The organism is Clostridia bacterium (assembly GCA_017410375.1).
Lineage (GTDB): Bacteria > Bacillota > Clostridia > RGIG6154 > RGIG6154 > RGIG6154.
On sequence record JAFQQW010000050.1, the window covers coordinates 1 to 57,671 of the forward strand.

Below are 57,671 nucleotides of genomic sequence, written 5' to 3' on the forward strand. Positions count from 1 at the left end.
TGATAGGTCGGAGGTGGAAGTGTGGTAACACATGTAGCTGACCGATACTAATAGGTCGAGGGCTTAACCAACACAGAGTTAGATTTGTGTGCAGCAAGGAACGTAAGTAACGTTTCATCAGTGTCATTATTAGTTATCCGGTGGTAATAGCAAGGAGGTCCCACCTGTTCCCATTCCGAACACAGAAGTTAAGCTCCTTAGCGGTTATGATACTTGGCTGGAGACGGCCCGGGAAAGCGACACATCGCCGGAACAATTTAATACAAAAAGAACTCAACTTACGTTGGGTTCTTTTTTTCATTGCAAAAAAACAAAAACTGTGGTAAACTGTTAGTAGATTAACATTTTTTCCTGGGTTGACAAAAGTCGAATTGTGTCGAAAATATAAAATTTATACTGATAATTAGATATGGAAAGGATAATATTTTAATGATTCTTATTCGTGGAATAAAAGGCGAAACTTACGCTCGAAAAATAGAAAAAGGGATTGTTGATTGTAGGGATATTCTGTCCGCATTATTGAAGCCACCAGTTACTGGTTATGAATACTCGGATTATTATGAAAAAAATTTGGTTAAAGCATTGACTAATTTCACAAAAAAAGATGCTAAAGAACTTCATTCGCCTCAATTTTTATATTCTATATTAATTGATTATTTTATTCCACATATTTACCTGACATATTTTCATGTTTTGAACGAGCGTTCGTTAGAATGGTTGGACAAGTTTGATGATGATTATCAGTTTATTGCATTAAATGTCAAACTTGATAGAAATACTCACACTATGATTGGAAATGAATTTTTCGGTGCTAAAATGTCATATGTGGATAGTATTAGTACGCTTAGTCAAGATGGTTTTAAAGACTTTCATGCGGCCTGCATGTGTTCAATAGAAAATTTATTTACAAATATAGAGGATATGTTGATACCTCTTCAGATTTACAACACATTATCTTTTGCACTTTTATGTAGAGAGCAAGATGAAAAATTCACAGATATAGAAAATGAATTTAGACTAATAGCATATGACTGCCCTAGAATACAAAATGGAATTATGCAACAAAAAACTAGAGAGGTGACTGTTTTAGGAAAGTCTGGTATTGAATATAAAGGTGTGTTAAACGCAGGAAAAAATTCTTTTCTTAAAAGCAATCTTTGTGTATTGAAGGATCCCTATAAGTTATTGTATGATATTCTTATTGAAGAGCAAGGAATGGTTACTTTAAATAGTCAATTTAAGTCTATTAATATACGTGATATTGCTGATGAGTATGTATATTTGGGTGGGAAAATAGATTGCAAAAACTATATTGAAAAAATGGTTAACTGTCGACCGAAAGATATTTATGTAGATAAAACTGTAATTCGGAAGTATAAAAAAAGCGACATTCCAGATGCTAAATTTGCACCTAGTTATCAAAAAGTGGAATATTAGACAAAGTTTAATTACTTGTATTTTGATTATAATAGTTTGCCGATTTATAATATTTACATATACTATCGGATGCGAGAAAATCCAGTATTCTCGCGGGTTCTAAGGAAAAGTGTTTAAGAAAAATACAGTGAAAAAATCAGGAAAAAATAGTAGGTCCTTTTATTCACTGTTCTCCTGACTTGACACGAGTAAAATTCTTGTCGAATAAGGTTGAATGATGTTGAAAGGAGTAGTTTTATGAAAAAAATTCTAGCGATTGTAATGTTCTTGATATGTGCTTTGATTTTTGTGTCATGTGGAGTAAAATCTACAGAAGAATATGACTTGTATTGTTATGAAATCAATAAAATAATCAAAGATATTGATTTTGACAATGGTAATATTACTGACGGGAAAATTGTTTTATATAATGACGGTTCAGAAGTGTTTAATCAAGATTATGAAAACTTTAATAGTGATTTTAACATAAAATATATCCGCAAAGAAGATAGTAAAATATTTTTTGTATTAAATGCATCTGTTGATGATGACGAGGGTATTGTGTTTGTTAATGATGATACAAATGGTTTAATGGATGGACTTGGTTCTTTGGAAAGAATAAATGGAAATTCTTATAAATATAAAACATTCAAATAAGACAACATTGAATCACATTTTACTTGTGTCAAGTCCATACAATTTAAAAGATTCGTTTGCCGATTTTGATATTTACATAACAGGATCGACCTGCAGAGTTAGGATTGAAATGGAATTAAAACAATAAGGGGAGGACATTAAGATTAAACTGATTATTGCGGAAAAGCCGTCGCTGGCACGAAACATTGCGGCGAGCTTGGGAAACTTAAAAAGAGCCGACGGTTTTATGTACGGCGATGAATATATTATAACCTGGGTGTTTGGGCACTTGTTTTCACTGCGGGATGTGGATTATTATGCGCCGAATCCCGATGGAAGTGCACGTTGGACCAACGAAAACTTACCATGTTTTCCTGAAGAATTCGCGTTTGAACTGAAAAAAGACCCGATATCCAAAAAGGTAGATAATGGCGTGCAAAAGCAGTTTGAAACCATCAAGGCTTTGATTCACAGAGACGATGTGGATATGATTATCAACGCAGGGGACGCTGACCGTGAGGGTGAAATTATTGTGCGTACCTGTGTGCGTGAAGCCCTGATGGAGGGCAAAAGCTTTAAGCGATTGTGGCTTCCCGACCAGACGCCCGAAACCATCCGTGCGGGCTTAGAGGAAATGAAAGACGAAACCGACTACGAAAATCTTGCCAACGAGGGGTATGCCAGAACGTATATTGACTGGTTGTACGGCGTAAACTTAACCCGTTATGCCACCTTGAAAAACGGAAAGCTTCTGCGTGTGGGCAGAGTGATTGTGCCTATTGTGAAAGCCATTTACGAGCGAGATATGGCAATCAAAAATTTCAAAAGCGATATATACTATGCAGTGGTGAGCAAAGCCGAAACCAACGGGGAAGAGGTAGAGCTTGTCAGCAAAGAGCAGTTCGATAAAAACGAACTGGCAAAGGCACAGGCACTTTGCGACAAATACAATCAGGCAGAAGCGATTGTCGTTTCCAAAAAGAAGAAAAAAGACACCATGAAGCCGGGCAAGCTGTTTTCACTCACAAAGCTGCAGAATGTTTTGGGTAAAAAGCACAAAATGAGCATGGAGAAGAGCTTGAAAATTGTGCAGGATTTGTACGAAAAGGGGTATCTGACCTATCCCAGAACCAACTCCGAGTACCTTGCCACCGCCGAAAAGGGTAAGATTAAAACCATTTTGGAGGCGGTTTCCAAAATCGGGTATCCGGTTAAATTCAAGGATGGAAAAAACATCTTTGATGACTCTAAAATCGAGTCGCACTCGGCTTTGACACCCACCTATAAAATTCCGAAAAAGACAGACCTCTCGGACGAGGAGTTTATTGTGTATTCCACCGTTATGCGTCGGTTTGTGGCGGTGTTCTGCAGTATGGATTGTGTGGTGGAAAAAACAGAAATTACCATTGATGTGGGTGGCTTTGAGCAGTTTACCTTAAAGGGAAATGTCATCGTAGAGCCGGGCTGGACCAAGTATGACGATTACTCCAAAAAAGATAAAGTTTTGCCTTTGCTTGAAAAAGGCGACAAGGTCAACACGGCGTTCTCGCCTGTGGAAAAAGAGACACAACCGCCTAAGCATTATACCATTGAAACGCTGAACAATTATCTCAAAAACCCTTTCCGTGAGGATAAAAAGAAAGCGGACGAGGAAAACGACGAGGAAGAATACAAGGCGATTTTTGAAGGTCTGGAGCTTGGTACTGAGGCAACCCGTACGGGGATTATCGACAACGCCAAGCGAAGCGGATATATTGAACTTAAAAAGGATGTATACAAAATTCTGCCCGACGGCATAAACTTAGTGGAATCTTTGGACAGAATGCGTATCAATATGGACAAATACAAGACTGCCGAAGTCGGCAAGGCGCTTAAAAAAGTGTTCCGCGGAGAATTTTCGGTGGACGACAGTCTTGCCATTGCAAAAAAGGAAATCGGCGAGGTGTTTGTAAAAAGAAACGAACCGCCCGAAATAGATACCGATGACGGTTTTGTCGGGGATGAGGTGGGAGATTGCCCCCTTTGCGGTGAAATGGTGCGCCGTACAGGTTTTGGTTACGGTTGTACCGGCTTTAAAGAGCGCGGCTGTAAGTTTTCGGTCAGTAATGTGATTTGCGGACGTGTTATCTCCTTGCAGAACGCAAAAAAACTTCTGGAAACGGGAAAAACTTATAAAATTCAGGGGTTTGTTTCGCAAAAGACGGGCAAAAGCTTTGACGGCTACTTAAAGCTTGAAAACGGCAGAGCTGTGTTTGATTTTAATGATTAATTGTAATAAAAAATTTATAAATTGTAAAAAAGCGCCCAAAAGGTGCTTTTTTATGCTTTTGAAATTGACATTTAAAAAGCAGGGTGATATACTAAAACTGATTTTAAACAAAAAGGAGCATGGCTATGGGACGTTTATTTGATGAACATGCAAAACGAAAGGTACAAAGCCTTGACGGTGCATGGAAATTTCGTTTGGATAAAGAAAATATTGGCGAAAAAGAAGGCTGGCAAGAGGGTCTTGAAAATGCCGAGACGGTGCTTGTTCCTTCAGTGTGGAATACAAAGCAGGGTCTTTTGACGTATGAAGGCGTTGCGTGGTATGAAAAAAGCTTTTATACCCGGGGCGGAACAATGCGCTTTTGTTTTGGTGCGGTGATGACGGTTGCTGATGTGTGGCTGGACGGCGAATATTTAGGCAATCACTACGGTGGTTTTTGTCAGTTTGATTTTATCAAAACAGACGTTAAAGCAGGTGTGCACAGACTTACGGTGCGTGTGGATAACCGTTTTGATGAACAGTCTGTTCCGCAGGTGCATGTGGACTGGTATAATTACGGCGGTATCACCAGAAGTGTAACGGCAGAAACCTTAGAAGGTATCTGTATCTTAAGCAGCAAATTAGATTACACTTTATCCGAAGACATGAAAAACGCAACCTGCGACTTCACCTTAAACCTTTACAATGCAAGTGGCGTACAGGAATGCTCTGCACTTAACGTATCGTTAGGCGAAAACACAGTATATAATAGTGAAGTGTGCTTAGACGGGAATGCTGAAAAAGTACTGAAAATTCCTGCATTTGAAGCAGAAAATGTCAAGCTCTGGGACGAGGGCGTTCCCAATCTTTATACCGTTTCCATGCAAACCAAAACAGACGATTTGTTTGACCGTGTGGGCTTTAGAAAAATCTGGACGAAAAACGAAAAAATATATTTAAACGGAAAAGAATTGCAAATCCGTGGTGTAAACAGACACGAAGAACATCCCGAATTCGGTTTCGCATTCCCGCCCGCGCTCATGAAAAGAGATATTGATTTAGCACTCGAAATGGGTTGTAATGCGTTCCGTGGTTCGCATTATCCGAATGCGCAGGAATTTTTGGATTTCTTAGACGAAAACGGTGTTTTGTTCTGGAGCGAAATTCCTATCTGGGGCTGTGGCTTTTCGGAAGAAGCTTTAGCAGACCCCGTTGTGGTTGAGCGCGGTCTTAACATGCACAAGGAAATGGTTAAGCATTATTTTAACCATCCTTCCATTGTGTTCTGGGGTATGCATAACGAAATTCAGTCCAACAAACCGGCAGGCTTTGAAATGACCAAGACTTACCAAAAATTCTTAAGGGAAAACGGCGGTAACCGTTTAATTGTTTTTGCATCCAACCATGCGTTAAATGACATCAGCTATGAATTCACAGATGTTATTTGTATCAATGCATACTTGGGATGGTACAGCGATTCCGTGGAGGATTGGGGTAATTTTATTGAAGAACTGGTTGCTTACCGTAATGAACTGGGCTTTTCGGACAAACCGATTCTGATGGGTGAATTTGGTGCAGCTGCTATTTACGGTTGGCACGATGACGAAAATATTCTGTGGAGTGAAGAGTATCAGGCAAAGCTTATATCCTATTGCTTAGAGCTGTTTCATAAAACACCTGCAATGGCCGGCACATTTATCTGGCAGTTTTGCGACATCCGAACCAGTAAAGATATGGGCTTAAATCGTGCCAGAAGCTTTAACAACAAGGGTCTTTTAAACGAATACCGCAAGCCAAAGCTTGCATACCGTGCAGCGAAAAATCTGTATCTACAGTTTAAAGCGGAGATGGAAAAATGAGAGTCGGCATTAATTTATATGGTGGGTTCCCTTACGAACAGGTGATAGAGGCTTTCAAAGAAAACGGCATTGACCATACCTTTGTTTGCATTGAGCATCCGCAGTTTGAAGCGGTTATGCAGGCATTGCAGGAAGCAAAAATCAAGGTGGATAGTTTTCATGCCCCCTATAAAAAGCAAAACCTTATATGGACAGAAGGGGATACGGGTGAAGAAATGCTCGCTATTTTCTTAAAAAGCATAGATTACTGCGTGCAATACGGTGTAAAAACCATGGTCATGCATGTTTCAAACGGCAGACCCATGCCCGAAATTTCCGAAACCGGCGTCAGACGGTTTGATAAGCTTATGTCTTATGCCAAAGGGAAAGGAATTACGGTTGCTTTTGAAAGCCATCGTTACTTAGAGAATGTGAAGTTTATGATGGAGCGGTATCCCGAGGCAGGCTTTTGCTTAGACACTGCGCATGAGCACGCATTCACCCCGGGGCTTAAGTATATGCCTTTTTGGGGACACAGATTGGTGGCAACCCATATAAGTGATAATGATTGCCTTTGTGATAAGGATATGCACATGCTTCCCTTTGACGGCATCATTGACTGGGAAACCACCGCAAAAGAGATTGCAGAATGCGGAAGAGATGTCACCTTAATGCTTGAAATCAAGCCCGGGAACCATGAAAAATATAAAGATTTATCTGCAAAGGAATACTATGCAGAGGCAACGAAGCGGGTGAAAAAGCTTTCAGAACTTGTGGATTCTGCCCGGTAAGCAGAATAGATGTTATGCTCAAAAGAAGAATAAGTGAATAATCGAAAAAGTTGTTCTACCGCATCGTCACAACAAGACCTTTTTATTCGCCGTACTTCTTGTACGGCTCTTTTTTCGGTCTGTTGTTCCTTTTTTGTGAAAAATTTTCTTGGAAATGCTTTTTACGAGCGCTCACTACGTTTGCATTTTTTGTCATTCTGAACGAAGTGAAGAATCCCATACATAGATGTACTTTTGCTTGCAACACCCAAAATTGCCTGCTCTCATGAGGCGCAAGTTTGGGTGTGGCGCACGGATTTGACAAAACAGTCTGCCGAACCTTTTTCAGCCCCTTTTTGGGAATAAACGTCGCGTTACAGGGAACAAACGTCTATTGACAGAGCTGTTTCGTGTATGCTAAAATATGGGTAAAGGGGTGATTGTATGAAAAAGCGAATTGCATTTGTTTTGGCTTGTCTACTTTGCTTTATGGTTTTTGCACCTGTTACGCGTGGCATGAGTCATTGGGCAAAGGATGAGATAAAAAAAGCAGAAAGCGCCGGACTTTTAGATGTAGAAAAGACATACGCGTATCAAAAGCCGATTACCCGTGAAGCATTTTGCGATTTGCTGTATGCCTACGTCTGCAAAACAAGTTATTTTACAGATGTAAGCAATGGGGATTTGCCGTGGTCGCCTAAAATGCCTTTTTCCGACACTGGGAATTATCGTGTGCACGAATTACATGACCATGATTTTGTAACAGGGAAAAGCGAAACCGCGTTTTGCCCCGATGACTTTTTAACCCGTGGAGAAGCGGCAACGCTTATCATCCGTGCTGTTTCGCGCACCATGCCCGATGTGCAGGTGGAGAAAGAGGTCTCTTATGCAGATATAGATGATGTTTCGGCGTGGGAACGGTACTATATACTGTTTGCCGGCGGTATAGGGCTTATGCACGGCGTTGGCAATAACCGTTTTGCACCAAAGGAGAATATTACCACACAAGAGGCGATTCTTTTAATCTACCGTCTGTACGAACGCTATAAAAAGGAAAAATGCACAACCGATACAACTCCTGACATTTTAGTAGAGTATGGTATTGTGGATGTCGAGGATTTTGCAAAGCAAGGCAATATAACCGTTTTGGAAGCGCTTTCAACACTGGATAAGGCAGAGGGTGCAAGTTTATCCGTTAATATTAAGGATTGGTATGTAGGGGACAGCCTTGCGCACATGGATGACTTGTCAGATGATGACAAAAAAATGTTGCTTCGCTTGAGAGATTCGGTTGTTACCTATAAAGAATTACCCGAACTGGATTTGGATGCAGAAATCACCAATTACCAGGCACTTTTGTATGTACTCCGTTTAATTGTGGACGCGCATGGCTGTATCGGGCCCTGGATTGACACTGTAAGTACAGATGTTACTTATGTGTTTGATAAGGCAAAAGGCGAGTTCCTAATTGAAAGCAACGATACATCTAAAGCAAATGAACCCATTTCAAGACAGGATTTTTATGCCATTGTGCATAAAGCTTTATACAATGTACATGGTGCAGGTGGTTATGCAGGTGGCACTGTCCGTCTGATTGACTATCATATTGAAAAGGCAAATAGACCTCCAAAACCGGAAGCACCTCCGGAAGAATATATTGAGATAAAAACGGATGTTCATGCGGATGCTGATTTGAATTACACCTGGAGCTTACCGGATGCATATAGCTTTATTGAAACGGATGAATACTGGACAAATTATGCTTTTATTTTAAAGGACGGTACCGAAGATTGGATACAAACAAGTACAGGTACCGATACAAGGATTGACGCAGAATTCCTGATTGAAAGTCTGTTGGCGGAGAAAACGGGCAATTGGGATAAAATGCGTATGACTTACTACACACCTGAAGATCAAGTGCATCGGTATTATGTGGATGTGGACATTTCAAACGTCCGCATAGAAGAAGCGGGTACAGCCCCAAAACCCGGAAAATATATCCGCTTTAAAGATTCCTGGTGTGCCAAGGAAATTACCCTGGCAAAGGGCGAAAAATATGATACGGATTGCTATTATGTTCTGGTGGACATTGAATCTGTATACCGAAAGCCGGAGTTTAACCGGGTGATTCGGGAATGCTTCAAACCGACAGATGCATCTGATACATTTATTGCACCCACAAACCGTAGCTTTGGTGTGTCGGTTATGGAAGAAGTGCGATTGCAAAAGGTAACGGTCAGCGGAAACGGGAAAGATGGCTTTTTGCTTACCGCAACTCCTTGGTCGGAAAATACATTTATTGTAGAGGAATCAGAACAAAAGAAAACGTATTAAGAAAAAACGGATGCATAAGCGTCCGTTTTTGGTTTCAAAGAAATGGGCAGAAAAACGCGGAAAAATAGGCAAAAACGGAGAAAAGGAAAGAATTGGTAAAAGAGGTTTACATATTTTTGCAAAAAAGTTGTAAAAGTGCAAAAAAACGTCGAAAAAGGTTGACAATACCCTAAAAAGGTAGTATAATTGCAATCAAGTTTAGCACAGAAAGTATTTTGACAATTACGGAGGGCATCTGATGACACAAATTAATAGTGCAGTTGAGAATATGCAGTTGAAAATTAAGGAAATTCGTACTTTGTTTGGCATCTCCGTTACTAAGTTTTCGATTATGATGGGTGTAACGCGACAAACAATTTATAACATCGAAAATTTTAAAACCAAGTTGGCACAGGTTCAGTTTTTGGCAGTTTGTACACTTTTAGACAATTTGCTGGATAACCATCCCGACAAAGAAAAGGCGCTGATTGCAATTTGGGAACGTGACTTTAAAAAAGTGCAGAAAAAACATGTAAGCAGAATTAAATGGTTCTGAAAAATTTTAGTGGCTTGCTTTATGCAAGCCCTTTTTATTTTATACTTGAAAAGTCTTTTAAAATATGTTATACTGAATCGAAAGAAAAAACGGAGGTCGGTCAATGGGTGCGCTAATCCTTTCTCCGCGACTGGAATGCGTTGCGGATTTTGTTTCAAATAAGACTGTTGCGGACATCGGTACCGACCACGGTAAGCTTTTAATTGCCCTTGCGCAAAATGGAAAGCTTAAAAAGGGCATCGGCTCGGATGTGGCAGAGGGTCCTGCTTCTGCGTGTCGCAGTAATGTTTTGTCTTTCGGATTTTCGGATATAATCGAAATTCGTGTAGGGGACGGTTTGAAAACACTTGTTCCCGGCGAAGCGGAAACGGTTGTGATTGCCGGTATGGGCGGTGAGCTGATTGCCAAAATTCTCGGCGCTTGCCCCGAAACAGTAAGAAGCGCCAAAGAGTTTGTCTTACAACCCATGACCAACACAGATAAGTTTCTTGCGCTCCTTCCCAAATTGGGGATAAAAGTCACCGACGGCTGTCTTGCAAAAGAAGGGGATAAGCTGTATCGCATATTTAAGTGCATGCCCGGAAAATCCGAACTTACACCGTTTGAAACGGTGATTTGTCCCGTTTTTAAAAATGACCCGTTGCTTTCGTTGTTGCTTGCGCAGGAACTGAGCAAAGCGCAAAAGAAGCTTTCGGGACTGCAAAACGGAAAAAACGATGCAAAGGCAGAATGTGATGCCTTGCGTGCATTGATAAAGGAATTGGAAAATTATGAAACTAACTGAAATCTTAGAAATTTTAGAAGCCTTTGCGCCTGCTGAAACCGCAGAAGAGTGGGACAACGTAGGTTTACTGATTGACAGAGAGGGCGACGAAATTCAAAAAATACTGGTGTGCTTAGACTTTACGGCAGATGTACTGGAGCAGGCAATAGAGGGTGGCTTTCAGATGATTGTAACCCATCACCCCGTTATTTTTAAACCTCTTTCAAAGCTTAACAACCCGACGCTTTTAAAGGCGATACGCAAAAACATCTGTGTATACTCGGGTCACACCAATATCGATGTGGCAGCAGGTGGTGTAAACGACGTGCTGGCACAAAAATTAGAGCTTGTAAATGTGACGGCAGACGGTATTTTGCGTGTTGGTGAATTGAAAGAACCCCTTTCCGAAACCGAATTTGCAAAACACGTTTGTAAAATGTTGGATGTGCCTGCAGTGCGCACCGTACCTTTGAAAAAACAAATCAAAAAGGTAGGACTTGTGGGTGGCGCCGGCGGTGACTTTTTGGAAAACGCAAAGCTTTTAAATTGTGATGCGTATGTTACAGGTGAGGTTTCCTACCACACCGCGCAGGCAGCAGAAAATATGGATTTGTTTTTGGTTTGTGCAGGGCATTTTGAAACCGAAGCACCTGTTGCAGAGGCGTTAACAAAGCTTTTGAATCAAAAATTAACCGATGCAAAAGCGGAATGTGCCGTATTGCAAAATCCGTTTTTGGTTACAACTGAATAAGACTGAATATGAGCAGGTCAGACGATCGCGGGTACAAAGCCGAAAGGCTGTACATGAGGAAAGTCCGGGCTCCGCAGGGCAGGGTGCCGGGTAACTCCCGGTAGAGGCGACTCTCAGGATAGTGCAACAGAAAATAAACCGCTGTATTTTATACAGTAAGGGTGGAATAGTGAGGTAAGAGCTCACTGGGAAGCAGGTAACTGCTTCTTTCGTGTAAACCCCACTTGGAGCAACACCGCATTAAGAAGAATACATTGGCCCGATGCTTCTTGGGTAGGTGGCTTGAGCGGTGCAGAGATGCATCGCCTAGATAGATGATCGTTTAATACAGAACCCGGCTTACAGATCGGCTCATTTTCATATATCATAAAACCCACCTTGAACGGTGGGTTTTATGTCTTGACAAACCTTTTAAAAAGAGGTATAATAAATTATTATTATAGTTTAAAGGAGAGTTTTTTATGGAACAGAACGAATTGCAGATATTGCGTCACACAGCATCCCATGTTCTGGCTCAGGCTGTACTGCGTCTATATCCCGGAACAAAATTAGGTATTGGTCCTGCCATTGACACAGGATTTTATTATGATTTTGATACCGAGACTCCTTTGACCCAGGAAGATTTGGAAAAAATCGAAGCGGAAATGAAGAAGATTGCCAAGGAAAATCTTAAAATTGAAAGATTTGAATTGCCCCGCGATGAAGCGTTGGAATTGATGAAAGACCAGCCCTATAAGGTAGAGCTTATTGAAAACCTGCCTGAGGGTGAGCCGATTTCATTCTATAAACAAGGTGAATTCACCGATCTTTGTGTAGGTCCGCACTTGGGCTACACCGCAAAGGTTAAGGCGTTTAAGTTGCTTTCTGTAACCGGTGCATACTGGAGAGGCGATGAAAAGAACAAGATGCTCCAGCGTATTTACGCAACCGCATTCCAGTCCAAAGACGAGCTGAATGCACATTTAGAGCAGTTGGAAGAAGCAAAAAAGAGAGACCACAACAAATTAGGTCGCGAACTGCATCTTTTTACAACCGTAGATTCTGTCGGTCAGGGTCTGCCTATCCTGTTGCCTAAGGGTGCAAAAATGATTCAGATTCTGCAGAGATTTGTAGAAGACACCGAAGCAAAGCTCGGCTGGCAGATGACCAAAACTCCGCTGATGGCGAAAAGTGACCTTTACAAAATTTCGGGTCACTGGGATCATTATAAAGACGGTATGTTTGTAATGGGCGACGAAGAAACCGATAAGGAAGTATTTGCGCTCCGTCCCATGACTTGTCCGTTCCAGTATCAGGCATATTTGAACGAAATGCGAAGCTATAGAGATTTGCCCCTCCGTTACAGTGAAACCTCAACCCTTTTCCGTAACGAAGCATCGGGCGAAATGCACGGTCTTATCCGTGTTCGTCAGTTCACCATTTCGGAAGGTCATTTGATGTGCCGTCCTGACCAGTTGGAGGACGAATTCAAGCGTTGCTTGGAACTTACCACCTATATGCTTAAAACCTTGGGTCTTTATGAAGATGTATCCTACAGATTCTCTCAGTGGGATCCTGAGGACCGTGGAAAATATATCGGTACCGAAGAACAGTGGGATGAAGCACAGGGTATCATGAAAAATATCCTAGACAAGCTTGAAATCCCGTATGTAATCGGTGTTGGCGAAGCGGCATTCTATGGCCCGAAGCTGGATATCCAGATTCGCAACGTATTCGGTAAGGAAGATACCTTAATTACCATTCAGATTGACCAGATGCTGGCTGAAAAGTTCGGTATGGAATACATGGATGCAGACGGTACCAAGAAGAACCCCTATATCATCCACAGAACCTCTATCGGTTGCTACGAAAGAACTCTTGCATTGCTGATTGAGAAGTATGCAGGTGCGTTCCCGTCCTGGATGGCGCCTGTACAGGTAAAGGTTATCCCGATTTCCGAAAAGCATGCAGACTATGCAGAGCAGGTAAGCAAAGCTTTAAAGGACAAAGGATTCCGCGTAGAAACCGATTACAGAAACGAAAAAATCGGCTACAAGATTCGCTCGGCGCGTATGGAAAAAGTACCTTACATGCTGGTTATGGGCGATAAGGAAATTGAAGAGGGCAAGGTATGCGTGCGTACCCGCGGTGTAGAAGAAACCGAAACCATGACGGTTGAGGAATTTGCCGCAAAGCTGGATGCAGAACAAATCAACAAAGTATACAGATAATTAAAAAAGGTTTCCCAATCGGGAAACCTTTTTTGGTACAAACGTCGCGTTTTGGGGAACAAACGTCTATTGCAATTTATTTCAGCGTATGTTATAATAAAAATACAGAAAAACAAGGAGGGATTTATATGAAAAGATTTATTGCATTGTTGGTGGCACTTATGATGCTGTTTTCGGTAACCGCAGGTGCGGCACCTGCATTTTTGTCAGAGCTGTACACCAATTACACAAGCAACGCTTCCATAACCTTTAAGCTTGAAAATGTGGACGGCTTGATGAATGTGCTGGAAGAGGCAGGCGTGCTAGAAGAGATAGAAAAACATGTGGATATCAGAAGCCTTTTGTCTGACTTTACCTATGGGGGAAGCACGACAGCGAAAGTGGATATTTCAAACGACTTTAAAACGGTTAAAATGCATACCGCGTCGGATGTAAATCTTGCTGTTTCGCTGAATCCGAATATGAGTGCAAACGCAAATTTAAAAGCTCAGAGCTGGATAATGCTTGATATTTCGGATGCAGAAAATCCTGTTTTTAAAGTGATTCAGAAATCACCCATACATAACAAATATGAGTATGTAGACATCGCGGCACAGTTCTCGCAGGAGGATAAGCAGGCAATGGTGCTGGCTTTGAGCACGGTATTGGACAAAGATTTTCTTACCGGTCTTGTTGCAAAGGGCGCAGCGCTTTTGGAAAAATACGCGACAATTGACTTAACCGATTCCGAATGCGTTATCCGCATTGACGATGCAGGTATAAAAGCAATTGTGGCTGAGGTTTTGAATTTGCTCGCAGTACAGCTTGGTGCGGATGTGGAAACACAAATGGAAATTCAAGAGTTCCTGGATGAATTTAAAGAAATGGACTTCCGCATTTTAGGTGAGGACGGAATTGTGTGCAAGTACAGCTTAGAAAACGGAAAGCCTAAGGATGTATATGAAGCAATAGATATTTCACTGGATCTTACTGAGCTTGCAGGAACAGAATCACCGTTTACACTGGACATACAGATTGAGGGAAATGGTACCATTTCCGATATCGGCACGACGGTTGTGGAATTTCCTGAACTGACCGAAGAAAATTCTTTTGACGGTACAATTCTCTATGAAGCATACGAGGATTACGAAATTTATGAGGAAGAAAAAGAGTATCCCATCTGGAATCTGGATAACTATACAGAGTATCTGCCTGTTGTAAACGGTGAGGTATATGCACCATTCCGCCAGATTATGAAGGAAGCCTTTGAAGAAAATGTACAGATTGGGTATGACAACGGTGTGATTACCGCTGCCTGCGATTACTTCCCAAGCTATAAGGAAGTAAAGTTCACGGTTGGCGAAAACACGGTATACACCGATGGCATTGCACATACCATTTCGGGTCCTGCTGTGATTGAAAACGGCGTAACCTACGTTTCTAAATCCTTTATCGAAGAAATCTTAGGCTGGGATTATTTCTATGCAGAATACAATCTGATCGAAAAAGTGTACAGATACGATATTTACACAAATAGTTATTAAGCTTAAAAGTCTCCCCAAGGGAGACTTCAGACTGTCGAAAAAGTCGTTCTACCGCAAACAAAGAACTTTTTGTCATTCTGAGCAAAGCGAAGAATCTCTGGGTTGAACAGATGTTGAATGGAGCGGAATCCATCGAGGATTCCGCTCCATTGTTTGCTTTTTGCCAATTTGAACTCTACCGTACCTTTGTACGCCGACGAATTCAAATTGACAAAATATAACTTCCTTTTTCTTAAGTCTACAGCGTGTCGATAGGTTTATCGACACGCTGAAGTCTCCCAAAGGGAGACTTTTTTGTTTGTAAAAACACTTGAAAAGGATTTCAATTTATGGTATACTAAAGTGATTAAGTTTGAAAGGTGAAGGACATGGAAAAAGTCAGATTACAAAAGGTGATTGCAGAAGCCGGTTTAGCCTCACGCCGTAAAGCGGAAGAATGGATTGAAGCAGGTCAGGTCAAGGTGAACGGCAAGGTGGCACATCTTGGTGAAAAGGTTGACCCCGAAACAGATGAAATCTATTGCCGCGGTGAAAAAGTCAAGGCAGTTACCAAAAAATATTATATTATGCTCTACAAGCCCGAGGGTTGTGTAACCACCGTGCAGGATGAGTTTGACAGACCCACCGTTATGGAATATGTAAAAGACGTGCCTGCACGTCTGTATCCCGTGGGAAGGCTTGACTATAATACCGAAGGCTTGTTGCTCTTTACCAATGACGGGGACTTTGCCAACGGCATTACCCATCCCAAAAATAAAATCCAAAAGACTTATCTTGCCCATGTCAAGGGTGGAGAATTTACCAAAGAACAACTGGCACAGCTGAAAAAAGGCGTAAAGCTTGAGGATGGCATGACACAGCCTGCAAAGGTAAGAGTAGACACCATCTATAACAACGGCACAACGCTTGTGGAAATCTCTATTACAGAGGGCAGAAACCGTCAGGTGCGTCGTATGATGGAAGCGGTGGGGCATCCGGTGCTTGCTTTAAAGCGTATCAGCATCGGTGAGGTACATTTGGGGAACTTGCCCTACGGAAAATGGCGACATATGAACCCTAATGAAATAAATTCTTTAAAAAGTAAATAAAAAAGAGGAAAAAAGAATTTTTTGCAGAATAATAGAAATAAGCGGTAATTTGGGACTTTTTTCAAATTCTGCTTACATAAAATGTTAAATTTGCTGAAAAAATTCGGGTTGCTTCGGGATTTTTTCGGCCTTTATGTGTTTTAAAATGCTGTTACTGCGTTGCAGTAGAAACGGAGGAAGAAAATGGCAGAAAAAAGTAAGATTGAACTGCTTCGTTCCATCAAGGCAAAAGCGAAGAAGACAGACGGAACTGAGCAGAAGCAGGCAGGAAAGCTTACTGCAAGACAGAGAATTGCGGAGCTTTTCGACGAAGGCACATTCGTGGAAGTTGGCGCGTTGGTTCGTGCTAAAACTGCAAACATTGCAGATGCTCTGGATGCTTCTACCGAAGGTGTAATCACCGGTTACGGCTCTGTAGACGGCAGACTGGTGTTTGCGTATGCACAGGATGCAACTGTTTTAAACGGTGCAGTAAGTGTAATGCACGCAAAGAAGATTGTACGTATTATGGAAATGGCAAAAAAAGCAGGCGCAGTACTGATTGGCATTGCTGATTGTGGCGGCGGTGTGCTGGAAGAAGGCATTGAGCTTTTGGAAGCATACGGCGACATCATGACCAAGGCTATGGAAATCAGAAGCTCTGTTCCGCAGATTACCGTAGTTGCAGGCTACTGCACAGGTATCTCTGCAATGATTGCTCAAATCAGTGATATTGTGATCATGGCGGACAAGGGTGCAAAGATGTACCTGCAGGCAGGTCAGTGCTTTGGTATTACCGACGAAAGCTTTGGCGATGCAAAGTCTGCATTAAAAGACGGTACTGCACATTTAATCGCAGATACCGATAAAGATGCATTGGCTCTGGCAAAGGATGTTTTGGCATTTTTACCGGACAACCTCTTAACCGAAGCTTTTGTAGAAGTTAACGAAGATGATGTAAACCGTGGCTGTGCAGTTGCTGCGGCTATGGCTGAAAGCAATGTATATGATGCAAAGGCAGTTTTAGCTGACATTGCAGACGCAGGTTCTTTCTTAGAACTTAAGAGCGAATATGCAAAAGAAGCGGTTATCGGCTTTGCACGCATGGACGGTAAAGCAGTTGGTATGGTTGCCAACAACCCCGAAGTGAACGAGGGTGCACTTACCGCTGAATCCATGGCTAAAATGGAAGAATTTGTAAATGCATGTGATGGGTTGAATATTCCGGTTGTGACTTTGGTAAATACCAAGGGCTACGAATTCAAGCCCGAAAATGCAAAGGCAATTATCGATGGTGCAGTTTCCTTAAATGCTGTTTATAAGAGTGCAGGCGTGCCGAAGATAACCGTCATTGCAGGTAAAGCTTACGGCAGTGCGTACCTTACCATGGGTAACGGTGCACTGGGCTCGGATGTGGCGTTTGCGCTCCCGAATGCAGAAATTTCGGTCATCAATCCTGCAGGTGGTGCGGATATCTTCTTTGCAGATACCATCAAGGGTGCAAAGGATCCTTATACAGGCAGAAAAATGGCAGAAGACAAGTACAGAGATGTTTACAACAATCCGTATGTTGCAGCGGCAAAGGGATTGGTTGATGATGTGGTAGATCCTGCAGAGCTTCGTCCGATCTTGGTTACAACCTTAGATATGCTTGCCTCTAAGATGGATATGGAATAAGCTTTGAAACGGAGGAATAGTTTATGGAATTAACTTTTGCAGAAAGAGCATCCCATATGTTTACCGGTACGGTTATCGGTATTTTAACAGTTTTTGCTATTCTGATTTTCCTTTGGGGACTTTTGGTTGTCATGAAGCTTATTTTCGACCGTCAGCCTAAACCGAAAAAGGTAGAGGAAACAAAAACTGAAGCTGTAGCACAAACATCTGCTCCGCAGAATGATACACAGTTGATTGCAGTTTTGACTGCCGCGGTTGCATGCATGCTGGAAGCACAAGGTGCCCCTGCCACAAGCTTTAAAATCAAATCTTTCAGAAGAACAAACTAATTTTAAGTTAAGAAAGGAATTTTAGTCATGAGAAAATTTATGATAAATGTAAATGGTACTTCCTATGAAGTAGAAGTAGAAGAAATCGGCGGTGCTACAGCATCTGCTCCTGTAGCAGCAGCTCCTGCAGCAGCACCCGCAGCAGCTCCTGCGCCTGCAGCAGCACCTGCAGGCGGTACAAAAGTAAATGCCCCCATGCCCGGCACCATTGCTGACGTAAAGGTAGCAGTTGGCGACACCGTTACCAAGGGTCAGGTTCTGGTTCTTTTGGAAGCTATGAAAATGGAAAACGAAATCATGGCTCCTGCTGACGGCAAAGTAACCGCAGTGCTTGCAAATAAAGGCGCATCTGTAAACACAGGCGACGCATTGGTGGTTTTAGGCTAATTTACATGTAAAGGAATGAGAAAATAAATGATAGATGCTATTCAGAATTTTTTAAGTAGCACCGGTTTCTCTGCAATTTCATTGCAACAGATTGTCATGATTCTGGTATCCTTTTTATTGCTTTATCTTGCAATTGTAAAAGAATACGAACCGTTGTTGCTTTTATCCATTGCTTTCGGTATGCTTCTGGCAAATTTGCCGTTGGCAGGTCTTGGCTCCAATGACGAAGGTGGCTTGCTGTACTATCTGTACAGAGGTGTAAAGATGGGTATTTACCCACCCCTGATTTTCTTAGGTGTTGGTGCGATGACCGACTTTGGTCCCCTGATTGCAAATCCTAAAAGCATTCTTCTTGGTGCGGCATCACAGATTGGTATCTTTATTACCTTTATCGGTGCACTGTTCTTAGGGATGATTCCGGGTATTGATTTTGGTGTAAAAGAAGCGGCTTCCATCGGTATCATCGGTGGTGCAGACGGTCCTACAGCTATTTTTGTAACATCTAAGCTGGCACCGCATTTGCTTGGACCTATCGCGGTTGCGGCATATTCGTATATGGCGCTGGTTCCGATTATCCAGCCGCCTATTATGAAAGCGCTGACCACCAAAAAGGAAAGAGCAATTGTTATGGAACAGCTCCGTCCCGTAAGCAAAACCGAAAAAATCATTTTCCCGATTGCTATTACCGTAATCGTGTCTTTGATTTTGCCGGATGCGGCATCCTTGGTAGGTATGCTGATGCTTGGTAACCTCATGAAAGAATCGGGGGTTGTGGACAGACTTTCCAAAACCGCCCAGAACGAATTGATGAACATTGTAACCATCTTCTTGGGTATCACCGTTGGTGCTACTGCTTCGGGCGATGTGTTCTTAAAGCCGGATACATTAGGTATTTTAGTGCTCGGCCTTGTTGCATTCAGTATTAGTACTGCTTGTGGTACCTTGTTCGGTAAGCTGATGTGCAAGCTTTCGGGCGGTAAAATCAATCCGCTTATCGGTTCTGCAGGTGTATCTGCCGTTCCTATGGCAGCACGTGTATCGCAAAAGGTTGGTCAGGAAGAAAATCCGTCCAACTTCCTGCTCATGCATGCTATGGGTCCGAACGTAGCCGGTGTTATCGGTTCTGCCGTTGCGGCAGGTGTATTCATGGCGCTGTACGGCGGTATGTAATTTAAATGGAGGTAAATGAAAATGGCAAATAAAGTTGGTATTACAGAGACCATATTAAGAGACGCACATCAGTCGCTGATTGCTACCCGTATGACCACCGAAGAAATGTTGCCCATTATCGAAAAAATGGACAAAATCGGTTATCATTCTTTAGAAGCATGGGGCGGTGCAACCTTTGATTCCTGCCTGCGTTTCTTAAATGAAGATCCCTGGGAAAGATTAAGAAAAATTAAAGACAAAGCAAAAAACACCCCTCTGCAGATGTTGTTCCGCGGTCAGAATATCTTAGGCTACCGCCATTATGCAGATGATGTGGTTGAATATTTTGTACAGAAGTCTGTGGCAAACGGTATCGACATCATCCGTATCTTTGATGCGCTTAACGATGTTCGCAACTTGGAAACTGCCATCAAGGCTTGTAAAAAAGAAAAGGGTCATGTACAGGGCACCGTTTGCTACACCATCAGCCCTGTGCACAACATTGAATCCTTTGTAACTTTAGCAAAACAGTTGGAAAACATTGGTGCAGACTCCATCTGCGTAAAGGATATGGCAGGCTTGCTCACACCTTATGTGGCATATGACTTGATTTCTGCATTGAAGAAGAATGTTAAAATCCCGATTCAGTTGCATACCCATTATACCGCAGGCGTTGCTTCTATGACCTACCTTAAGGCAATTGAAGCAGGGGTAGACGTGGTAGATACTGCTCTTTCGCCCTTCTCTATGGGTACTTCTCAGCCTGCAACCGAACCCTTGGTTGCTACACTTCAGGGTACACAGTATGACACAGGCTTGAAATTGGCTGCACTTTCTGATTTGGCAGATTACTTTAAACCCTTGCGTGAAAAATACTTAGCAAGCGGAACTCTTAACCCGAAAGTTATGGGTGTTGACATCAATACACTTTTGTATCAGGTTCCCGGCGGAATGCTTTCTAACCTTGTTTCTCAGCTTAAGGAACAGGGCAAGGAAGACAAGTTTGATGAAGTGTTAAAAGAAGTTCCGCGTGTGCGCGAAGACTTCGGTTTCCCGCCCCTCGTTACCCCTTCCAGCCAGATTGTTGGTACCCAGGCAGTATTAAACGTATTGATGGGCGAGCGCTATAAGATGATTTCCAAAGAATCCAAGGCAATCGTTCGCGGGGAATACGGTAAAACTCCGGTAGACATTAAGCCGGAAATCGTAGAAAAAATCATCGGTAATGAAGAAAGAATTACTTGCCGTCCTGCAGATAAAATTAATCCCGAGCTTAAGAGACTGCGTGACGAAATCAAGGAATACATCCAGCAGGATGAAGATGTGCTGACTTATGCTCTGTTTGAACAGGTTGCACTCAAATTCTTTGAAAACCGCAAGGCTAAGACTTTGAAAACCGATCCGAACTTAAAAGATACACAGCAGAAAACCCATCCGGTTTTGTAAAAGCATTTAATAGCGGGTGCAAGAAATTTTTCTTGCACCCTGCTTTGCCGTAAGTGTGCAAATTCCAAATGTTGTAAAAAGAGAGGCTTTTACCGTGAATAACGATAATTTGTTAACCGTAATTGAAGAATCCTATAAGTCCTACAGTAAAGGACAAAAGAAAATTGCAGATTTTATCTTAAATCAGTATGACAAAGCGGCATTTATGACCGCATCCAAGCTTGGCAAAGAGGTTGGGGTCAGCGAATCGACCGTTGTGCGTTTTTCCAACGTGCTCGGCTATGAAGGCTATCCCGAATTGCAGGCGGCATTGGGCGAAATTGTAAAAAACCGTCTGACTTCCTTGCAGAGAATCGAAATCGCCCACGACAAAATGGCAAACGAAGACATTTTGTCCAAGGTTATCAACTCGGATATCAGCAAAATGCGTTCCACTCTGGAAAACATCGACAAAAAGGCGTTTGACAGAGCTGTAGAAGAAATTATGAACGCAAAAAAGCTTTATATATTAGGGGTGCGCTCCGCATCCGCCATTTCCGGCTTTATCGGATTTTATTTCAACCTGCTTTTCCCGGATGTGCGTATTGTAAACACTTCCTCAGCAAGCGAAATGTTTGAACAGATTCTGCGTGTGGGAGAGGGCGATGTGGTCATCGGCGTAAGCTTTCCCCGTTATTCCAGACGAACCATTAAGGTGCTCGAATACGCAAAGCGCAAGGGCGCAACGGTTATCGGTATTACCGATACAGAGCAGTCTCCCATCGCAGAGCGCTCGGACATCGCGCTGTTTGCCAAAACAGATATGGTGTCTTTTGTAGACTCTCTGGTGGCACCTTTAAGTCTTGTCAATGCCCTGATTGTTGCCATTGGCGTACGCAAAAAAGAGGAAATTACCAACACATTGGGCGAATTAGAGCAAATCTGGGCAGAATACAATGTGTATAATCAGGAGAACTAAATGAAAAAGTATGATGCAATCGTCATCGGTGCCGGACCTGCCGGTATGATGGCGGCAGGCAGAGCAGCAGAGCTGGGACTTTCGGTTTTGTTGCTTGAAAAAAACAATCTGCCGGGCAGAAAACTGCGGATTACAGGCAAGGGCAGATGTAATATCACCAATAACGCAGACATTTCTGAATTTTTTCAGAATATTCCGCGCAATCCTAAATTTTTATACAGCGCACTTTACAATTTTACCGGGCAGGATGCCATTTCGTTTTTTGAGGCGTTTGGTGTACCTTGTAAGGTAGAGCGAGGACAAAGAGTTTTCCCGGTTTCCGACCGGGCGCATGATGTGGCAGAAGCTCTTTTTCGCTATGTAAAAAGTGGAAAGTGTGATTATGTGCAATGCAAAGTAAAAGATATTTTGTATGACGAAGGAAAGGTTACGGGTGTTCTGACCGACAAAGGCAAGTTTGATTGTAATTTTGCGGTGGTTGCCACCGGCGGTAAATCCTATCCTTTAACCGGCTCGACCGGAGACGGCTATCGTTTTGCGCAAAAAGTAGGACACACCATTGTAGAGCCAAAAGGCGCATTGGTACCTATGGAATCCAAAGATACCGCCTGCAAAGCTTTACAGGGATTGACACTTAAAAATGTAGCGGTTACCTTGCAGGACGGGCAGGGCAAAAAGCTTGGCGAAGAATTTGGCGAAATGCTGTTTGCTCATTTCGGTGTGACAGGTCCCGTGATTTTGTCTTTAAGCTCGTTTGTGCCCCAAAGTGAGAGTTGGAAAATTGTGATTGACCTAAAGCCCGCACTTTCTGCAGAACAGCTGGACGCAAGGGTATTGCGGGATTTTGCTAAATTTTCCAACAAACAGCTTATCAATGCTTTGCAGGAGCTGTTGCCGAAAAAGATGATTCCGGCGGTTTTGCAAAAGGCGGAATTGGATGAAAGAAAGCCCGTACACAGTGTAACGAAAGAAGAACGAATAAAGCTGATTACAGTGCTCAAAAGCTTTGAAATAGAGTGCTATAAACTTCGTCCCATTGATGAGGCGATTATCACCTCGGGCGGTGTTTCGGTGAAAGAAGTCAATCCGTCCACCATGGAATCCAAAAAGGTACAGGGACTGTATTTTGTGGGCGAGGTTTTGGATGTGGACGCTTTTACGGGCGGATTTAATTTACAAATTGCTTATGCCACCGCACGGCTTTGCGGAGAGAGCATGGCAGAGAAAAAAGAGGAGTTTTGATTATGCAAATTGCAATTGACGGCCCTTCCGGTGCGGGTAAAAGCACCCTTGCCAAAACCCTGGCAAAAAATCTGGGATTTATCTATATCGATACCGGTGCAATGTACCGTTCTATCGGTCTTTATGCGTTGCGCAAAGGGATTGATATTCCGAACGAGCCGGAAAAGGTGGCGGCAATGCTTGATGAGGTACAGCTTTCCATCCGTCACATTGACGGCACACAGCACATTTTCTTAAATGGTGAGGATGTGTCGGAGGAAATCAGAAAGCCTGAGGTATCTATTGCGGCATCCAATGTGGCGGTTTTGCCTGCAGTTCGTTTGAAGCTTGTGGATTTACAGCGCATGCTTGCCAACAAAAATAATGTGATTATGGACGGCAGAGACATCGGTACATACGTTTTGCCGGATGCAGAGGTGAAAATTTTCCTGACCGCATCGGTAGAAGACCGGGCACAGCGTCGTTTTGAAGAATTACAGCAAAAGGGAACAAAAACCACCTATGAAGAGGTGCTGAAAGACATGAAATTCCGTGACAAAAACGACAGCTCCAGAGATTTTGCACCCTTAAAGCCGGCAGAAGATGCAGAGCTGATGGATACCACCGGCAATACACTTGAACAGTCGGTAAAGCAAATGGCAGAGCTGGTACACAAAAAAATGAATGAGGAGAAAAAGGCATGAAATTAGGTGTAGTCATCCGTGCAATTATAAAACCGTTTTATAAGCTGTTTTATCCGCTTAAAATCGAAGGCTTGGAAAACTTTGAGAAAGACAGTCCCTTTGTACTTTGTGCAAACCATAAAAGTAACTGGGACGTGGTGGCGCTGTATGTGGCATCGCCCAAGCCGATTTGCTTTATGGCAAAGGAAGAGCTGTTCCGTTTCAAGCCCCTCGGCTGGCTTTTAAAAAAGCTTGGTGCGTTTCCTGTTAAACGGAATCAGTCGGATTTGAATGCAATTAAAACAGCGGTTGCGACATTAAAAAGAGGCGATGTTTTGGGTATTTTTCCGCAGGGCACCCGTACCGACGATATGGACGACGATGCGGCAAAGGCTGGCGCAATTGTGGTTGCAAATATGGCACATGTGCCGATTTTACCTGCGGCAATTATTTCGGATTATAAATTATTCCATAAAACCACCGTTAAATTCGGCAAGATGTATCACTTTAACGAAGAACGGAAAAAGCTCAGCAATGAAGAGCGTCAGGCACTTGCGGCTGACCTGATGCATGAAATCCGCGCTCTTTGGGAGGAAGAACAAAAGTGAAGATACGTTTAGCTGAAACCGCAGGCTTTTGCTATGGCGTAGACCGTGCGGTGACTTTGGCGCTTACCGAAGCGGAAAAAGAAAATCAAAAAGGTATGTATACCTTAGGTCCTATTATTCATAACCCTGCTGTTGTTTTGCAGTTGCGGGAAAAAGGGGTAGCGGTTATAGACTGCGCAGAGGACGCACCCGAGGGAAGTAAGGTTGTTATCCGTTCCCACGGTATATCCAGACAGCAGGTAGAGGTTTTAAGAGCAAGAAACTGCGAAATTGTGGATGCAACCTGTCCCTTTGTGAAAAAAATCCACAACACGGTGGAAAGCTATTCTCAAAAAGGGTATCGCATTGTGATTGTTGGGGATGAAAACCATCCGGAGGTGCAGGGTATCTTAGGCTGGTGCGAAAATGCGACGGTTATTTGCGACGAAACAGAGGTCAGCGAAGCGATTTTTCCCGATGAGAAAGTCTGTGTTGTGGCACAAACCACATTTGAACAAAAAAAATGGCAAGAAATTAAAAAGAAAATATTGAAAATTGAATCAAAGTGTGTTATAATAGATACGATATGTAACGCAACGCACAAAAGACAAGCTGAAGCGGAGGCGGTTTCAAAGGAATCCGATGCAGTTATCGTGGTGGGCGGACGGGAAAGCTCGAACACCAAAAGGCTTGCACAGGTTGCCGGAAAGTATTGCGGAAACATATATTTAATTGAACGTGCGGATGAAATTTCCGATGTGGATTTTTCGAAGTACCATTCGATTGGTGTTACCGCAGGTGCATCTACGCCTGCGAGCATAATAAAGGAGGTCATTACCATGGTAGAAGAAAAAACAATTATTAATTTTGAGGAGGAGCTCGAGAAGACTTTAAAGCCTTTGAATAATCGAGATATCGTAAAAGGTACAGTTATCAGAATCACACCTACTGAAGTTTACGTAAACTTAGATGCAAAATCCGACGGCGTTATTCCGGTTAGCGAAGTTTCCTGCGACCCGAATGCAGATGTAAATTCCATTTTGTCTGTTGGTCAGGAAATCGAAGCTTTTGTTGTTCGTGTAAACGATGTTGACGGTTATGTAACCTTGTCCATGAAGAAGCTTGAATCTTTGGCAGGTCAGAAGCAGTTGGAAGAAGCTTATGAAAACGGCACACCTATCACTTCCAAAATTGTTGAAGTGGTTAAGGGCGGCGTTGTAGCATATGCGTTTGGTTCTAAAGTATTCATTCCTGCATCTCAGGCTGCAGAAAGATATACCGAAGATTTAGATTCCCTGCTCGGTACAGATGCAACCTTCAAAATCATCAACTACGACAGAAGACGCCGTAAGATTGTTGGTTCTGTTAAAACCTTAGCTGTTGCAGCAAGAAAAGAAAAGGCAGAAGCTTTCTGGGCATCTGCAGAAGTTGGTCAGAAGATCAAGGGTGTTGTTAAATCCGTAACAAACTTCGGTGCATTCGTAGATGTTGGCGGTGTTGACGGTTTGGTTCATGTTACCGAGCTTTCCTGGCTCCACATCAAGAACCCTGCAGAAGTTGTAAAACCGGGCGACATCATGGAAGTTGTTATTTTGGAACTTGACAAAGAAAACAACAAGGTTTCCTTGGGTCACAAATCCTTGGAAGAAAACCCCTGGACAAAGGTACAGTCCATGATTAAAGCTGACGATGTTATCAAATGTAAAATCGTTCGCATTGTTCCCTTTGGTGCATTTGCTGAAATTATCCCCGGCGTTGACGGCTTGATTCATATCTCTCAGATTGCAAACAAGCACATCGCAAAGCCCGAAGATGTTTTAGCTGTTGGCCAGGAAGTGGAAGCAAAGGTTGTAGAAGCAAACTGGGAAACACAGAAAATCGGCCTCAGCATGCGTGCTCTTGAAGAACCCGCTCAGGAAGAAGCCGTTGAAGAAGTGGCAGAAGAAGCAACAGAAGTTGTTGAAGAAGCTGCTGCAGAAGTTGCAGAAGAAGCAACCGAAGAATAATAACAAAAGACTACATAACGGGGTGGGTAGCTATACTCACTCCTTTTGTAGTCATTAGGCGGAAAAATTTTTAAGGGAGGAGCAGGCAAATATGCAGAAAAAAATCAGTGAAACCGCATTGTTTTTGCAGAAAAAATTCAATACGGTTCCGGATACCGTTCTGATTTTGGGAACGGGTCTTGGCACCTTTGCCGAAAAGCTTTCTGACACCGTTTCTGTTTCCTACAGCGAAATTCCGCACTTTCCCGTGTCTACTGTGCAAGGACACAAAGGCATGCTGATTAAAGGAAAAATCAGTGAAAAAGAAATCTTAGTGATGCAGGGACGCTTTCATTACTATGAGGGTTATTCCATGCAACAGCTTGTTTACCCCGTTCAGGTTTTTGCAAAAATGGGGGTTAAAACATTGATTGTTACGGCGGCTGCCGGGGCAATTAATGAGAGGTTCAAGCCCGGAGATATCATGGCGGTAACCGACCATATCAAGCTAACGGCAGACTGTCCCTTACGGGGGGCAAATCCTGAGGATTTAGGTCCCCGGTATTTTGATATGTCAAAAGGTTATGATAAGGACTTGATTCAGCTTGCAGATTCAGCCGCAGAAAAATGTGGCTTTTCTATACAAAAGGGCGTTTACGCTTTTATGGGTGGTCCCAATTTTGAAACACCTGCAGAAATACGCATGCTTAAAGTTTTAGGTGCAGATGTGGTGGGTATGTCCACCGTGCCCGAGGTTTTGGCGGCAAACCATGCAGGGATGAAGGTTTTGGCACTGTCATTTTGCAGTAACATGGCAGCAGGCATTACAAGTATGCCTCAAAGCCAGGAAGAGGTTTTGGAAACTGCAGAAAAAATGGGCTTCCGGTTTGAAGCTCTGGTGACCGAAATTTTAAAACAAATGTAATTTTGAAAGGATGTAAATGTATGAGTATTATCCGTAACGCAGCGCTTGCAAAAGACGGTCAGTTGAAAATTGACTGGGTTAAAAAGAATATGCCCCTTTTAAACGCGATTGAAAAGGATTTTTCGGAGCATAAATACTTTGACGGCTTGAAAATTACCATGTGCATTCATGTGGAAGCAAAAACCGCTTATCTGGCACAGGTGTTAAAGGCAGGCGGTGCAAAGGTTGCGCTTACCGGCTGTAATCCGCTTTCTACACAGGATGATGTGGCGGCAGCGCTGGCTAAAACCGGCATTGATGTGTATACCTGGCACGGTGCAACCCAGACAGAATATTTTGACCACTTAAAAAAAGCTCTGGAGTTTTCACCGGACATCTTTATTGATGACGGCGGTGATATTACCCAGATTTTACATGATGAATTTAAAGATATGCCCGTATGGGGCGGCAGTGAAGAAACCACAACCGGTGTACACCGTCTGCGTGCCAGAGAAAAAGCGGGTGCACTGCGCTTCCCGGTGGTTTCTGCAAACGATGCAAACTGCAAATACCTTTTTGATAACCGATATGGCACAGGTCAGTCGGTTTGGAATGCCATCAACAAGACCACAAACTTAATCGTGGCAGGTAAAACGGTTGTTATTGCAGGCTATGGCTGGTGCGGTAAGGGCTGTGCCATGCGTGCAAAGGGGCTTGGTGCGAAAGTTGTGATTTGCGAAATCAATCCGGTGCGTGCCATGGAAGCGGTTATGGACGGCTTTTCGGTTATGCCCATGGACGATGCGGCAAAGGTTGGCGATGTATTTATCACCGTTACCGGTTGTGAGCATGTTATTTTTGACAGACATTTCAAAGTGATGAAGGACGGTGCCATTTTGTGTAACGCAGGTCACTTTGATGTGGAAATCTGCATCCCTGAGCTGGAAGCACAGGCTGTAGAGGTTAAAGAAGTGCGCCAGAACATTATGGGCTATAAAATGCCCGACGGCAGATGGATTAACATTTTAGCTGAAGGCAGACTTGTAAATCTTGCGGCAGGGGACGGACATCCGGCTGAAATTATGGACATGAGCTTTGCCATTCAGTCTCTTTCTATGAAATATCTGTTGGAAAACCATGATAAAATGGAAAACCGTGTATATGTAGTGCCTGAAGAAGTGGACAACTTCGTAGCAGGACTGAAACTGAAAACAATGGGTGTCTCTATCGACACACTGACAGAAAAACAAAAAGCTTATTTGGATTCTTACGCCGAATAAGCGCAGGAAGGAATAAAACATGGAATTTAAGACATTACCGGTATTGCCACTTCGTGGCGTAGTGCTTTTTCCGCATCAGATTGCCCATTTTGATGTGGGCAGAGATGTCTCTGTAGAAGCAATAACCCGGGCTTTAAAAACGGAAAATACGGTTTTCGTCACCTCACAGCAGGATGCGTTGGAAGAGGTGCCTACCGTAGACAATATTTACGATTGCGGTACGGTTGCGGCAATTCGTCAGATGATTCGCATCGGCGAAAAAACCTATCGCGTGATTTTAGAAGGTTTATACCGTGCACAATCCGTGCATTTTACCGCAGAGGACAACTGCTTATATTCCGAGACGGTTCGTATTTACGAATTCAAGGCGGATATGAGCAAGATGGAAAACATTTCTGCAATGCGCCTTTTGCGTAACGGCTTTTCCGATTACTTTGACAGGGTCAAAAAAATTGCTATTGAGCCTTATTCGGATGTGGGACTTTGTGAAGAACCGGATGTATTAACCGACTTAATTGCAGGTCAGCTTTTGATTGATATAGCAGAACGGCAGGAGCTTTTGGCAGAGCCTGCCGTGGAAAAGAGAATGGAACGCCTGCTTGCAATCTTAGACAGAGAAAAGCAGATTCTGGAAATCGATATGGACATTTCCGAAAAGGTGCATCAGGAGCTGGATTTGCGTCAGAAGGAATATTTCCTAAACGAAAAAATTCGTGCCATCCGCGAAGAACTGGGTGATCCGCAGGATGTGGATGACGAGCTTGACAACTTTGCTGCATCCATTGAAAAATTAGGTTTAGCACCCGAGTACGAAGAAAAACTCATGCGTGAACTAGACCGTATGGCGCGTTTTTCGCCCCAGTCTCCCGAAGCAGGGGTGATTCACTCGTATCTCACTACCGTTTTGGATTTGCCCTGGAATGTATACACCGAAGAGACGGTGGACATGGAAAAGTCAGAAATGATCTTGGAGCGAGACCATTATGGCTTGCAGGATGTAAAAGAACGGGTGCTGGAATTTTTTGCAGTTAAAAAATTGGGGGGCGACCCGAAAGGCTCTATTTTGTGTTTGGCAGGCCCTCCGGGGGTCGGCAAAACCTCTATTGTAAAGTCTGTGGCAGAAGCATTAGGCAGAAAATATGTGCGCGTATCGTTAGGCGGTGTGCGTGATGAAGCGGAAATCCGCGGTCACCGCAAAACCTATATCGGCTCTATGCCCGGCAGAATTATGGCGGCTGTGAATCAGGCAAAAACCTCCAATCCGCTCATTTTGCTCGACGAAGTGGATAAGCTTTCCAATGACTATAAGGGTGACCCGTCCTCTGCACTGTTAGAGGTGCTGGACAAAGAACAAAACAACACCTTTACAGACCATTATATCGACATTCCCTTTGATTTGTCCAAGGTGCTGTTTATCACAACCGCAAATGATGTGGGCGCAATTCCGCCTGCATTGAAAGACCGTATGGAAATCATCGAAATCGCAGGCTATACCTACGATGAAAAAGAAGAAATCGCCATGCGACATCTGATTCCCAAACAGCTTGCCGTGTACAACTTGAAAAATGTAACCATCACAAGAGATGCCATTGAACGGGTAATACTGGAATACACCAAAGAAGCGGGCGTTCGTACCATGGAACGTCTGATTGAAAAAATCTGCCGTAAGGCGGCACGTCTGATTGTGGGCGGACAAAAGTCTGTCAAGGTAACCAAAAGTAACCTTCAAAAGTTCTTGGGTATTCCGAAATTCACGCAGGACCATACCGATAAAAAAGACAGAATCGGTATCGCAACCGGGCTTGCATGGACACAGGTCGGCGGTGAAACCCTTTGCATTGAAATCAATGTGATGGAGGGAAGCGGTAAGCTGCAGTTGACCGGTTCTCTGGGTGATGTAATGAAGGAATCTGCTCAGGCGGCGTATTCTTATGTGCGTGCCAATGCGGACAGCTTAAATATTCCGGCGGATTTCTATAAAAAGACAGATATTCACATTCATGTGCCCGAGGGTGCTGTGCCCAAGGATGGTCCCTCTGCAGGTGTTACCATGACCACCGCGCTTGTTTCCGCACTCAGCGGAAGAAAGGTGCGCTATGATGTGGCAATGACCGGTGAAGTGACGTTGCGAGGCAGAGTGCTTGCCATCGGCGGCTTAAAAGAAAAGACCTTAGCGGCATTGCAGTATGGTGCAAAAACCGTCATCGTGCCGAAAGAGAATAAAAAGGATTTGGAAGAAATTCCCTCCATTGTAAAAGACAACATCCGTTTTGTTCTGGCAGAGCATGTCAGCGAAGTGCTGGAGTGTGCACTCCTGCCTGAGGCGGACGCGGCACATAAAAAGAGAATCAGACGTATTGTGGAGCGCAAATCCGAAATGCAGTCTGCAGCAACAAATGTTTTAAATTAAGGAGTGCTTATGAATATTCATAATGTGCAATTTGAAATATCCGCAGTAGCGGAAAAGCAATATCCCCAAAAAGGACTTGTGGAAATTGCCATGGTCGGGCGTTCCAATGTGGGAAAAAGCTCTCTTATTAACAAGGTTTTAAACCGAAAGAATTTTGCAAGAGTCAGCTCCAAGCCCGGAAAAACCGCAACCATCAATTTCTATAATCTGGATAATTGCCTGTATCTTGTGGACCTGCCCGGCTACGGCTATGCAAAGGTATCTAAGCAGGAAAAGGAAAAATGGGGCAAAATGATTCAGCATTACTTAGATGTACGGGATGCATTAAAGCACATTTTTCTGCTGGTGGATGCAAGACATGCCCCCAGCGAGGATGATTTGATGATGTTGGAATGGATTCGCTATTTTAACAAGCCCTGCACCGTAATTGCCACAAAATCCGATAAATTAAAGCCCTCTCAAAGGGAAGCGGCGTTTGATTTAATCGCAGAAACCTTAGACATTGACCGGGAAGATTTAATTACCTTTTCGGCAGAAAACGGCGAAGGCAAAGACAAGGTTCTGGCAATTTTAGAAGCGATGTACTGAAAATATCAGAAGTAAAGGAGAGTAAAAAACATGGGCGCAAACAAAATTACGGCTCCGAAAGGAACCCATGACGTTTTGCCGGGCGAAGTACATATCTGGCAATACCTGGAAAAACAAATGCACAAAACCTGTCGTGAATACGGATACAAGCAAATCCGTTTTCCGGTGTTTGAGCATACCGAGCTTTTTAACCGCGGTGTAGGTGACACCACCGACGTAGTGCAAAAGGAAATGTACACCTTTTTAGATAAGGGTGACCGTTCCATCACACTCCGTCCTGAGGGTACTGCTTCTACCGTAAGAAGCTATATTGAAAACAATTTATACGCAAATCCCTTGCCGGTTAAGCTTTTCTATACTATCACCTGCTACCGTTATGAAAGACCGCAGGCAGGCAGATTCAGAGAATTCAATCAGTTCGGTATCGAAAACTTCGGCAGTGATTCGGCACTTACCGATGCGGAGGTTATTTCGCTTGCCATGCTTTTGTTAAAGCGTCTGGGTGTAGAGGGTCTTACCCTTTACATCAACTCTATTGGCTGTCCCGATTGCAGAAAGAAATATAACGAAACCTTAAAGGCGTTCTTAAAAGCAAACGAAAGCAATCTCTGTGACTTGTGTATCGATCGTATGGACAGAAATCCGCTCCGCGTTTTGGATTGCAAAAATCCGGATTGCCAGGCGGTATTAAAGGATGCCCCGACTGTGGATTCCGTGCTTTGCGATGACTGCGTAGCACATTTTAAGCAGCTTCAAAAATCCCTTACCGACATCGGTATTTCCTATGAGGTGGATACCTCTTTGGTGCGCGGTCTGGACTATTATACCAAGACGGTATTTGAAATCAAATCGGGTGATTTGGGTGCCCAGTCTACCGTTTGCGGCGGTGGTCGTTATGACGGATTGGTTGAACAGCTAGGCGGCGTAAGCACACCGGGTATTGGTTTCTCTTTGGGTATGGAGCGCTTAATCAGTATTTTAGAAAAACAAAACAAGCTTCCCGAAGCACAGACTGCATGTGATTTGTATATCGGCTCTATGGGCGAAAATGCGGCAGCTTTTGCTTTTAAGGCATGCTACGCATTGCGCGAAAACGGTATTGCAGCAGAATTTGACCATTTGGGTAAGAGTGTAAAGGCACAAATGAAATACGCGGATAAAATCGGTGCTGCCTACAGCGTTGTCATCGGTGATGATGAACTGGAAAAAGGCGTTGCAACCTTAAAAAATATGCAAAACGGTGAAACGAGCGAAATTCAACTTTCCGATCTGCTTGCCGGAAATTTTAATGCATAATTAAAAAACTTTCCTTCTACAGAAAGGATTTTTCAAAATGATAAAGGTTACAAATTTAACAAAAAAATACGGAAATCACACCGCGGTCAACGGAATCAGCTTTGAAATCGGTGACAATACGGTTTTAGGCTTTTTAGGGCCTAATGGCGCAGGAAAAACCACCACCATGAACATGGTTTGCGGTTATATTGCAAGCACCGACGGTGAAATTCTGATTGACGGACATGATATTCTGCAGGATCCTATTGCAGCTAAAAAATGCATCGGGTATCTGCCCGAGCATCCGCCCCTTTATTCGGATATGCTGGTTTCAGAGTATCTGGCATTTGTATATGAGCTTAAAAAAGTAAAGGGAAAAGATAAAAAAGAAAAGGAAGCACATCTTGCGGATGTTATGGAAAAGGTAGGACTTACCCATGTAAAGGACAGAGTCATCAAAAACCTTTCCAAAGGCTATCAGCAACGTGTGGGCTTTGGTCAGGCACTTGTGGGTGACCCGAAAATTCTGATTTTAGACGAGCCGACGGTTGGCTTAGACCCCAATCAGATTGTGGAAATCCGAAGCTTAATCCGAAGCCTTGGCGATAACCACACGGTTGTTTTAAGCTCGCATATTCTGTCTGAAATCAGTGCAGTTTGTGATGAAATTATCATTATCAATAAGGGTAACATTGTGGCAACCGGCGAAACAAAGGAACTGCTTGAAAATGCGACCAAGGCAGGTGCAGTTAAGCTTACTGCCATGCAGTCGGCAGAATCCGTTTTGTCTGAACAACCCTTTGTGAAAGCGTATGAAACCCTTTCTGAGCAGGAGGATGCGTTTACATATCAGGTAGAGCTTGAGGATGAATCCAAGTTAAAGGATTTGAGTGTTGCACTTTCGAGTGCCGGCATTGCGGTGCTTGAAATGCACAAAAACGAAACCAGCTTAGAGCAGTTGTTTGCACAGCTTACGACAGAAGAGGAGGGGAATCAATAATGAAAGCCATCTTTAAACGCGATTTTGAGAGCTATTTCAATTCTCCCATCGGCTATTGTTTTGTAGCCATGATTCTTGCCATCACAGCCTTTTTCTTCTATCATTACAACTGTGTAGGCAGAGCAATCAGCTTAAACTCTGTGTTTTATGATTCGGTTGTGGTATTTATCTTTGTGGTGCCGTTGCTTTCGGTAAAAATGCTTTGCGAGGACCGCAAAACAAAAACCGACCAGATTCTGATGACCGCACCGGTAACCACCACCGAGATTGTGCTTGGCAAATACTTTGCCGCTCTTGGGGTGTATGGTGTATCGCTTCTTGCGACCGGCATCTATGTAATCGTTCTGGCATTGTTCGGTAAACCTGCATACGGTGAAATTCTTACAGTATATATCGGTTTTGCTCTTTTGGGTGCGGCGTTTATCAGTGTGGGACTTTTTATTTCCTCCCTGACCGATAACCAGTTTCTGGGCGTGCTTTTCAGCTTTATTACTTTGTTTGTCATGTTTTTACTGGGAAGTGTGTTGAGCTACATCACAAACCCGATTTTACACGCAATTGTAGGATGGTTTGCCATTTCGGTTAAGTTCAGCCCCTTTGCAAACTGTTTGCTGGCTTTGGATTCTATTGTATATTACATCAGTTTTTCTGCGGTGTTTATCGTGCTGACGATATTCTCCGTAGAAAAAAGAAGATGGCGCTGAGGAGGGGAAACAGAAATGCGAAAAAATAAAAAATTCGGTCTTTTCTCTGTCCTTTTGGCGGTATTTATGATTGCAATCATCATTTTAGCCAATTATGGTGCAGAATTGCTTTGTAAAAGATATCCCTTAAAAGCGGATATCAGTGAAAATAAAATGTATTCGTTATCCGAATATACTAAAACGGCACTCAAAGATTTAGAAAAAGAAGTCGATGTGTTTGCCATTTACAGTACCGGCTCGGAAAACGATTTTATACTTGAAATCCTTTACCGCTACCAGAGAGAAACGGAAAAAGTTAACGTTTCGGTGGTCGGAGAAAAAGAAATGCCTGAGTTGTCGTATAAATATGACAAGGGAAATAACGGCTTAAGCAACGGTTCGTTTATCTTTGTTTGCGGGGATAAATTCCGCATCGTAACCGAAAACGACTTGAGTGACTATAATCTTTACACCAGACAAGAAACCGAAATGTATGCCGAAGAGCAGTTTACCCAGGCAATACTGGAGGTAACCTCCGACGCGACAAAAACGGTGTATACTATATCGGGTCACGGCACAGATGATGGCGGTTTGGACGGAATTTTAAGCAAAAACGGCTATGTAAAAAAGGAAATTTCGCTGGTAAACAACGAAATTCCGGAGGATTGCACCGTTTTGATGCTTCGGAATCCTGCTACCGACCTCTCGCAGACAGAGCTTGCGGCACTGGATGAATATCTCTACAACGGCGGAAGTCTGCTTTTGCTGTTTAATCCCGCAGTTTATGACCTTTCGGGAACCTATGCATATCTTTCATCCCGATGGAATATCAATGTCACCAACGAATTGGTTGTGGAAATGAATCCCAATCGTACCCAGAACGGACGTGAATTCTTCGCTTCCGGCGCAGGGCACGAAATTGGTAAAAATATTTTGGATGTAAACGATGCAAACGGCTATGTCCTGGCATCTTTCAGCAAATCTGTTGAACCTATCGCCGGTACAAAAGCAAAATGCGTGATGCGTACCACCGAATCCGGCTTCAAAATTCCCTTCGGGATGATTGAAAACGAAGAGGATATGATGGAATCCATTTATGCGGCAGGTCAGGCATCTATTGCGGCTACCTCTGAAATGAACGAGGGTAAGATTGCGGTGTTTGGCTCTTCGTACTATTTTGTGGATTCTGTATTCGAAAATCCTGATTTTGTAAACAAAGAACTGTTTTTAAATACCTTAGAATGGTTGCACGGAAACAAAATCAATACAGGCATCCGTCCCAAGAGCCTTATTGGTAAAACCTTAACCATCACGCAGGCACAGCAAAATATTATCACGGTTTTGATTGTTTTGTTCCCACTCCTTATTCTTGCCTACGGCATTTATACCTGGATAAGGAGAGTGCATAAATAATGAAACAGAAGAAAATGTTACTGATTTTGCTTTGTGTGCTGATTGTTTTGGTTTTGGGGATACTGTTTTTGCTAAAAGAAGATAAACCAAACCCGACGAATCTGCAGAACGATGCAGAAACAGAAGAACGCTTGGTTGTGTTTACCGCAAAGCAGGAGGATATTCAAAGCGTCACCTATACCCATCCCGAAGAACAGTTCACGTTAGAGCTTACAGACGGAATATGGTTGATTAAAGAACAGCCAAAGCTTCCGGTTTCACAGCCCCGTGCCGATGGTGTTGCCTATGATATGGCAGAATTCATAGCCCGGGAGGTTGTGGAGGAAGATGCTGAAAATATTGAAAAATACGGGCTGTTACCTGCACAGATTACCACAACTTTAACATTTAAGAATGGAAAAGAAGTTCCATTTTATGTAGGTGCTAAGGTGCAGGGGGAAGAGCAGTATTATGTAAAAATCGGCGAAAGTAACACGGTGTACGCGGTTGACGTTTCCCAGTGTGAATCCATTACATATACCATGCAGGATCTGATGGCAATGACCATGCTGGAGCTTTCTCAGTCAGAAATTGCTTCTGTGGAGGTTACCCAAAAGGACGGAGCGCATTTCTGCGTTACAAAAAGCGCAGAAGATGGTTTTGAACAGTGGTTCTTCACCGAGCCGTTCAGCTGGGGCGTGGATGAAACGGTTATTGAGCAAAAGCTTCTGACATTTCTGTACAGAATTGATGCTTTTTCCTATGTGACCGATAAATCGGATGCTGAGCTTGGGCTTGCCAATCCGCAGGCAACCGTAAAAGCGAAGCTGACCGACGGAACAGAGCGAACCGTTCAGGTGGGCAATGTAGATGCCGAGACAGGAAATGTTGCGGTAAAAGTAGACGGTATTTCGTATCCCGGTATCGTGGATTTGCAAATAATACAGTTGACAAAACTTACAAAATTTGATATTATAGATAAGACGGTTGAAATTGCGGACTATAACGATATCGACAAGGTAGAACTTGAAGGGGAAGCGGAGGCAACATTGGTTTACAGCGACCCGTGTTCCTTAAACGGAAAGTCTGCATCAAAGGAAACCGCCATCAAGCTTTACAGCGATATCTGTGAGCTGAAAATTGATGCAGAGAATGGCTCTGTATCGGGCGCACCGGTGATGACGGTGACGCACACCTATAAAAACGGCAACACGAAAAGCTATAAGATATATCAGCAGGATGCGTTCAATTATGTAGTCACTGCAGATGACAAGGCATACTTTGTCATTTTCAGAGATGCATTTATGGCATGGAAAAAGCAAATTGAAGCATATCTGTAAGAATTTAGGAGGAACTCTGAATGAGCAAATATGAAGAACTGTTGGCGCGCGGTCTGGTTGCACAAACTACCCACGAGGCAGAAATCAGAGAATTGATTGACAACGGAAAGGCAACCTTTTATGTTGGCTTTGACCCCACGGCAGACAGCCTGCATGTAGGTCACTTGCTGGTTATGATTGGCATGAAGCACTTGCAGGAAGCAGGAAACAAGGTTGTAGCTTTAATCGGCGGCGGTACCGTTATGGTTGGTGACCCCACCGGTAAAACCGACATGAGAAGAATCATGGGCAGAGAAGAAATTGATAAAAACTGTGCCCGTTTTAAGGAACAGCTTTCCAGATTTATTGATTTTACCGATGACAAAGCCATTATGGTCAATAACGGTGACTGGCTGTTAAATCTCAATTATATTGAATTTTTGCGTGAGGTTGGCGTACATTTTTCGGTAAACAAAATGCTTACCGCGGAATGCTTCAAAACTCGTCTGGCACGCGGTCTGTCCTTTATTGAATTTAACTATATGCTTATGCAGAGCTATGACTTCTACAAACTGCATAAAGACTATGGCTGTAACTTAGAGGTTGGCGGTGACGATCAGTGGTCGAATATCTTAGGCGGTGTTGAACTGGTTCGCCGTATGGACAGCGAAGAAGTTTACGGCTTAACCTTGCCGTTGCTTACCACTTCCGATGGCAGAAAAATGGGTAAAACCGAAAAAGGTGCTCTCTGGCTGGATAAAGAAAAATGCTCGCCCTATGATTTCTATCAGTACTGGAGAAATGTGGACGACGCAGACGTTGTCAGCCTGATTAAAAAGTTCAGCTTCAAGCCTTTGGAAGAATTGAAGCAGTTTGAAACTATGGAAGGTGCAGAGCTTAACAAAGCAAAGGCTTTCTTAGCTTACGAAATCACCGAACTGGTACACGGCAAGGAAGAAGCGGACAAAGCCAAAGCAGCTTCCGAAGCAGCTTTTGGTGGCGGTGCAAATGCCAATATGCCTTCTGCAGAAATTGTGTCGGCTGATGTGGGTAATGTAACCGTTTTGGATTACATTGCAAACGCAAAGCTTACCCCTTCTAAGGGCGAAGGCAGAAGACTCATTCAGCAGGGCGGTCTGTACTTAAACGATGTCCGTGTTGAAGATGTTGACCGCGTATTTGGTGCAGATGACTTTAAAGACGGCACCGCGGTATTAAGACTTGGTAAAAAGAAGTATTTCAGAATCACAATTGCATAAAATAAAAGGGAGAAATCTTTCTCCCTTAATATGCACTCGTAGCCCAGCTGGATAGAGCGTCAGACTCCGACTCTGAAGGCCGCAGGTTCGAATCCTGTCGAGTGCGCCACATAAGGACAACAACTTTGATAGAATTGTTGTCCTTTTATTTTTGCCTTTATTTAAGCCTTTTTCGGGCTTCCCATTATAATTTCACATACAAAAATACCGCTATCCGAGCGTAAAATTCCGGGTAGCGGTTATTTTTTTATATTCAAATCGTGAAATTTATAGGGTAATCGTCAAACTTATGGGGTAATCGTGAAATTTATATGGTAATCGTTAAATTTATGGTGGTATTCGTGAAATTTTTGAGTAATAGTGATAAAATGTACCCTATAAAATGGACACTTTAAAAGTGTGAATCCATAATAATGGACATGTTAAAAGTGTGAATCCCAATCTATGGACATACTGAAAGTTTGAATCCTGGGTTATGGACATAATAAAGATTGTAAATGAAAAAAACGATGATATAATTGATTAAAAGGAGGAATTTAAAAATGGCTTTGAATTATTTTACTCAGGATGAAGTGCATGAACTTTTGATGAATCCATATACACGATGGAATACTCACTTTGATAGAAAGTGGGTATTCTGTTTTTTTGCTCAAAATCCCTTTTTTTAAGGGTTTTACGGCACTTCCAACGATTTTGAAGCACTGCAACTCGAACTGAATTTGGTGTTTTTTCCATTTCATTTTGCAAAAATAAACACACGCTCTTCAGCACCCGTCAAATTTATGGTGTATTTGTGAAATTTTTTCAGTGTAATGGATACCTTTAAAGTGTGAATTCTTATAAATTGTTTTTCCGGTATTTCGACGGAGAAATATGATAATGTTTTTTAAAACAGTTGCTGAAATAGTAAAGATTTTCAAATCCGCATTTTTCAGCAATTTCGCTGATGGATAATGTGGTGTTGAAAAGCAAATCAGTTGCAAGATTTAAGCGGTATGTACAGATGTATTCTGTGGGCGTTTTTCCTGTCTCTTTTTTAAATTTCAGTAAAAAACCGGTGTGCGTCATGTGAACATGGTCAGCAAACTGCTTTATTGAGATGGATTCTTTATAATTTTCAGAGACAAAATCATAAAAAGCAATCGTTTCATTTGAAACGGAGTTATAGTGTTGCTGTATCTCGGAAAAAGATTGTGCCGCCAAATCTATTGCAAAATGTTCACATAAATCGTTTTGGTTATTTTTTACGGCATCATATAAAAGTGAAATGGTACTGTTTTTTCTGAAAACATCTTTGTAAGATAAAACACCGCTTGTGAAAGGAAGTGTGTTTACATATTGTACATAAATTATTTTCAATGGTTGTAAGATATGACGCTTGAAAGAAACACCTTTTTCAAAAAATAAAACTGATTTTTCGTGCACAATCGTTTTCTTTTGATTTATTGTAAGTTCAAAGCTTCCTTCCAACACAATTATTAAAACATTTTCAGCGTGCGAGCCTTCTTCTATCACAAATTTGTTTCTTTTTATGATACCAAACAGCATAACGAACCTCTTTTTTAGAATTATTATAAAAATATTATAAAACAATGTATTTAATTTGTCAATTATAGAATGTATAATTATGGTAGGATGTTAAAATTTTTATAAAAGGGTGATATTATGTTGTATACAAATGAGTTGGAAACTATATTTTTTGCGGATGTTGTAGTTGCAGGCGGCGGACCTTCCGGTATTGCGGCTGCAATTTCAGCGGCAGAAATGGGAAAAAAGGTTTTGGTGCTTGAACGGGCAGGTGTTGTGGGCGGATGCTTAACTATAGGACATGTTTCACCAATTTCGGGTGGTCACGGTGAAAATACCATGGCGAACCGCATCAACACATATCTCGCTGATACAACTAAGTATGGCGTAAACAATTTTGAAAACACAAAAATCAAGCTTACAGACCTATTGGACAAAAAAGGAGTAGACGTATTTTTAAACACTTCTGTGTGCGATGTTATCCGTGAGAATGGCGAAATCAAGGCGGTTGTTATTTCTACACAAAGCGGCTTAAAAGCGGTAGAAGGGAAAATGTTTATTGATGCAACAGGTGATGGCGTGCTTTCTTATCTTGCTGAAGAAAACGTTGAATACGGCAGAGACGACGGTTTGGTACAGCCTACATCTGTAATGTTTACGATAACTGGTGTAGATGAAAATCAGCCTTTGCTTTGTCACCATGAGGCAATGGATACTGTGCTTAAAAAAGGCAATTACTTGCAGATGTGTAAGGATGCTTGCAAAAACGGTGTTTTGCCTCCTGAAATTGATATTGTGCGACTTTATGCCGGAACGAATAAAGGAGACAGAGTTGTAAATGCAACCCAGGCTAACGGCTTCAACCCACTTGAACCTGCTGATTATACCAAAGCGCAGATTAAATTAAGAAAACAAATTGCGATTGTTGTAAAGTTTCTCAAAGAAAATGTTGAGGGCTTTGAAAATATCAGCGTAAAGGACAGTTCGGAGGGGATTGGTGTCAGAGAATCAAGAAGAATCAAAGGCATGTATACAATTTGTGCACAGGATTTGATTGACGGGAAGCGTTTTGAAGATGTAATTGTTCATAACGCGAATTTTCCGATTGACATTCATAATCCGAACGGTGCAGGGCAGGCAGAAAGCGAAACATTACCGGTGAAAGCAAAGCCATATGATGTTCCGTTTCGGGCGATTGTTCCGCTAATCAATAATAATCTGTTTACAGCAGGCAGATGCATAAGCGGTTCGCACAGAGCACACGCATCCTACCGAGTTATGAATATCGCTATGAACATCGGTGAAGCGGCAGGGGTTGCGGCATCGCTTTGTCTGGATTGTAATATGACAAACAAAGAACTTGACTATAAAAAAGTGCAGGAAGTACTGACAGGAAGAGGAATTGAATTATTTTAAAGAGGTGAATTGATAAATGAAAAAATTACTTTCACTTGTTCTTGCTATAGCTTATTTGTTCAGTGTTATTGCTCCGATGAGTGTTGCAGCGGAACAAAAACTGTTTACTGATTTTGAAGCATTTGATCTGGTAGTTGGCAGGCAAGGCGGACAAGGCGAAACGCTTCGTTTCGTGGTTCGCAAAGAAAATATTCCTTTTGACGCCGCGGATAAAAATTTATTGGGACTTAAAGTGGCGGGTAGTGTGAAAATTGACGGAAAAGATGTTGCATTCAACAGTAAAATTACGGCAGTTGAAATTGCAGACTCTACCGTAACTTTTTCTGTTGCACAAACCAATGAAGTGCCGCGTGCTGCATATGATAAAACGGCATTCAGTCTTAAAGTTTATCCGGAATTGTATATAGAAGAAGCTGTTAACGATGAACCAATAGCACAAGAAATGTCTCGTCCTGCAGCTGCACGTCCTGAAACTGAAATTGCAGTTTCTTTTAATGGTGAATGGATGCAGTTTGATGTAAATCCTGTTATTATAAATGGCAGAACTATGGTGCCTATGCGTGCAATCTTTGAGGCGCTTGGGTGCACAGTACACTGGATGGATGAAGCACAGACAGCGGTAGGTATACGAAACGGTAAAACTGTATTTTGCACCATAAACAGTATGGATGCTATGGTAGACGGTGTGGCAACTGTTATTGACCAACCGGCAGTTCTTTTAAACAATCGTACTATGGTGCCGTTACGATTTGTTTCCGAAGCGTTTGGCTGTACTGTGGAATGGGAAGAAAGTACACAGTCTGTGTACATTCAGTCTGAACAGGTGCCTGCAATTTACTATGTTGTACATGATGATTTTGAAACGCTCGGTACGTGGACAATCAAAACGGACGATAAATATTTGCAGGGGATTTCAGTAGCGGAGAACGAAGGCAAAGAATTTAAAGATTACAAACCTGCGATTGCAAAAATCCGCGTGCAGAAAAGCGGTAAATATAAACTTTGGGTTCATGCGAGAGATTACGCAAAATCGAAACCCGGTACTCGTTTCTTTAATGTTGCGATTGACGGCGAAGTGGCAAAATCTACCTTTGGTAAACACGGCACGGAAGGCTTTGCGTGGGAAGACGGAGGTGTGGTTGAACTCTCTGAAGGTGTGCACACCATATCTTTGCTTGATACATCCGGGTTTTATGCCCGTTGCAAAGGTATTCTTTTGACAGATGATTTGTCTTTTGTTGTACCCGGCGAGGAAGAACTTGAAAAAACAGTAAAACCGTTCAGTGTCGCTGATGAGAAATCGTGGACGTTTTATCCGCAGTACACAAAAGAAATTTTTGAAGCACACAAAACAGTATCTATTGAAAACAACAACAATAAAGTTGTTTTTTATCAGGGAAATTCATCAAAGGGTGCTTTGGTGCAGTATGAAATTTTTACTAAAAATCCGAGCACGGGTGAATGGATTTATACCAGAAAACGTAACGAGGAATCGGGTGTGTTGTTAAAATATGCAGATACTGCCTCGTTCATTTCAGGAAAAGAAGGCGGTGTTGCTGTTTCTGCAACCGTGAATGCAGACGGTGTTGACATTTCTAATAACACAACCAATTTTTATGAATGGGGACAGTCTGAATGGTTTTTCCCGTATGATTTCGAGGTTGTAACTGAAAATAAGATTAAACTGTTTTATGCTGACGGTAACCGCGCAACATTGACACAAACTTTTGAATTTGACGGACTTACCGATGATTTGAAAGTAACATCTGATGCAATATTTAAAACAGATGGTGCCTATTCCTTTGCTTTTTATGCAAATGATGGTGTAACCAAGAGCCAATATGATACAGTTACAGCACCTATTCTGTATAACAAGCACGCTGTGCCCGACAGTCCCGTTGTTTTACCCGAAGCATATATGTATACACCTATGAACACATTGTACTTTACAGCAGATAACAATGTAAAAACACCGGGTATTGCATTGACGCAAGGTCTTGCGGTTGACCCGGAAAGTACAGTTCAGGATTTTAATCACCCCGACAGTGCACTGTACGGCACTACATTTTATGCGCCCAATAATAAAGTTCGACCGCAACTTGTTGCACCTGTAATGGGTACTGAAAACGCGAATTTTAAAGCAGGAGAGTGCTATACATTCTCTTACAGAGTGCTCAACCGCTTTGAATACTGGTATGATACTTTAAAGCATGTTGCTGTTGATATGTATAACTGCAATGATATCAGAACCAATTACTATGGTTCCGTAAATAATCTGATTTACAATACAACCGACTTAATGATGGATGATGCATATGGCGGTTGGGATAAAGAGTTCATGGGACATTACAATATGGAAGGGCAGAACTTTGTTTCTCATGCAAACATAATGAGTGCATATCAGAGATATTTGATGACAGAAGACGAAGAGCTTTTGGAAGCACGCGTTGTTCCTACCATTGCGTATGCACTTTCAAGAGACACTGTGCATTATGCACCTACGAACGAAAATGACGGACTTACTTTAAATTATGCAAAAAATGCACCAACACCGCTTACAAATGAGACTATTGCGGCTTACGGCGCATCTGTGTTCGGTGGTCTATATGAAATGAGCCAAGGAAGAATGCCGTATCTGTTGGATTTTGCTTTAAACCGAAAGAAACCCAATTCGGTGTTCGATGCAGGCGCTTTTTATAAGTATACAGGAGATGAAGCGTACAAGCAGGAAATCATAAAACAGGCAGATAACTTTATTGCAAGCTATCCCAATGCGCCTGAAAACAGGGATACCTATATGCTGAGTACATTTGTATACGGTGACTACCTAAAAATGGTTTCTGTTACACTTGCGGCATATGAATTAACGGGTGAACAAAAATATCTTGACATTGCAGAAGAAGCGGGTAGACTTTTGATGTGCGTTGTGTGGACAACCGGTTATCAGAATGATTTTGCACAAAACACATATCGTGTTGAACAGTCGAAGGTAGCAGAGCGTCCGCTTAATGTTGATGTAACCGGGCATTCGTTTTTCTGGCATGGTAAACATAAATGGCGTCTCGGCAATGTGGATGGTGAAGCAAAACCGGCACAACAGCTTATTGCAGAAGGGAAAAAATCCATCCCTTCGGAAACGGTTCCGGGGTGGTTGCCGGCTGTTACCGGTATGGGAGCTGAGCATCCTTCAACACCGGGCAACGGAGTTGCAATCACAATGAATAACTGGTTGGGGGCTATGGTTCGTCTTTCTGAATACACCGGCGATCGTTTCTTTGAAACACAAGCCAGAAATGCGATTATAGGCAGATATCAAAATTATCCAGGTTACTATGTGAGCCGTTATATGACGCATCACATGCATGAGAATTATCCGTATGAAGGTCCGGATTTTACATCAGTTTACTGGCATCACATTCCTGTGTATTTGTCTATGGTTGAGGATTTCTTAATCAACGAAGCGTGGGCAAAATCAAACAGAAATATTGATTTTCCCGCGCTCTATCAGAAAGGATACGCATACTTTTATTCCTATCAATTCGGTCAGGCGCCCGGTAAATTCTATACAGAGGATGATGTATGGCTTTGGCTGAAAGAAGGTGTGGTTGAACCTGATAATATCAATATTGATTATATTACTGCAAGAAAAGATGGCGTGCTTTGCATTGCGCTTATGAACGAAGATAATGCCGAAGTTAGCACTACTGTTAAATTGGGTAAAGAAGTTGGTGAAAATATCAACACAACGGCAGTTCTTTTGGATGCAGACGGAAATGCATCTGAAATTTCTGTTGTAAACAGTCAGTTTACTGTAAATGTTCCGTCTAAAGGTATTAAGAGTGTAATCATCAAAGGGGTAGATTCTGTTAAAAAACCGGCTTTTGCGAAAGAGTATGTTTACTCTACACAGATAGGACAAACAGTGTCTGCACATACCAATGGTTATGGATATGTAATCCAACCTACTGCGGATAAATACTGGGCATACATATATATTACCGATATGCATGAAGCGGATGCTGTTGCAACGCTTACCTATACAGTTGACGGCAAAACCCAAACGCTTACCGATACAACACAAGGCTATGAATGGCTTGTAAAAGTTGAAAATCCTGATAGCGAATTTACATATACTGTAGATGTAATAAAGGGCGATGGTACAAAAGTAAGCTACGGTGGCGGCACACTTAAGGCTTTGGAAAGTACGGATGTCGAGGAGAAAGTAACGGTTGGGAAATCTTCTGTTCCTGTAGCAGGCACAACAGGTACTACAGCTGCGATAAATAAGCTTGTTTTCAAACCATTTGATTTTAAATATTCTACACAAGGCTCAAGCGGGACAAAGTTCCGATTCGTTTGCAGATTGGATAGTTTTCCGTTTGAAGTGACCGAAAACAGCTTAACAGGACTAAAACTTTCGGGTACATTCATTGACGGAGATAAAAAAATTCCTTTTGAAGGATATGTTCTCGGCAATGAAATGAGAAACAACAATGCAACTGTTGTGATTATATCTGAAACAGCTGATGTTAAGGCATCCGATTACAAGACAGGTACCGACAGGAATCATGTGTTTGATTTGCAGATGCTTCCACAGCAACAATAAAGGAGAATAAGAAATGTTAGCGAAAACACCACCTATGGGTTGGAACACATGGAATACTTTTGCAAATAATATAAACGAGCAGTTGATTAGAGAAACGGCAGACCTTTTTGTTGAGTTTGGATATAAGGATTGCGGTTATGAGTATATCGTTATTGATGACTGCTGGGCTGAAAAACAGCGTGACGAAAACGGGCTTTTGGTTCCTGATAAAGAGAAATTCCCAAACGGCATCAAAGCTGTATGTGATTATGTACACAGCAAGGGTTTGAAGTTTGGTATCTATTCTTGTGCAGGTATTCGTACCTGTGCAGATTATCCGGGAAGTTTCGGACATGAATTTTCAGATGCAAAACAGTTTGCTGAATGGGAAGTTGATTTTCTGAAATATGATTATTGCAATGTTCCGGGATATATTAATGCCGAAATTGCTTATGCAACTATGAGCATGGCTCTTAAAGCTTCAGGAAGAGAAATTCTTTTTTCTGCCTGTAATCATGGCAAAGAAAATCCTTGGAACTGGATGCGTTCGATAGGTGCACACATGTACCGTTCAACACGGGATATTTTGGACAATTTTGTTTCGTATCATGATATTGCTGAAAGTCAGATTGATAAGCTTTCCATGTCCTCAACAGGTTGCTGGAATGATTTGGATATGCTGATTGTTGGTATGCATGGCAAAGGGCATGTTGGTATTGAAGATGGGTGTACTGAGGAGGAATATAAAACACATTTTGCTCTATGGTGCCTGTTTAATACGCCTTTAATGATTGGCGGAGATATTCGTGCATTAAGTGAAAATTATAAGAAGCTCCTGCAAAACAAACATCTTATTGCCATCAATCAAGATAAAGAGGGAAGACCGCCTTTTGATATTAACAACTCTTATTTTAATACATACGACACCAAAATTTTCTTTAAACATCTTTCGAATAATGAATTTGCAATAGGCATGTTTAATTTTTCAGAGCATGATAAAGAACTGACGGCAACATTCCATAGTGCCGGTTTGCCTTATTACACAAACATAGGTTTTGAATTGATTGATGTTTTTTCAGGTGAAAACTTAGGTGTATATAAGGATAGTTACACCAGATATATTCCGTCTCACGGCTGTGCAGTGCTTAGGTGTAAATTTGCTGAATAATCAACTTGAAACCATAGACATTCAAAGTTTCCGTGTAACGCGGACAGATATGTTAAACAAATTTTTAAAGTATAGAGGCGTAAAAAAGAGTGGTGCACCCCCTTTTTGATTTGCACCCTCCGGGTGAAACGATTCTTTGAATTGAACTAAATATGTTAATTCTGCATCGTTTCTTCTTTATTTAAAGGCGTTGCCGAATCGTACAATAAAATGAATTTGTACTGAAAATGAGTATAGTTTGAATAAAAAAACAATCGAACCGGATGTGTTCGATTGTTTTTTATATTATTGGCTTTGTTTAGCGAAAAACATGCTTTATGCTTTGTTGGGTGTACGATTATTTGCGTAAGAGTGGGGGTGGACATTGTTATGTCTCACGGAATCAAGACTTTTCTGACAATAATGATATTTGAAACCGCACCTTTTAAAATGAAACCATAATTACTTAAATGAAACCGCACCTTTAAAAATGAAACCGTATTTTTGAATTTGAAACCATACGGGTTAAAGATGAAACTTTCTATTAAAGTTGTGGTCTTTACCCAAACGAAAAGCCCCACCATATCGGTGGGGTTGTTCGTTTGTTAAGAAAAGAAGGATTCGAACCTTGAGAAGGCACGAGGCGAGAAACAAAACAGTCCAGTGGACTGTTTTGGCGACGAGTGTTGCGCAGACGGGTACTGCGAGCAAAGCGGAGCGGTCGTCAAGCAGAGCAGATGCGAAGCATATGCCATCCTGTCGAGTGCGCCATAACGGAATACTCACTTTGATAGAAAGTGGGTATTCTTTTTTTTGCTCAAAATTCCTTTATTTCAAGGGATTTGTGGCACTTTCAATGATTTTAAAACGGTGCAAACTGAGCTGGATTCGTTGCTTTTTCCATTCCGGTTTACAAAAACAGACACACACTCTTCAGCACACTTCAAATTTATGGAGATATTATTGAAGGGTGTTTTGCTTTAGAAAAATTAATTAGCTGTTGAAATACTAATAAAAATATGGTAAAATTAAATTGAAATCTATACTATGAGACGAGATATTAGCGGTAAAACAAAAAAACTTTACTTTTTAAATGAAGTTTGTTATAATACTATAAAAGAAAATTTTTAGAAGGGGAAGCTATGGTACAAAAGCTGACAATAAAACAAATTGCTGATATGGTGGGGGTGTCGGTTGCCGCTGTTTCGTACGCTTTAAATGGGAAAAAAGGCATCAGTGACGAAACTCGCGAACGGATACTTGATGTTGTTAATAATACTAATTATACTCCGAATGTTAATTCGAGAAGGTTAATTCTGCAACGTAGTTTCAATATCTTGCTTGTGATTGACTCTGAAGATTCTCCGTTTAATAATTTCTTTTATGTGGAAGTTATAAATTCTATTGTTGAGCATTGTACTGCTGCCGGGTATAATACTGTATTAGTAAAGTTGACAGATGACTTTGACTCATCAATATTGAAAAATACGCTCCTACAGCACAATGCTGACGGAATTATATTTTTATGTGATATCAGTGATGAGCTTCGGGGAAATATCAGCAAATTGGGAGCACCTTTTGTCGTTGTCGATTCGCAAAGAAAGGAACCACCTTATCCCAGTGTTTATGCTGATTACTCTAAAGCATCATATTGTGCGGTAAAGTATCTGATAGAAAGCGGACATAAGAATGTAGCTATGCTTGATTCAGGAGATGTTCCGGAATATTTCATGTGTACACTTGAAGGCTACAAGCAAGCATTGTCAGAAAGTGGTATTGCATTTAATTCTGATTGGGTTAAGTCAGGGATTTCTGCAGAAACCGATATGCAAATTTTTATGGAAAAAATCACCGGAAAATCTGATGCGCCTACGGCAATATTTTGCTCGAGCGATTTTGTGGCAATTAATGTGATGAATTATCTTCAGAGGAGAGGGTATGTGTTGCCGGATGATTTTTCAGTATGCAGTATAGACGATATTGTTTTGGCGAGATATCATTTTCCCGCACTTACTACAGTTAAAATTGATAAAGTATCAATGGGTAAACTGGCTGTGGAAATGCTTGATAAAATAATCAACGAAGAAGAAACAAAGACGAGTATTGCTATGCCTTCTTGTGAATTGATTGTCAGAGATTCCGTAAAAAAAATAGAATTACAATAATAAAGACTTGCTTTTTGGCGCTTGAATGCCGTAAAGCAAGCCTTTTTGTTTTAGAAAATTTTTTAAAAAAATATTGACAAACCATGGTGTTTGTGGTATCATTTAAGCGACTTAAACGATTAAGTTAATACTTAAATGGAGGGATTTTTATGCCACTGTATGAAGATAAGCACAATGCAGAAAATTATGTAAAAGTAGGAGATTCTGCTTTGTCGCAAACATGGATTGGAAATCAAAAGGTTATTGGTAAGCTTGCCGAACTTATTGCTGAAGGAAAGAGTAAAATCTCCTTTGATGGTTGGTACGGTGTAGACTTTGAGGGCGTTGTTGATGGATTGAAAAATATGCTTGAGGGTGACAGCACTCTGTTTATCCCTGCATATACACTCTTTAAAAGCGTTGAACAGCTTAAAGAGTACAAGCAACCGAATATTACTGATGATCCCGGATTTGGTTATGTAAACTCAGACGGAAAAATTGAAGATTTAATGGACGATAATAAGGTAGAAGAGCTTTGTAATAAAATCAAAGCTTCGAAAGAAACAATTATTGTTTATGGCTACGGTGCTGCAACTGAGAAGTTGATTGAATGTATGGATTCTGTTGTTTATTTTGACAAAACTATGCAATCAATGCAGTGGCAGATGTGGGATGGAGAAATGATACCATTCGGTATGGATAAGCCTGACGATACATATAACTGGAAAGAATTTAATTATTGCGATTTTTACTTGCTGTACAGACACAAGAAAAATCTTTACACAAAGATGGACTACTATGTAGAAGCAGTTGAAAAAGATAATATGAAAATGGTCAGCAGAGCTGCTTATGATGAAATTATTTCAAAGATTGTAAAACAGCCGATTAAACAGGTTCAGATTTTCCAGCCGGGTCCGTGGGGAGCATACAGATACCGTGATTTATGGGATATTCCCGGTCTTGAGTGTAGCGCCTGGAACAAAATGTCAGGTCCTGAAATGAGCGTTGTTATAGACTTTGGCGCTTCTGATACTCTTAACATCCCATTGATTAACCTGCTTCAGTACAACGCCGAGGTAACAGGACCTAAAGTCAGCCGTAAGTATCCTGATCTTTTCCCGCTTGATATTTGGCTTGACGACGGCTATTTTGAAAAGCCGCAGCCTGCAGAACGCATTTCAATGCCTATTCATAATCATCCTGACAGCAGCTATGTGGAAAGACATTTTAATGAGCCATTGGGAAGATATGAAACTTATTATATTGCTGAGGCTTATGAAGGTGCAAATACATGGATGGGTTATTATGATGACTGCGATCTGGAAGCATGGGAAAGAAAGTGCAGAGAGTCTAACAATTTAGTTCCTATTGAAGATTGGAAAGAGTATGTTTGTAACTGGAAATCCAATGTGGGAGACTTGTATCTTATACCGCCCGGCACAGCTCATGGTCACGGTGGAAATCAGATGGTGCTTGAAATGGACACATCTCCATCTATAGCAGGTACTGAATATTCATTCTTCCAGTATGATTTTGCCCGCAATTCATGGGATGACAATACAAAAACAATGACAGGAAAACCCCTTAAAATGCATCTTGAGCATGGCTTCGATAATGAACGTTATCGCAGAGAAAGCTTTGTTAAGGATAAACTCCGTGCAAGACCTGAAATTGTAAGCTGGAACAAGGAATGGTATATGGACCGTTATTCTACACTTGATGAAATGCCTTTTGATGTAGAGCGTCTTTTCTTTGATAAGCGTGCAGAAAACACCACAGATGGAAGATTTCTGCAGATTCTGACATTGACAGTAGGACATAACGTAACAATTCGTTCAAAGTCTAATCCTGAACTTTCAGCAAGTATAGAGCGTCTGCAGTGTATCGCAATTCCTGCGTGCTTCGGTGATTATGAGATTATCAGCGAAGATGGAAGTGCCTGCACAGTTGTATGCTTCCACCTGAAGGATTGCTGATTTGACTGCTTGATGCAGACAGGGTTTTATGGCTCAGATGAAACCGATAAATAAGTGCCATGGGAGGAAAACTGTGAAAAAATATGAATCGTTATTCGAAACAAACATATATCGTTTTGATGGGGAAAAAAGCATATTAGAAGATAAGGACCTGGGAATATGTACAGATATTGCCTCAGTATTAACTCCCGGAAGCTATGTTACGGTTTGTGATTGCTTTCAGGGATGCCCTTATACTGATACAGGTTTTCATCTTGATATAATCACAGATGGCGAAAGACGTGTTAAAACTCAAAAATGGGTATGGTTGCCCAATGCAATGCTGAGGACAGGAAGCACGGATAATTTTGACATAGAAAGCATCACTGCGGTTATTCCCGGAACACGTGCTTTTGTTTTGAAGATAACTTATAAAAGTAAATCAGATGAAGATATAACTGTTCCTTTGCAGGCTGAATATCGCAGTAATCCGCGTAAAGAAAGCAACTGGAAATTTAGCATACCGGAGGCAAGGCCTGGAAAACTAAGTGACTACTACGAAGCGGACGGATGTGTTTTTTGTGAAACTGACACTGCCAAGGTGTGTATGAAATCATCTGTTGAAAATATGAAGATGTTTCCCGAAGCATACCTTTGGGAGGGAGAAATAACAATTCCTGCCGGGGGAGAAAAAACAGTATATTTTTCTGCTCATTTAGGAAGTAAGGATGCAGAGTTTGAAAATTCAGATTATGAATCAATGCTTAAGAAATCCTTTGACTGGTTGGTGAAAGAATCCGATAGAATATACAATAATTTACCTAGGTTTTCTTCGTCAGAGCCTGAACTTACAAATCTATACTACCGTTCATTGGTAACATATATGCTTTGCCGTTGGGAAAACCCGGATTTGTGCGTAATGCCTTATTTTAGCACAGGTAGCATAAATGGTTCGTGTATGTGCTCATACCTTTGGGATTATTGCGGCGGACTTATGATGCATCCTTTGTATGATACTTATGGAAATAAGGAGGCGCTCAAGGCGTATTTGAGAAACGATCTTACAGTATCTTATGCACTTAATCCGTTTACATCTGAAGGGATAGGACCATGGTATCAGGTTAATCAGGAAAAGGTTATTTGTATGGTTTATTACCATGTTTTGTTTACGGGAGAGAAGGAATTTCTCTTTGAAAAGGCAGCAGATAAAACAGTTCTTGAGTGGATGAGATACCATGCGTATGTATGTGACGATGTAACAAAAGATGTTGAGCTGTATGATTATGGTGAAGGTGGAAGAGACCACTTGGAACTTCGAAGGGAGTATCTGTATACAGGGGTTATGCCTGATTTGAATGCACGCAGGTATATGAATTACATGCGTGTTTATGAGCTTACGAAAATAGCGGGACAACCTGATGAAATGTTGCTTGAGCGTGCAACTGGGCTAAAGGAAAAGTTAAAAGACCTTTGGAACGAAGAAGAAAAGTGGTATAATTTTATAGACCATACCGGCAAACGTGACATAAGATGGACAGTGCAGATGTTCAAGTTTTTAAATAGTCCTGTTATTGGCGATGAAGAACGCACCGGACTGATATCGCACCTTAACGAGAATGAATTTCTTTCTAAATTCGGTCTGCACAGTATGTCAAAGCTTGACCCTGCATACCACCAGGATGATATAGATAATGGCGGTGGCGGTATTTGTACACATTTTACTATGCAAATATGTGCGCAACTCTACGAAATGGGTTATGATGCTCTGGCAACGGATATTTTGAGGCGGGTTTACTGGTGGGGCACACGTATGCCTTATATGGGGGATTCTTGTGCCGCCAATATGATGATGAACCGCGAAGATACACCGCTCCAGGGAGATATAAGTTCTGTCTCTGCAGCACAAATGATATTTTACTATATGTTTGGAATTCGTGCTGATTTTAAAGGGAATATAACGATTTCTCCGGTGAAAAATCGTCCTGCAGATAAAATACACATTGATCATGCACGACTTTGCGGTAAGGTGTTTTCAGTTGATGTTTGCGGAGATAAATTCTCGGTTGAAACTGAAGGAATAACACATAATGCAATGATAGGTGAAAAAGTTAAAATTTAAATAATAAATCTGTAGTACCTTTATAAATATCAAAAAAGTTTGCATTTGACAACAAAATCTATTTACTTTTAAATTGAGATATGCTATAATTCATGCGAATCAGCAATAAAACAGACATATAGCAAGAAGGGTGAGAAAATCATGATTATCAAAGCATTATCAGACAACAGAACCGTTCTGTTCGCAAAAGCTGAACTGGAAAAATATTTGTTTTTATTAGACAAAAAAATCCCGGATACATTTGTTACAGAATTGGGCTTCATGGACAAAACTGATGATGAAATTGACACGGTTGAAGTAAACATTGGTAAAAACGGAGGAACACTTAAAGGCTCTAATCCGAGAAGCGTTCTGTTTGCTGTGTATCAGTATTTGGAAGCACTCGGTATCCGTTGGGTGCGTCACGGTGAGGACGGGGAATATATCCCTGAAGGTGTTAAGGTTAATGAGAAGGAAGTTTCATTTACTCACACGGCTACAAGCAAATACCGTGGCACATGCTTAGAGGGGGCAACCTCTCTGGAAATGCTCCTTACCAACATTGACTGGGCAGCAAAGATGGGACTTAATGTGTATTTTATGCAGTTTACCAATCCTTACGGATTTATGAATCGTTGGTATAAGCATCAAAGAAACGGATATCGCCGTGATGAAAACCTTCAGCCTTTTGATGCAATCCGTTTTAAGGATAAGGTTGCAGTTGAAATTAAAAAGAGAGGTCTTTCGTTCCATGATGTAGGACACGGCTGGACCAATGCGCCGTTAGGTTTGGAAGAGCATACGAAGGAAGGGCAGGAACCCGAGGATGTGAAGCAGTATATGGCAACCGTAAAGGGAAGACCGAGAATGCTCTGGGGTAGCGCAGCAAATACGCAACTTTGCTATTCCAACCCTGTTGTCTGTACGAAAATGGCAAACTGTATTGCAGATTACGCGGAAAATCACCCCGAGGTGGATGTAATTCATTTCTGGCTGGCAGACGGTGAACACAATCATTGCGATTGTGATGCCTGCATGCAGAAAAGACCGTCAGACTGGTATGTGATGATTTTAAATGAATTAAATGACGTACTTACTGCAAGAAATCTTAAAACAAAAATAGTGTTTTTGGCATACATTGACCTTTTATGGGCGCCCGTGCAGGAAAAAATCAAAAATTTAGACAGAGTTATTTTAATGCTTGCGCCCATCGGCAGAAATTATGTGGAAAGCTATGCGGATGTGCATAATCTGCCGGAGGAAATTCCGTATGTCAGAAATGAAATGAAAAATCCAGTCTCGGTAGAAGAAAATGTGGCACATTTAAAGCGTTGGCAGGCAGTTTCTCCCGTGGACACCTTCAGCTACGAATACTACTGTTGGAGAAGTGCAAAACAGCACTACGGAGATTTCGGTACATTTAATCTCTCTAAAGTGATTTATGATGACATTGTGAATCTTAAAAATGTAGGGCTTTCAGGGATTGTTAGCTGTCAGGCACAGCGTGCATTTATGCCAAACGGTTTCGGACAGTATGTGATGTGCAAAACAATGTGGGATGAAAATATCACATTTGAAGAATTGACAGATGCATATTTTGAAGCGGCATTCGGCTCTATGGCTGATGATTTTAAAGGCTACTTTAAAAGACAGTCGGAAAATTCAAAAGCAGTAATTAACCGCACAAAGGAAATGTCCCTTGCTATTAAGCTGGAAGCAGAGAAAATGCTTGCTTTCTTAAAAGAAAAGCAGGACGAAATCAATGCTTTGCCCTATGCAAAGCGTAAGTCGGTATTTTACGCAAAATTTCACATGCAAATGCTTCTGAAATATATGACAGCCGAAATGGCAACAAGTGACAGCGGATATGAAGAGTCTTTAGATAAATGGGAGAATTTACTCCGCTTTATCAGTATTTCAGAGCCCGAAATGCAAATGGCATTTGATTTAGACCTGTTTTTAATTGATTTGGGAGTTATTCATCCCGAATTGAAAAAGTTCCCGAAGTTTGGTTTGGCCAAAGGCGGTGTTGCAGAGTTTATTCCTGATTGATTGAAGGATAGATACTGTCGACTTATTTAAAAATCATGTACAAACGAACACCATCCGAGACAAAAATCTTGGATGGTGTTTGTTTTTTATTTGAAGGCGTGTGTTTTAAAATGCTTGTTTTTTGTAATTACTTGACAAGTTACCTACGACCCCGTCCATCGCACTTACAGGAAACTTGGGGAAGTAGTAGGGCATGCTTTTAGCGTTGGCTTGAAGCTGAAAATGACAAATTAATAGGCTTGCACCCATTTGCACCCCCTATAGGTGATTTACACCCCCCTAGGTGCGTTTTGCACCCCCCTGGGGGAAATTCTATTAAACTCATACATACAACACAAACGAAAAGAAGGATTCGAACCTTGAGAAGGCACGAGGCGAGAAACAAAACAGTCCAGTGGACTGTTTTGGCGACGAGTGTTGCGCAGACGGGTACTGCGAGCAAAGCGGAGCGGTCGTCAAGCAGAGCAGATGCGAAGCAGATTGGACTGTCGAGTCTCGAATGAGTGATTTTTCGGGTATTGCCAAGGGCAGTCCGAAAAATATGAAATGCAGAGCCTCCCTACCCTCAAAAATCAAAGGTGGTTGTCCTTTTGTTTTTGCCTTTATTTAAGCCTTTTTGGGACTTTTTACAATAATATCATATACAAAAACACCGCCATCCGAGCGTAAAATTCCGGGTGGCGGTTAATTTTTATATTAAAATCGTTAAAATTTTGAGTAATCTATGCATAAGCGATGCTTAAAGAACTGTATCATCTTCAAATACGGCATTTTTATATAAATGCTTAATTTCACCATTGTTGACAACCATCGGCATTTTTTTGCTTTCGGTATGATTTTCGGTTGTAATGTTATCCAAAATCATCTGTTCTATTATAGTATCATCTCCTACAAAAATGGTTTCGACCGGAACATTTTCTTCTCGGCGGTTTAAATTTGAAATTTTAAGGGCTTTGATATACAATTTATTCTGAATATAGATAAGGGGATACACGTACGATGTGGCAGGTTTTCCGTAAACAGGTAAGCGGACTGCCTTGCTCGCATAAATATTATCTATAGTAATGCCGTCAAAAAAGCCTTTGCCTTCAGTTGGATAAAATCTGGTAATTCCAATACAATACTGATAATATGTGCCAAAGACATTAGTAATATGTACATTTTTGACCGGATGATTTGCGGAAAGCAAGCGCACTGCACTATGACAATCTTCTGCATAAATTCCGTCTATTAAAACATTTGAAATTTCACCGACAGAACCTTCATCGGCATTTAATGCCACTAAGTCATCATGACAAGCACCCTTTAAATTCCGGATTTCACCGAAATGGCAGTTTCCGTTTAAGTGTATACCATCCATATTGGTTGCTAAAGGATTCCCATAGTTAAAATCGAAAACGACGTTGTCTACTGTAAAATAAGAAACGCTATCTAAAGTAACCGCAAATGTAACCGGGTCTTTTAATGTCAGCGAAGAAATTCGAAGCCCTTTTACATTGTAGAATAAAAACATGAATCCTCTGTAGCCGCTTTGATCATAGTTACCGCTCAAAATAGGATTTTCTGTCTGTTCTTTGTTATTAAAATTCCATATACCCCCCTCTACCTCAATGTTTTTACAAGGGTAATCGGGCGAATATTCGTTTATAAAATCAAATAATTCAAGAGCAACTCTTTTCGAACAATCGGTTACGGTTTTGTTTTTAAGCATTACACAGTTTGAAGCCTTTGCAAGCTTTATTTCCGCATAGCGAGGTAATTTTAACTTGAAGTTTGAAGGTAATTCCAGAGGTTTTGAAATCAAATAATGTACATCGGGCATTGGCAGATACAATTCGTTATCTGATGTATCAATCAATTCCTGTAAGCCTTTTGTATCGTCATGGATACCATCACCGTATATTTTATTCATCATACATTCCTCCCGTTTTATAAAAAGATATTCAAGCAGGTAGAAAAATCAACCGGGGTTGACATATTTATTATGTGCATGTTATCAAAAGAATAGCTGTAATCCCAAGAATAAGAACAGCCAAATCTTTTCTTGAGATTTTTTCTTTAAATAAAACAACGCCTGCTATAATAGAAAATAAAATTGTACCAATATTTAGTACAGGAAAAAAC

At 41.7% G+C, this 57,671-nt stretch carries 42 protein-coding genes, 1 tRNA gene, 2 rRNA genes and 1 other RNA gene (1 of these 46 running past the window's edge); 43 read left to right on the forward strand and 3 right to left on the reverse strand.

Going from position 1 to position 57,671, the window contains the following annotated elements; all coding sequences use genetic code 11:
• From IJE10_06825 to IJE10_07000, 36 genes are all read left to right on the forward strand, one after another.
• Window positions 1-71, forward strand: a 23S ribosomal RNA gene (locus IJE10_06825); the annotation flags it as partial.
• A 65-nt stretch (window positions 72-136) separates the two neighbouring features.
• Window positions 137-253: ribosomal RNA gene (rrf, locus tag IJE10_06830) — 5S ribosomal RNA — on the forward strand.
• A 176-nt stretch (window positions 254-429) separates the two neighbouring features.
• Complete coding sequence (locus tag IJE10_06835; protein ID MBQ2967813.1) at window positions 430-1,437, forward strand: hypothetical protein; 1,008 nt, start codon at window positions 430-432, stop codon at window positions 1,435-1,437.
• Between the two features lie 237 nt (window positions 1,438-1,674).
• A complete protein-coding gene (locus tag IJE10_06840) occupies window positions 1,675-2,073 on the forward strand; it encodes a hypothetical protein (GenBank protein ID MBQ2967814.1) in 399 nt (132 codons plus the stop codon).
• A 226-nt stretch (window positions 2,074-2,299) separates the two neighbouring features.
• Window positions 2,300-4,321, forward strand: a complete 2,022-nt coding sequence (locus IJE10_06845) for a topoisomerase C-terminal repeat-containing protein (GenBank protein MBQ2967815.1) — start codon at window positions 2,300-2,302, stop codon at window positions 4,319-4,321.
• 125 nt (window positions 4,322-4,446) lie between these two features.
• Window positions 4,447-6,159: a beta-glucuronidase gene (locus IJE10_06850; GenBank protein MBQ2967816.1), complete on the forward strand. Its 1,713-nt coding sequence runs from the start codon at window positions 4,447-4,449 to the stop codon at window positions 6,157-6,159.
• A complete protein-coding gene (locus IJE10_06855) occupies window positions 6,156-6,929 on the forward strand; it encodes a sugar phosphate isomerase/epimerase (GenBank protein ID MBQ2967817.1) in 774 nt (257 codons plus the stop codon). The genes IJE10_06850 and IJE10_06855 overlap by 4 nt, the downstream gene beginning before the upstream one ends.
• 423 nt (window positions 6,930-7,352) lie before the next feature.
• Window positions 7,353-9,242, forward strand: coding sequence for an S-layer homology domain-containing protein (locus IJE10_06860; GenBank protein MBQ2967818.1), 1,890 nt, complete (start codon window positions 7,353-7,355; stop codon window positions 9,240-9,242).
• A gap of 238 nt (window positions 9,243-9,480) precedes the next feature.
• Window positions 9,481-9,777 carry a helix-turn-helix transcriptional regulator gene (locus IJE10_06865; GenBank protein MBQ2967819.1) on the forward strand — a complete coding sequence of 99 codons (297 nt, stop codon included), beginning with the start codon at window positions 9,481-9,483 and terminating at the stop codon, window positions 9,775-9,777.
• 103 nt (window positions 9,778-9,880) lie between these two features.
• The gene (locus tag IJE10_06870; protein ID MBQ2967820.1) at window positions 9,881-10,561 is read left to right on the forward strand and encodes an SAM-dependent methyltransferase; all 681 of its coding nucleotides are present in this window, start codon (window positions 9,881-9,883) and stop codon (window positions 10,559-10,561) included.
• Window positions 10,548-11,291 (forward strand): Nif3-like dinuclear metal center hexameric protein, encoded by a 744-nt coding sequence (locus IJE10_06875; protein MBQ2967821.1) that lies wholly within the window; start codon window positions 10,548-10,550, stop codon window positions 11,289-11,291. Before IJE10_06870 ends, IJE10_06875 begins: the two co-directional genes overlap by 14 nt.
• A gap of 9 nt (window positions 11,292-11,300) precedes the next feature.
• An RNA gene (gene rnpB / locus IJE10_06880) (RNase P RNA component class A) lies at window positions 11,301-11,649 on the forward strand.
• Between the two features lie 103 nt (window positions 11,650-11,752).
• Complete coding sequence (gene thrS, locus IJE10_06885) at window positions 11,753-13,501, forward strand: threonine--tRNA ligase (GenBank protein MBQ2967822.1); 1,749 nt, start codon at window positions 11,753-11,755, stop codon at window positions 13,499-13,501.
• 128 nt (window positions 13,502-13,629) lie between these two features.
• Window positions 13,630-15,024 (forward strand): hypothetical protein, encoded by a 1,395-nt coding sequence (locus tag IJE10_06890; GenBank protein ID MBQ2967823.1) that lies wholly within the window; start codon window positions 13,630-13,632, stop codon window positions 15,022-15,024.
• Between the two features lie 368 nt (window positions 15,025-15,392).
• The gene (locus IJE10_06895) at window positions 15,393-16,112 is read left to right on the forward strand and encodes an rRNA pseudouridine synthase (GenBank protein ID MBQ2967824.1); all 720 of its coding nucleotides are present in this window, start codon (window positions 15,393-15,395) and stop codon (window positions 16,110-16,112) included.
• Window positions 16,113-16,295: 183 nt separating this feature from the next.
• On the forward strand, window positions 16,296-17,768 hold the full coding sequence (locus IJE10_06900) for a methylmalonyl-CoA carboxyltransferase (GenBank protein MBQ2967825.1): 1,473 nt from the start codon (window positions 16,296-16,298) through the stop codon (window positions 17,766-17,768).
• A 23-nt stretch (window positions 17,769-17,791) separates the two neighbouring features.
• A complete protein-coding gene (locus IJE10_06905) occupies window positions 17,792-18,097 on the forward strand; it encodes an OadG family protein (protein ID MBQ2967826.1) in 306 nt (101 codons plus the stop codon).
• 27 nt (window positions 18,098-18,124) lie between these two features.
• Window positions 18,125-18,484, forward strand: coding sequence for a biotin/lipoyl-binding protein (locus IJE10_06910; GenBank protein ID MBQ2967827.1), 360 nt, complete (start codon window positions 18,125-18,127; stop codon window positions 18,482-18,484).
• Between the two features lie 27 nt (window positions 18,485-18,511).
• Complete coding sequence (locus IJE10_06915; protein ID MBQ2967828.1) at window positions 18,512-19,654, forward strand: sodium ion-translocating decarboxylase subunit beta; 1,143 nt, start codon at window positions 18,512-18,514, stop codon at window positions 19,652-19,654.
• A 21-nt stretch (window positions 19,655-19,675) separates the two neighbouring features.
• Complete coding sequence (locus IJE10_06920; protein ID MBQ2967829.1) at window positions 19,676-21,079, forward strand: oxaloacetate decarboxylase subunit alpha; 1,404 nt, start codon at window positions 19,676-19,678, stop codon at window positions 21,077-21,079.
• A gap of 94 nt (window positions 21,080-21,173) precedes the next feature.
• Window positions 21,174-22,037 (forward strand): MurR/RpiR family transcriptional regulator, encoded by an 864-nt coding sequence (locus tag IJE10_06925; protein MBQ2967830.1) that lies wholly within the window; start codon window positions 21,174-21,176, stop codon window positions 22,035-22,037.
• Entirely contained in the window at window positions 22,038-23,279 is a 1,242-nt protein-coding gene (locus IJE10_06930) for an NAD(P)/FAD-dependent oxidoreductase (protein ID MBQ2967831.1), read from the forward strand.
• Window positions 23,280-23,281: 2 nt separating this feature from the next.
• Window positions 23,282-23,962, forward strand: a complete 681-nt coding sequence (locus tag IJE10_06935; protein ID MBQ2967832.1) for a (d)CMP kinase — start codon at window positions 23,282-23,284, stop codon at window positions 23,960-23,962.
• Window positions 23,959-24,549 carry a 1-acyl-sn-glycerol-3-phosphate acyltransferase gene (locus IJE10_06940; GenBank protein MBQ2967833.1) on the forward strand — a complete coding sequence of 197 codons (591 nt, stop codon included), beginning with the start codon at window positions 23,959-23,961 and terminating at the stop codon, window positions 24,547-24,549. Before IJE10_06935 ends, IJE10_06940 begins: the two co-directional genes overlap by 4 nt.
• The gene (locus IJE10_06945; protein ID MBQ2967834.1) at window positions 24,546-26,534 is read left to right on the forward strand and encodes a bifunctional 4-hydroxy-3-methylbut-2-enyl diphosphate reductase/30S ribosomal protein S1; all 1,989 of its coding nucleotides are present in this window, start codon (window positions 24,546-24,548) and stop codon (window positions 26,532-26,534) included. The genes IJE10_06940 and IJE10_06945 overlap by 4 nt, the downstream gene beginning before the upstream one ends.
• Before the next feature lie 91 nt (window positions 26,535-26,625).
• On the forward strand, window positions 26,626-27,438 hold the full coding sequence (locus tag IJE10_06950; protein ID MBQ2967835.1) for a purine-nucleoside phosphorylase: 813 nt from the start codon (window positions 26,626-26,628) through the stop codon (window positions 27,436-27,438).
• Window positions 27,439-27,458: 20 nt separating this feature from the next.
• The gene (locus IJE10_06955; GenBank protein MBQ2967836.1) at window positions 27,459-28,697 is read left to right on the forward strand and encodes an adenosylhomocysteinase; all 1,239 of its coding nucleotides are present in this window, start codon (window positions 27,459-27,461) and stop codon (window positions 28,695-28,697) included.
• A gap of 19 nt (window positions 28,698-28,716) precedes the next feature.
• Window positions 28,717-31,107: an endopeptidase La gene (gene lon / locus IJE10_06960; GenBank protein ID MBQ2967837.1), complete on the forward strand. Its 2,391-nt coding sequence runs from the start codon at window positions 28,717-28,719 to the stop codon at window positions 31,105-31,107.
• A 9-nt stretch (window positions 31,108-31,116) separates the two neighbouring features.
• A complete protein-coding gene (locus tag IJE10_06965; protein MBQ2967838.1) occupies window positions 31,117-31,695 on the forward strand; it encodes a YihA family ribosome biogenesis GTP-binding protein in 579 nt (192 codons plus the stop codon).
• A gap of 30 nt (window positions 31,696-31,725) precedes the next feature.
• Window positions 31,726-32,991, forward strand: coding sequence for a histidine--tRNA ligase (locus tag IJE10_06970; GenBank protein MBQ2967839.1), 1,266 nt, complete (start codon window positions 31,726-31,728; stop codon window positions 32,989-32,991).
• A 37-nt stretch (window positions 32,992-33,028) separates the two neighbouring features.
• Window positions 33,029-33,970, forward strand: a complete 942-nt coding sequence (locus IJE10_06975; GenBank protein MBQ2967840.1) for an ABC transporter ATP-binding protein — start codon at window positions 33,029-33,031, stop codon at window positions 33,968-33,970.
• Complete coding sequence (locus IJE10_06980; GenBank protein ID MBQ2967841.1) at window positions 33,970-34,674, forward strand: ABC transporter permease; 705 nt, start codon at window positions 33,970-33,972, stop codon at window positions 34,672-34,674. Before IJE10_06975 ends, IJE10_06980 begins: the two co-directional genes overlap by 1 nt.
• Window positions 34,675-34,689: 15 nt before the next feature.
• Entirely contained in the window at window positions 34,690-36,066 is a 1,377-nt protein-coding gene (locus tag IJE10_06985) for a GldG family protein (protein MBQ2967842.1), read from the forward strand.
• On the forward strand, window positions 36,066-37,385 hold the full coding sequence (locus IJE10_06990; protein ID MBQ2967843.1) for a DUF4340 domain-containing protein: 1,320 nt from the start codon (window positions 36,066-36,068) through the stop codon (window positions 37,383-37,385). The genes IJE10_06985 and IJE10_06990 overlap by 1 nt, the downstream gene beginning before the upstream one ends.
• A 20-nt stretch (window positions 37,386-37,405) precedes the next feature.
• Complete coding sequence (locus tag IJE10_06995) at window positions 37,406-38,623, forward strand: tyrosine--tRNA ligase (protein ID MBQ2967844.1); 1,218 nt, start codon at window positions 37,406-37,408, stop codon at window positions 38,621-38,623.
• 32 nt (window positions 38,624-38,655) lie between these two features.
• Window positions 38,656-38,732 (forward strand) — tRNA-Arg (locus IJE10_07000).
• A gap of 728 nt (window positions 38,733-39,460) precedes the next feature.
• On the opposite strand, the gene IJE10_07005 is transcribed toward IJE10_07000, so the two are convergent.
• On the reverse strand, window positions 39,461-40,171 hold the full coding sequence (locus IJE10_07005) for a helix-turn-helix domain-containing protein (protein ID MBQ2967845.1): 711 nt from the start codon (window positions 40,169-40,171) through the stop codon (window positions 39,461-39,463).
• Between the two features lie 117 nt (window positions 40,172-40,288).
• Here IJE10_07005 and IJE10_07010 point away from each other — a divergent pair, with 117 nt between their 5' ends.
• The 7 genes from IJE10_07010 (at window position 40,289) to IJE10_07040 (ending at window position 55,547) form a co-directional block, all read left to right on the forward strand.
• On the forward strand, window positions 40,289-41,566 hold the full coding sequence (locus IJE10_07010; GenBank protein MBQ2967846.1) for an FAD-dependent oxidoreductase: 1,278 nt from the start codon (window positions 40,289-40,291) through the stop codon (window positions 41,564-41,566).
• A 16-nt stretch (window positions 41,567-41,582) separates the two neighbouring features.
• A complete protein-coding gene (locus tag IJE10_07015) occupies window positions 41,583-46,172 on the forward strand; it encodes a hypothetical protein (protein ID MBQ2967847.1) in 4,590 nt (1,529 codons plus the stop codon).
• A gap of 13 nt (window positions 46,173-46,185) precedes the next feature.
• On the forward strand, window positions 46,186-47,319 hold the full coding sequence (locus IJE10_07020) for a glycoside hydrolase family 27 protein (GenBank protein ID MBQ2967848.1): 1,134 nt from the start codon (window positions 46,186-46,188) through the stop codon (window positions 47,317-47,319).
• Between the two features lie 1,121 nt (window positions 47,320-48,440).
• Window positions 48,441-49,463 carry a LacI family DNA-binding transcriptional regulator gene (locus IJE10_07025; GenBank protein MBQ2967849.1) on the forward strand — a complete coding sequence of 341 codons (1,023 nt, stop codon included), beginning with the start codon at window positions 48,441-48,443 and terminating at the stop codon, window positions 49,461-49,463.
• Window positions 49,464-49,612: 149 nt separating this feature from the next.
• Window positions 49,613-51,418: a hypothetical protein gene (locus IJE10_07030; GenBank protein ID MBQ2967850.1), complete on the forward strand. Its 1,806-nt coding sequence runs from the start codon at window positions 49,613-49,615 to the stop codon at window positions 51,416-51,418.
• Between the two features lie 73 nt (window positions 51,419-51,491).
• A complete protein-coding gene (locus IJE10_07035) occupies window positions 51,492-53,516 on the forward strand; it encodes a hypothetical protein (GenBank protein MBQ2967851.1) in 2,025 nt (674 codons plus the stop codon).
• Between the two features lie 141 nt (window positions 53,517-53,657).
• On the forward strand, window positions 53,658-55,547 hold the full coding sequence (locus tag IJE10_07040; protein ID MBQ2967852.1) for a DUF4838 domain-containing protein: 1,890 nt from the start codon (window positions 53,658-53,660) through the stop codon (window positions 55,545-55,547).
• 739 nt (window positions 55,548-56,286) lie between these two features.
• On the opposite strand, the gene IJE10_07045 is transcribed toward IJE10_07040, so the two are convergent.
• Window positions 56,287-57,462, reverse strand: coding sequence for a hypothetical protein (locus IJE10_07045; protein MBQ2967853.1), 1,176 nt, complete (start codon window positions 57,460-57,462; stop codon window positions 56,287-56,289).
• Window positions 57,463-57,529: 67 nt separating this feature from the next.
• Window positions 57,530-57,671: the end of an EamA family transporter gene (locus tag IJE10_07050; protein ID MBQ2967854.1), read on the reverse strand. It continues 719 nt past the right edge of the window; 142 of the gene's 861 nt are visible here — the last part of the coding sequence; its start codon lies off the right edge, out of view; its stop codon occupies window positions 57,530-57,532.

Coding starts and splice junctions, on each gene's coding strand:
- IJE10_06835 (MBQ2967813.1), top strand. CDS start 430: ATGATTCTTATTCGTGGAATAAAAGGCGAAACTTACGCTCGAAAAATA.
- IJE10_06840 (MBQ2967814.1), top strand. CDS start 1,675: ATGAAAAAAATTCTAGCGATTGTAATGTTCTTGATATGTGCTTTGATT.
- IJE10_06845 (MBQ2967815.1), top strand. CDS start 2,300: ATGTACGGCGATGAATATATTATAACCTGGGTGTTTGGGCACTTGTTT.
- IJE10_06850 (MBQ2967816.1), top strand. CDS start 4,447: ATGGGACGTTTATTTGATGAACATGCAAAACGAAAGGTACAAAGCCTT.
- IJE10_06855 (MBQ2967817.1), top strand. CDS start 6,156: ATGAGAGTCGGCATTAATTTATATGGTGGGTTCCCTTACGAACAGGTG.
- IJE10_06860 (MBQ2967818.1), top strand. CDS start 7,353: ATGAAAAAGCGAATTGCATTTGTTTTGGCTTGTCTACTTTGCTTTATG.
- IJE10_06865 (MBQ2967819.1), top strand. CDS start 9,481: ATGACACAAATTAATAGTGCAGTTGAGAATATGCAGTTGAAAATTAAG.
- IJE10_06870 (MBQ2967820.1), top strand. CDS start 9,881: ATGGGTGCGCTAATCCTTTCTCCGCGACTGGAATGCGTTGCGGATTTT.
- IJE10_06875 (MBQ2967821.1), top strand. CDS start 10,548: ATGAAACTAACTGAAATCTTAGAAATTTTAGAAGCCTTTGCGCCTGCT.
- thrS (MBQ2967822.1), top strand. CDS start 11,753: ATGGAACAGAACGAATTGCAGATATTGCGTCACACAGCATCCCATGTT.
- IJE10_06890 (MBQ2967823.1), top strand. CDS start 13,630: ATGAAAAGATTTATTGCATTGTTGGTGGCACTTATGATGCTGTTTTCG.
- IJE10_06895 (MBQ2967824.1), top strand. CDS start 15,393: ATGGAAAAAGTCAGATTACAAAAGGTGATTGCAGAAGCCGGTTTAGCC.
- IJE10_06900 (MBQ2967825.1), top strand. CDS start 16,296: ATGGCAGAAAAAAGTAAGATTGAACTGCTTCGTTCCATCAAGGCAAAA.
- IJE10_06905 (MBQ2967826.1), top strand. CDS start 17,792: ATGGAATTAACTTTTGCAGAAAGAGCATCCCATATGTTTACCGGTACG.
- IJE10_06910 (MBQ2967827.1), top strand. CDS start 18,125: ATGAGAAAATTTATGATAAATGTAAATGGTACTTCCTATGAAGTAGAA.
- IJE10_06915 (MBQ2967828.1), top strand. CDS start 18,512: ATGATAGATGCTATTCAGAATTTTTTAAGTAGCACCGGTTTCTCTGCA.
- IJE10_06920 (MBQ2967829.1), top strand. CDS start 19,676: ATGGCAAATAAAGTTGGTATTACAGAGACCATATTAAGAGACGCACAT.
- IJE10_06930 (MBQ2967831.1), top strand. CDS start 22,038: ATGAAAAAGTATGATGCAATCGTCATCGGTGCCGGACCTGCCGGTATG.
- IJE10_06935 (MBQ2967832.1), top strand. CDS start 23,282: ATGCAAATTGCAATTGACGGCCCTTCCGGTGCGGGTAAAAGCACCCTT.
- IJE10_06940 (MBQ2967833.1), top strand. CDS start 23,959: ATGAAATTAGGTGTAGTCATCCGTGCAATTATAAAACCGTTTTATAAG.
- IJE10_06950 (MBQ2967835.1), top strand. CDS start 26,626: ATGCAGAAAAAAATCAGTGAAACCGCATTGTTTTTGCAGAAAAAATTC.
- IJE10_06955 (MBQ2967836.1), top strand. CDS start 27,459: ATGAGTATTATCCGTAACGCAGCGCTTGCAAAAGACGGTCAGTTGAAA.
- lon (MBQ2967837.1), top strand. CDS start 28,717: ATGGAATTTAAGACATTACCGGTATTGCCACTTCGTGGCGTAGTGCTT.
- IJE10_06965 (MBQ2967838.1), top strand. CDS start 31,117: ATGAATATTCATAATGTGCAATTTGAAATATCCGCAGTAGCGGAAAAG.
- IJE10_06970 (MBQ2967839.1), top strand. CDS start 31,726: ATGGGCGCAAACAAAATTACGGCTCCGAAAGGAACCCATGACGTTTTG.
- IJE10_06975 (MBQ2967840.1), top strand. CDS start 33,029: ATGATAAAGGTTACAAATTTAACAAAAAAATACGGAAATCACACCGCG.
- IJE10_06980 (MBQ2967841.1), top strand. CDS start 33,970: ATGAAAGCCATCTTTAAACGCGATTTTGAGAGCTATTTCAATTCTCCC.
- IJE10_06985 (MBQ2967842.1), top strand. CDS start 34,690: ATGCGAAAAAATAAAAAATTCGGTCTTTTCTCTGTCCTTTTGGCGGTA.
- IJE10_06990 (MBQ2967843.1), top strand. CDS start 36,066: ATGAAACAGAAGAAAATGTTACTGATTTTGCTTTGTGTGCTGATTGTT.
- IJE10_06995 (MBQ2967844.1), top strand. CDS start 37,406: ATGAGCAAATATGAAGAACTGTTGGCGCGCGGTCTGGTTGCACAAACT.
- IJE10_07005 (MBQ2967845.1), bottom strand. CDS start 40,171: ATGCTGTTTGGTATCATAAAAAGAAACAAATTTGTGATAGAAGAAGGC.
- IJE10_07010 (MBQ2967846.1), top strand. CDS start 40,289: ATGTTGTATACAAATGAGTTGGAAACTATATTTTTTGCGGATGTTGTA.
- IJE10_07015 (MBQ2967847.1), top strand. CDS start 41,583: ATGAAAAAATTACTTTCACTTGTTCTTGCTATAGCTTATTTGTTCAGT.
- IJE10_07020 (MBQ2967848.1), top strand. CDS start 46,186: ATGTTAGCGAAAACACCACCTATGGGTTGGAACACATGGAATACTTTT.
- IJE10_07025 (MBQ2967849.1), top strand. CDS start 48,441: ATGGTACAAAAGCTGACAATAAAACAAATTGCTGATATGGTGGGGGTG.
- IJE10_07030 (MBQ2967850.1), top strand. CDS start 49,613: ATGCCACTGTATGAAGATAAGCACAATGCAGAAAATTATGTAAAAGTA.
- IJE10_07040 (MBQ2967852.1), top strand. CDS start 53,658: ATGATTATCAAAGCATTATCAGACAACAGAACCGTTCTGTTCGCAAAA.
- IJE10_07045 (MBQ2967853.1), bottom strand. CDS start 57,462: ATGATGAATAAAATATACGGTGATGGTATCCATGACGATACAAAAGGC.